Origin of the sequence: Dyella sp., assembly GCF_035503745.1 — a bacterium.
In the GTDB taxonomy this organism is placed as follows: Bacteria; Pseudomonadota; Gammaproteobacteria; order Xanthomonadales; family Rhodanobacteraceae; genus Dyella_B.
This window is the reverse complement of record NZ_DATJTC010000036.1, coordinates 55,878-112,124: the sequence shown is the minus strand read 5'-3', so window position 1 is coordinate 112,124 and position 56,247 is coordinate 55,878. Positions and strand designations below refer to the sequence as shown.

The window sequence follows — 56,247 nt, the reverse complement described above, 5'->3', positions numbered from 1 at the left end:
AGCGGGGGAAATTCCCATGCGTTTGCAAGGCGGCAAGCTGCGTGCGCTGGTCGATGGCCGCGAACAATCCATCGAATCGTTTGCTCAAACGCGTGCGCACGCAGTGGCCGCCATCGGCCATCCACAGCGTTTTTTCGACAGTCTCGCCGCGCAAGGCGTCGACGTCATCGCCCATCCCTTTCCCGATCATCATGCCTTTGCCCCCGGGGAGCTGGATTTTCGCGACGATTTGCCTGTGCTGATGACCGACAAGGACGCGGTGAAATGCCGGGGTTTTGCACGGCATGACTGGTGGAGCGTGCCGGTGCAGGCCCAGTTGCCCCAGACGTTTTACGACGCTTTGAGCGCGCGCCTGCGGCTCGCCAGGACGTAAACCGCCGCCAGGGGCGCTATCATGGGTGCCCTTTCCGGCGCTGGCCGGCATACGCTTTTCCGTGCGAGGTTTTCATGAGTCTGATCCAGGTACCGGTTTCCTTCGGAGAACTGATCGACAAGATCACCATCCTTGAGATCAAGTCCAAGCAGATCACGGACGCGGCGAAACTCGCCAACGTGCACAACGAGCTGAACCTGCTTAATGCCACATGGGCCAATCACCACGCCTCCGAGACCGACATTTCGCACGAGCGCGCACGCCTGCTGGCGGTGAACGAAGCGCTGTGGGATATCGAAGACCGCATCCGCCTGAAGGAAAAGGCGCAGGCGTTCGACACGGAATTCGTCGAGCTGGCGCGTGCGGTGTACTTCCAGAACGATGAGCGCGCGGCGGTGAAGCGCCAGATCAATCTCAAGCTGGGTTCACAGCTGGTGGAAGAGAAGTCGTATCAGGATTACCGGCAAAAATAATCCAGGCGGCCGGTGCGTGGCGTGCTACTTAGGCGCGCCTAGCACCTGCGCGGCGGCTTCGAAACGCTCCACCACATCGTCGATGGCGATCAAATCCATCACGCCGGGACGTTCGATCTTGCTGCCCCAGGGGATTTCGTTGGCCGGTTTGCCAAAGTACTTGCGCGACGCTTCATCGTATTTATCCACGCACCAGCGCAGGTCCGAATAGGGGCCCGAACGTTTCGGATTGCTGGCCGCATGCAGGCCGAGCACTTTCATGCCCACCGTGTTGGCCATGTGCATGGGGCCCGAATCGGGCGTAAGCAGAAGCTGGGCGCGGCAGAACATGGCCATCAATTTTTTCAGCGTGTCCTTGCCGGTAAGATCCAGCGGCGCGTGGCGGCACGCCGCAAGCACGGCATCGGCCATGGAGCGTTCGCCCGGCGATGGACCGCCGATCAACGCCACCCGCCAACCCTTGGCCGCGGCGTGGTCCATCACCGCCGCATAGCGTTGCGTCTGCCAATTGCGCAGGGCATGACTGGAGGTCGGGCTGACCAGCAGGGTGGGTTGATCGCCGGGAAGCTGTTCGGCGGCCCAGGCGTGGGCTTCCTCGGGAATGGGGATGTCCCAGCGCACCTGCGTCTGCTTCAAACCCAGCGGTTCGCAAAAGCTGCCGATCGCTTCCAGCACGTGTTCGCCGCTGCGGGCGGGGATGCGTTCGTTGATCACCAGGCCGTGCAGGTCCTTGGCGCGCGCGTGGTCGTAGCCGACGCGGCGCTTGGCCTTGAGCCCTAAGCTCAGCAGGTTCGAACGCAAGGCCACCTGCATCTGCAGCAGGGCATCGAAGCGCCTGCCGCGCAGGGTGGCGTGGACCTCGCGCATGCCGGCCCAGCCGGCGCTTTTGTCGAAGGTCACAAACTCCACGCCGGGCAGGTCGCCTACCAGCTTGCGTTCCAGTTTGCCCACGATCCAGGTCAGCGCCACCCGCGGCCAGGCCCGCCGCAGCGTGTGCACCAGCGGCACCACATGGGTGACGTCGCCGATGGCGGAGGTGCGCAAAAGACAGATGGAGGTGGGATCTGACATGTAGAATCGCCCGACAATGAACCAAGACAGGGCCACGGCAGCACTCATGCACGAGCAACTGCGCCACGACGCCGAGGGTGCGATTCTGTTCGACCCTACCGTGTCGCCACAAGTCGATGGCGAGTGGTTCGATCCCCAATACTGGCGCGGCCGCGGCGCCCTTGGCACACAGGCCGGGGGCAGGGGCGGGGTGGCGATGATCGATACGCCGGCCGGCGAGTGTGTGCTGCGCCATTACCGCCGCGGCGGCATGGTCGCGGCATGGATGGGCGATCGCTATCTCTGGACGGGCGCCGCACGCACGCGCGGGTTTGCCGAGTTTCGTCTGCTGCAGGCGATCGCGCGGCTGGGGCTGCCCGCTCCGCAGGTGGTTGCGGCAAGGTATCGCCGCATCGGCCTCCACTATCGCGCCGACCTGATCACCCGCCGCATCGCCGATACCCAGACCCTGGCCCAATGCATTCCCGCCAAGCGCCTGGACGCGGAGCTGGCGCAAGAGGTCGGCGCCCTGGTGGCGCGCTTTCACCGCGAAGGCGTGTGGCATGCCGATCTCAACGCGCACAACATACTGGTCGCCGACGATGCGCTTTACCTGATCGATTTCGATCGCGGATATCTGCGAACGCCGGCCCCGGGTTGGCGCATGGCGAACCTGCAACGCCTGCGCCGGTCGCTGTTCAAGCTCGGTGCGGCGGCGCAAGGCGAGGCGGTTTTCGACACGGTAGTCTGGACGCCGCTGATGTACGGCTACGAGCGTACCCTAGGCGCATGAACTGGCATCTGCATTTTCTCGGTACCGGCGCCGCGCACGCGGTGGCATTGGGCTCGTCCTCCGCCGTGCTCGAGCACGAAGGCAAGCCCTTGCTGCTGATCGACTGCGGCCCCGATACGCTGGACCGCTATCTTGCCGCCTACGGCGAGCCGCCGCGCAATCTCTACATCACCCACACGCACATGGATCACGTGGGCGGCCTGGAGCGCTTGTTTACGCGCCTGTGGTTCAACGAAAGCCTGCGTGGCCGCACGCGCGTGTTCACCCATGCCGCGCTGGTACCTTGGCTGCAGACGCGCGTGGCCGATTACCCGAACGTGCTGGCCGAAGGCGGCGTCAACTATTGGGAGGCGTTCCGGCTGGTGCCGTGCTCGCGCGGTTTCTGGCTCGATGGCTGGTGGTTCGATGTCTTTCCCACCCGGCATCATCAGCCGGGAACCTCCTTTGGCCTGGCGCTGCAGGGAAGCTTTGCCTTCACCGGCGATACGCGGCCGATCCCCGAAGTGCTGGCTCACTTCGCAGGCGGGGCCGAGTGGATCGCGCACGACTGCGGGCTGGTGGGCAACCCCTCGCATACCGGCGTGGACGATCTGGAGCGCGACTACGACCCGGCGCTGCGCGCGCGCCTGCTGCTTTACCACTACGGCAGCGTGTCAGACGGCGCGGCGCTCGCCGCACGCGGCTACCGCATCGCCACCACCGGCGAACGCGTGGCATTGGCCGCCCCGCCGCCGCCCCGGCCGGACGCCGGTTGAGCCTTGGACTCTCTTGTCTGAATCGAGGGCAGACGTTATCCTTCCGCTTCTTTGCCGGTGCTTTTCGCGGCAAAGCGGTTTATGCGTGCGGAGAGATGTCCGAGTGGTTGAAGGAGCACGCCTGGAAAGTGTGTATACGGCTTATCCCCGTATCGAGGGTTCGAATCCCTCTCTCTCCGCCAGTTATTGAAAGGTGCGACGGCCGGAAGCTGGCGCATGGTTGGAAAAGGAACGAAATGAGAGAGAGGGTGAGAACCCTCGCGGTTCGACAAATTCGTCGGGAACGAATTTGGACAGCCGCAGGCTGGCCCCGAAGCGCGTAGCGCGCAGGGGTGAGGCCCATGGAGGGGCCGAACAATCCCTCTCTGCGCCAGTTATTGAAAGGTGCGACGGCAGGAAGCTGGCGCATGGTTGGAAAAGGAAGGAAAACAGCAAGGTTGATGCCTTCTCTTTTCCGGCCAAAACTTAAAAGATGAACGTCGATGCTTGATCAAGCGTTCATCCGGGCTTCGGCGCCCGCCCCTATGGTGGCCCCGTCGGTCCCCCCGCGACGATAGTTCGCAAACCCCGCCAGGTCCGGAAGGAAGCAACGGTAGCGGATGATTCGGGTGCCGGGGTGTGGCTGGCGGGGCCGCCGCCTTTTCGGGGCCGCCGCCACTGTCGCATGACTTGCCAAGGGCGACTTGGCACAATCGGGTCTTACTCCCAACTGACCGTGACGCATGTCTTATCAGGTACTCGCGCGTAAGTGGCGCCCTCGCAAGTTCGCCGAACTGGTCGGACAGGAGCACGTCGTACGCGCACTGACCAACGCCCTGGACAGCGGCCGCATGCATCACGCCTATCTGTTCACCGGCACGCGCGGCGTGGGCAAGACCACGATCGCGCGCATCTTCGCCAAGTCGCTCAATTGCGAGCGAGGCGAATCGGCCGATCCGTGTGGTGAGTGTGCGGTGTGCACGGCGGTCGATGCGGGCCGTTTCGTGGATCTGCTGGAAATCGACGCGGCCAGCAACACGGGCGTGGACGACGTGCGCGAAGTGATCGAAAACGCGCAATACGCCCCCGCGCGCGGACGCTTCAAGGTATACCTGGTCGACGAAGTGCACATGCTTTCGAAGCCGGCCTTCAACGCCTTGCTCAAGACGCTGGAAGAGCCGCCGCCGCACGTGAAATTCCTGCTGGCGACCACCGACCCGCAAAAGTTGCCGGTGACGGTGCTCTCGCGCTGCCTGCGCTTCAATCTCAAGCGCCTGCTGCCCGAGCAGATCGCCGGGCAGATGCGGCATATCCTGGGCGCCGAACATATCGAATATGAAGACCCGGCGATCGGTGAACTCGCGCGTGCGGCCGATGGTTCGCTGCGCGACGGTTTGTCGCTGCTGGACCAGGCCATCGCTTATGGCGGGGGCTCGCTTAAAGCCGACGATGTTCGCGCGATGCTCGGCAGTGTCGAGCGCGGCCAGGTGCTCGGCCTGCTCGATGCGCTGGCGGCCGGCGACGGGTCGGCCCTGATGGCCGAGTCCACGCGCATCGCTTCCTTCTCGCCGGATTTCGGCAGCGTGCTGGACGATCTGGCCGCGGCCCTGCATCGCATTCAGCTGATCCAACTGGTTCCCGGTTACCGGCCGGAGAACGATGACAGCCACGACAGCGTATTGATCCGCCTGGCCGAGCGGCTGGTGGCTGAAGACGTGCAGCTGTACTACCAGATTGCCATCACCGGCCGGCGCGATCTGTCGCTGGCCCCCGATGCGCGTACCGGTTTTGACATGGCGTTGCTGCGCATGCTGGCGTTTCGTCCGTCCGACGGGGCGGCGCCGGCCCCATCTTCCGGGCAGCGGCCCGCACCTCCAACGCAACGCCCGGCGCCAGCGACGCCGGCCGCCCCGGCTGCCGCGCCCGCGCAGCAGGCGCAGCCCGTACCGTCGCCATCCCACGCGGCACCGCCCGTGGCGCACGTGCCGGCTCCAACCCGGCCCATACCGTCACGGCTGGTCGATGCCGGCGGCATGCCCGATTGGGAGGCGCTGATTCAGCGCGCCGATCTGCGCGGCCCGCTTGGCCAGCTGGCGCAGAATTCGGCTTTGCGAGGGCGCGAAGGGAATACGCTTGTGCTGGCATTGCAGCCCACCCATATGCACCTGGCGGTCGAGCCCATGGTGAGCCAAATCGCCGATCGTCTCAGCGAGGTCATGGGCGAGCAGGTAAGGTTGCGCTTCATCGGCGACAGCCAGGGGGCCGAGCAAACCCCGGCCGCCCGCGCCGCCACCGCACGCAGCGCGGCACAATCGGCCGCCGAGGCCTCGATCGAGGGCGATCCGCTGGTGCAGGCGCTCAAGCGTGAATTCGGCGCGCGGGTCGTGCCGCAATCGGTCAAACCTTTTGAATCCTGATATTCCGGAGTTAAGTGCTATGAGAGGACAACTCGGCCAGCTGATGCAGCAAGCGCAGCGCATGCAGGAGGATATGAAGCGCGCGCAGGAAGAGATCGCCAAGCTGGAAGTGACCGGCAGCTCCGGCGGCGGCCTGGTGAGCGTGGTGATGAGCGGCGCGCACGAAGTGCGTCGTGTGCAGATCGATCGCAAGCTGTTCGCCGACGATCCGGAGATGGCCGAAGACCTGGTCGCCGCAGCGATCAACGATGCCGTCAACAAGGTCGCCGAAGCGAGCAAGAGCAAGCTGGGCGGCGTCACCGCCGGCATGAATCTGCCCCCCGGCTTCAAGATGCCGTTCTGATGGGTTTGCCACTCCCCGATGGGAGCGGGAGCCGCCGCGCATGAGCAGTTCGCCACTTCTCAACGAGCTTATCGAAGCCCTGCGCTGTTTACCCGGCGTGGGCGGCAAGAGCGCGCAACGCATGGCGTTTCATCTGCTGGAGCGCGAACGCGAGCGCGGCCTTAAGCTGGCGGCGGTGTTGCAGCAAGCGATGCAGAAGATCGGCCATTGCACGCGCTGCCGCAATTTCAGCGAAGCCGACGTGTGCGCGATCTGCGCCAGCGGCAGCCGCGATCGGCATGCGTTGTGCGTGGTCGAATCCCCCACTGACCTTGCCGCCATCGAGCAGGCCACGGGCTATCGCGGCCAGTACTTCGTGCTGATGGGACGCCTGTCGCCGCTGGATGGCCTGGGGCCGGAGGAACTGGGCCTGGGACTGCTGGCCGAACGGCTCGCCGAGGGCGAGGTCGAGGAATTGATCCTGGCCACCAATCCCACCGTGGAAGGCGAGGCTACCGCGCACTACCTGGCGCAACTGGCGCGTGCCGCCGGGATCAGGCCGACCCGGCTGGCGCACGGCGTACCGCTGGGCGGCGAACTGGAATACGTCGATCGCGGGACGCTGGCGCATGCCTTCGGCAGCAGGCAGTCCGTGGAATAGCGGATTGCCTCGGGCGCCGCGCGCCCAGCCTTTTTACAGCTGGTTGACCGCGATGACGCTGCTGTCGACCACGTTCATGGCGCCCAGCAATTGCGCCGAGACCTTGTACATCTCATCAGCCTGTCTTTTCAGTTGCGCGGCAAACTGGTGAAGCCGGCCAGCGGGTAGGTCGTCCCCCAATAAATCGAGTACCTCAGCCGAAAACTCCGCCACTGCCTGGGCGCCGGTAAGCGCGCTTTGCGTCGCGCCCAGCGCTGCTTTGGCAGCAGCCTTGCGGTCGGTGTTCAGTGTGTTGACCGCGTCGTAAAGACCTTCGAACGTTTGACGCGCGTAATACTTTGTAGCGAACAGGGTGTACATGCCATCGCCGAATGTTTTCAACAAGGTATCGCCGCTGCGGCGATCCAGCTTGGGAATGGCCAAGCCTATGGTTTGACCCAGGTTATCGAAATAGTCGGCGATGGCGCGGAATTTTTGTGTACGCGTACTGGATGGGTCGGAAAGAGTTTGGGCAAGGTCCCGGAAGCTGCTTAGAGGGCTTGCCACCAGATCAAGCGCGCGGTGCGCGGTGTTGATGTTTTGCTCGGCCATCTTCCAGGCCTTGGCGTTGTCTTGCTGGCCGGCTTGGCTGGCCAGTGCGCTGTTGTACCCAAACGCCCCGCGCAATGCGCGCATCGCGCCGCTGATGCCTTGATAACTGTCCCAGAACATATCTGAATATCTGCGTTGCCTCATTGCGTCATAGGCGCTGGCAAAGTTCGCACGAGCGCTGCCGGAGCCGTTGATGAAGTCGTTCAGGCGTTCGCGCCTGTAATTGACGTCGCTCCAGGTCGGTTCTTTTGGCTTGCTGGGCATGCTTGATTGATCGGAAGGCCCGCCTTGACGCCTGATTTTGGGATGGGCTGCGCTACCAGGAGGCGTAGCCGCCGCTGGTTTGCCAGGTACGCCTTGGTGCCTGACCCTTGAATAGTCAACGCTACAAGGAGACATCGCCGCCGGCTGCGTGCCGTCGAAAGAATATGCAAATGGATTTGCAGGCGTGATGAGCGGATGCGTTTGTCCAACGTGTGGCGGCGCGTGTCTGTAGGGAGGGCTCGCGGCAGGCGCGGAGCCGGCGGGCGATGCGTACGGAGGAAGCGCTTCTTGCGTGGCGGACGAGGGCATGTATCGGGAATCGTTGCGCGCGATATGCATAGGTTCTTCCTGTATGCGAGCGTTGGGTCAGCCTCGTGGCGGCGCCGGCAACTGGCGCCTGCGCCGTCCATGTCTTTTCAGTCTGCTCGTGCCATGGTGTTCGCCAACGAGGGATGAGCCGGCTTTCTGTAGTGCGGCGAATGGAAGGCGTCTTGCTTCCTGCGCGATGGCCTCCGGTCATTGGTCATGGTTTGCGCGCCAAATAAGCTTCGACATGAAGATCTGGTTGGCTGACAGTGTTCCGGAAGTAGTTTTCCCACGGTGGTGCAGGACTATATGGACGGATGATGGGCATACCGCAGCGCATCGAGCCGGGGAGCGTGAGTGGCCGGTTATTTGCCGGGCTGGCCCAAGAGGGAGGGTCGTTTCGCCGCGAGCTTGCGCGGCATGCGCGGTTTATCCATGGATGAATCGACGGCTGCCAGGTATGTCGGCGATGCAAGATGAGGTAATTTATTCGGCGCAACGGTGCCAGTTGCCCGAGCCGATGCGATGGACATGGGCTGGATCGTGCCATCCCGGGCGGATGCATATAGCGAAGGAACTACTCATGGGCGACACCATTTTCGGCAAGATCATCCGCCGCGAAATTCCGGCCGACATCGTTTATGAAACCGACGACGTTCTGGCCTTCCGCGATCTCAATCCGCAGGCGCCGGTGCATGTGCTGTTCGTGCCGAAGCGGCCGATTGCGACCCTGAACGATGCGGAGCCGGCCGATGCATCGTTGCTCGGCAAGCTTCTATTGGCCGCGGCCGACTATGCCAAGCAAGAAGGCGTGGACAAAGACGGCTACCGCACGGTCGTCAACTGCAATGAACATGGCGGACAGACCGTATTCCATCTGCACGTGCATCTGCTCGCTGGGCGCAGGATGACCTGGCCGCCGGGCTGATTGCGGGCTTGACTGTTCGCGCATGAAAAACGCCGGCGGATGCCGGCGTTTTTGTGAGCCTTGTTCGGACGATCAGCGGTGGCGCACGACGATGACGCGAGGTGCGTACCAGCCGCCGCCCCAACCCCAATAACCGCCCCAGCCCCAGGGACCACCCCAGTACGGCCCCCAGAACGGGTCATACCAGCCCGGACCGTAGTAGGGGTAGCCGTAGTAACCCACCGGCCGCTTGGGCCACAGGTAGACGACGTTGGCTTCCACGCGCGGGTAGCTGTAGTTGTAATCGCCGACCTTGCGCGTCATCGTGCCTTGAATCGTACCGGTGACGGTAATTTCACGGCCGCGCGCAAACACCTCCGGATCATAGAAACCCGCACGGCAGGCTACGAAACGGCCTTGGCTGTCGTTGTTGCCGGTGCGCGTCGGGCGGGCCTGGCTATCCAGAGGACGGCTCAGCACGTAGAAGCAGGTCGATTGCTGCCCGGGCTCGGTGCTGATGATTTCGCCGCCCCAGCGCACCTGCGTGCCGCTGGCATTGCCCTGCTGAGCGGTAAGCGAGGTGACATTGGGTGCGTAGTTGCCCTGCAGCGGCTGTGGCACCGTGGCGCAGGCGGCCAACAGGGCGGTGGCCGCTGCGAGGCTGAAAATTCGTAAGAGGGGAGACATAAGGTTTTTCTCCATCGTGGGCGGTTGCATGCTACAGCGTCGCGCTGTGTTTAGACCACGCGGTGCGGCTGGAAATTCCGTACTGCCTGCCGGAACGCGCGCAAAGATTGGGGTGAAGGTTCGATGGTGGCGTAGCGCAGCTCGATATAGCACCTCATCAACTGATCCAGTTCCACACGTTGTCCCGGCAGTGCGCGGATGGCGCGGCGAAGATAATTGCGCGGCCCTTCGCTGCGCCCGCGAGCGACTCCCGCCCGGGCAAGCTTGCGCTCCAGCGCACGCATGGCCGCGAGGGCAGGATCACCCTCCGGCCGACGCCATAGCGCCCACGACAGGCCAACCACGCCAAACAACGCGATGCCCACGGCCAGCAGCCTTGTCAACATGCTGGCGTCCGCGTCGCGAACGCCGAAGGGAGTCAGCAGTCCGCGTTGGCGCAATGCGTCGAAACCGATAACGCCTTGGTTCCACATTCGGTTGACGATGTCCCATTGATTGCGCATCGATTCGAGCAGCCCCGATTGATACCAAGGCATCTGGCCCGCCGCCGCGCTCGCCGCGCCGAGACTGACCCGCTGAGGTCGCACCGCCGCGGTGGGGTCGATACGTACCCAGCCCCGCCCCGCCAGCCATACTTCGCTCCAGGCATGCGCGTCCGAATCGCGCACCAGCAGGTACTGGCCCAGGGAGTTCCAGAAGCCGCCCTGGTAACCGGTGACTACCCGCGCCGGAATACCCGCCGCGCGCATCACCACGGTGAAGGACGATGCGTAGTGTTCGCAAAATCCTTCGCGCGTATTGAACAGAAAGTCATCCACGGCATCGCGCCCCAATGGCGCCGGCAGCAAGGTGTAACTGAAGCCGCCATCGTGGAACCGGTGCAGCACCGCCGAGACGATACCCGCCTCATTGCTGCCGAAGCGTTGCCGCAACTGGGCCGCCCAGGCATGCGTGCGCGGATCGAAGCCTGCCGGAAGCGCCAGCGCGCGTGCGCGCAGGGCCGGATCCAGTTCAGTGTCCAGCCGGTAACGCATTGCCGAGCGGGCCGCGTATTGACGCAGGTCATTGACCGGCTTGTCGGCCAATACTTCGCCGTCCGCATGCATATGCGATTGAGCGGGAGCCTGAAGGGGAAGATCGAGCATCGGCAGTATGTGCTGATGCGTGGGTTCCAGGTTGACCTGGTAGCCGATGTCCCCCGCCGACTGCATGGCGAGCGCGTCCACGACCGGCATATCCGCGCGCGACCAGCTCTTGCCGTCGTAATCCCACATCACATAAGCGCGAAAGTAGCGCTGCGCGTTCGGCGGTGGTGCGCCGTCGAAGGTGACCCGCATGGCGGGGCTGTCGTCGGTAAGCAACTGGCTGAAGTCGCTCGGCGACATCTGGTCGCTGAGGCCCGTGCGCGCCGTCTGCCCATTGGACGTACCCCACAGCGGCGAACTCAGCCGCGGCACGAGCACGAACGACATGATCGTCACCGGCAGCGATGCGATCAGCAATACCAGGGCCGGCAACAGCTGGCGCGACAGCTTGGTAGGTACTTGCGTGGGCTCCAGCGATTGCCAGGTGGCCATGGCCGGCAGCAGCCCAAGCGCCACCACGGCCGTTGCCATAAGGCCTTGCCCAAACAGCAGCGCAGCCATCAACAGGAAACAGGCGAACGCGGCGGCGACGCGCGCGTCGCGCGGCGATTCGCTTTCGGTCAGCTTGAGGACCAGCAATCCGGCGGCCAGCGCCGAGCCCGGTTCGCGGCCGAAGATATTGCCGTAGTTCAGTACCACGGCAGCCACCAGGATCAGCAGCATCGGTACTTTCAACCACCCGGGTACCCGTGCGGGACGTTCCCGGCGCTGCCACCAGCGCAAGGCCAGCGCCATGGCCAGCGCCGCGCTCAGCCACCACGGCAGATGGCCGGCATGGACGGCCAATACGAACGCGGCGGCCATGCACATCAAGTCGAAGCTGCGATGGCTTACCTGCTCAGGCACGCTGCGAGCGTGCAAGAGATGCCCGGCGCCGATCATGGCAGCAAGGCCAGTGCGCTCATGCAGCGCGCATAGTGAGCCGGGCCGCTGCCCAGTTCGATGGATTGGTCCGGCAGCCACAGGCTGCACGGACGCCCCTGCAACTGAGCCTCGCCAAGCCAGCGGGCCAGTCGCGCGATGCGCGATTCGTCGTCCAGGCCGTGTATATGCCGCCAGTCCAGCCGCCATTCCTGACGGGCCTGGGGTTGCTCGTAATCTTTCACGAGCAGGGTTTCATGGCGCGCGCTGGCTTTCCACGCCACGTGCCGCATCGAATCGCCACTGCGGTAATCGCGCAGGGACGCCAAATCCTCCCCGCGATGCAGCCGCTGCCGGCGGCTGTCGATATCAGGCAGGGTTGGCGGTGGTCCTGATATCTCCGGTCTTGGCCAGACCAAGACGGCCACGTTCGGGCGCGACCAGGTCCATGCGCGGAACAGCCCCATCGGCCAGGTGGTCCAGATGCGAAAGCGCGGCAGCGTGAGCCAGCCGCGATGTTCGGTGGGAATGCTCACGCGCACGTCGATGCGGCCTTGCACGTCGAAGGCGACGCTGCTTCGGTCGATGTCCAGTCTTACCGCCTGCCGCAGCCGCGTGGCTTGCATGTCGAAAATCACATCGATCGGGTGTCCGGCGGTGGCGTGTCCGGCGCGCACGCTGTGCACGTTCAACCCGTTGAGCGTGCGAAACGCGACCAGCATGCTGATCGCGGTGGATGCGCCGAGCAAACAGGTAAGCAACAGCGCGGCGTTGTTGGCATAGTTGAGGCTGCCGACCAGCATCACCAGCAGCAACACGGTGAACGCCAGGCCAAAGCCGGTGGGCACGATGTAGATGCGCCGCCGATGCAGATGGATCGGCAGTTCCTCGGGCTGGCGGTGGCGCGTGAGCGCCGGCAGCCGGCGCTCGGCCCATGCTTGCAGGTGCTGCAGCTGGGCTTGCATCAGTCGACGGCGACTTCGCTCAGCAGGGTGCGCGCCAGCGTGTCGCCGTTGGCGCCACGCGTGGCGACCAGGCGATGCCCGGCCAGTGGCACAAACAATGCCTGGATATCTTCAGGCAGTACGTGCCCGCGATCGCTGAGCAGCGCCCATGCGCGCGCCGCCGCCAGCAAGGAAAGGCCGGCGCGCGGCGACAGGCCCACGCGCACTTCCGGATGCCTGCGGCTGGCGGTCAGCAAGGCTTGCAGGTAATCGAGCAAGGCCGGGCTGGCGGTGATGTTTTGCACTTGGCGATGCAGGGACGTGAGGCTTGCGGCGTCCAATTGCGGCGAAAGCCGCGTCAGCAGGTCGCGCCGGTCAGTGCCGGTCAGCAGTTCGCGTTCGGCGGTGGCGTCGGGATAGTCCAGCGACACGCGCAACATGAAGCGGTCCAGTTGCGAATCGGGCAGGGGGAATGTGCCGGCCAGGTCCAGCGGATTCTGCGTGGCGACCACAAAAAACGGTTCGGGCAAGATATGTGTCTGGCCATCCACCGTCACCTGATGCTCGGCCATGGCCTCAAGCAGTGCGCTTTGCGTTTTCGGCGTGGCACGGTTGATTTCGTCGGCCAGCAGCAGGCCCGCGAAGACGGGGCCGGGATGAAAACGAAACTGCCCCGTCTCGCGCTCGTACATGCTGACCCCGATAATGTCCGAGGGCAGCAGGTCGCTGGTGAACTGCACGCGCTGGAAATCGAGTGCGAAGCTTGCCGCAAGTGCGTGCGCCAGCGTGGTTTTGCCCACGCCCGGCACGTCTTCCAGCAGCAGGTGGCCGCCGGCGATCAGGCACGTAAAGGCCAGTTTGACTTGACGCGCCTTGCCGAGCAGTACGCGGTTGACCTGCGTTACGGCGGCGTGCAGACGCTGCTGCAGGTTTTCATCACGAAGCGGAGTGATGGCTGACATGAGTTTGTGTAAGGCAAGGACTAAAGATGGGCAATGACGCCAGTGTAGTCGCCGGCATCGGGCGCTGGCGAGCGGCATTCGTCACGGCGTTTGTCTTTCTGTTGGTGGTGAAGCTGGTGCTCGCCGTGCTCATGCCGCCCTTCGGCGACGAGGCGTTTTACTGGCAGGAAAGCCGGCATCTGGCCTGGGGATATAGCGACCTGCCACCCCTTACGGCCTGGCTGATCCGCTTGGGCGAGAGCCTGGCCGGGCACGGTACGCTGGGCATGCGCTGGCCGTTCCTGCTGCTTGGCAGTGCGCTGCCTTGGGTAGTGGTGGCGTTCGGGCGTCGCGCCTTCGGCGCACGTGTGGGCTGGCAGGCGGGCTTGCTTTGCCTGTGCCTGCCGCTGGCGGGCAGTCTCGGGGTGATGGCGGTGCCCGATGTGCCGCTGACCGTGGGCGGCGCGGTCGCGATGCTGGCTGTGCTCAAGGCCATGGATGAAAACCGCCGGTGCGACTGGCTGCTGCTGGGGGCGGCGCTTGCCGTGTGCTGGATGAGCCACTACCGCGCGGCGATGTTCATGATCGCGGGCCTGCTGTTGCTGCTGCTTACGCCCCGGGGACGCCTGCAGTGGGCGCGGAGCGGGTTCTGGCTGGCGATGGCGGTGGCTGGTTTGGGCCTGATTCCGCTGCTGGTCGCCAACTGGCAATTGCATGGCGCGGGCCTGAGCTTTCAGTTGATCGAACGCAATCCATGGCGCTTCCACGCCGACACACTGGTACAGCCGCTGGAACAAGCCCTGACCTGCACGCCGCTGCTTTATGCGGCGCTGCTGTGGGCGGCATGGCACAGCTGGCGCCGTCGTGGCAGCGGCCCCTGGGATGTGATTGCGCTGGTGTCGCTGAGCTTCATCGTGGTTTATTTCGTGGCGGGTCTGTTCGCCGACGATCAGCGCTTCCGCGTGCACTGGCCGCTGCCGGGATATCTGCCGCTGCTGGCGGCGTTGCCGGCATTGCTGCATGAACCGGGGGTCGGACGAACCTGGCGAACGGTGACGCTCGCCGGGGCGGCGCTGGCTTTCCTTGCGATCACCGCGGGCCTGGTCTATTTCGGCCTGGCATCGTCCGCGGGCACTGCGCGCTGGCTGGGGGCGGCACGCATCGTTCCGACCAGCGTCATCGGCTGGCGCGAAAGCGCCGATGTCGCCAAAGCGCTCCTGGCGCAGCAGCCAGCGGTGCTGGTTGCGGACAATTTCATGTTGGCCGCGGAACTTGATTTCCAGTTCGATGGCAAGCGCGAGGTCTACACGCTCGACAGCCCATTGAACGCACGCTACGGGCGCGCGCCGCAAGTGGCGCTATGGGGCACGGACGAAACGGCCTTGCGCCGCCTGCATGCGGGCGCGCCGGTCGTGCTGGCGGTCGACGATTACGCGCTGCGCGAGCGCGGGCGTGCCGCATGGCTTGGCTCGCTGTGCGCGCGCGTAGCGCATTTGCAGGCAGTGCAGCGCATCAGCCTGTTCGATGATCGCAAGCGTGTGTCGTTCTATCGCGGCACGATCGCGTCGGTTGCGCAGCCGGACGCCGATCGTGCCGATGCGTGCGTCGCCTTGCGCGACGCGCAGGCTGCGCAGCGCTAGTCATGGAATGCGCAGGCCCGCATCGCGCAACAAGCGGGCCAGCGCGATCAGCGGCAGGCCGACCAGTGCGCTCGGGTCGCTGTTTTCGATGCGTTCGAACAGGCTGATGCCCAGTCCTTCGCACTTGAAGCTGCCGGCACAGTCCAGTGGCTGCTCGCGTTCGATATAGCGTTCGATCTCTTGGGCGTGGAGCGCGCGAAAGTGCACCTGGGTGAGGTCAAGGTGCGTGTGGCGTTGGCCATTGCGGGTGTCCAGCACGCATACGGCCGTGTGAAATTGCACCGTGCGGCCCGAGCAGGCGCAAAGCTGCGCGTGGGCGCGTTCCACCGTGCCGGGTTTTTCCAGCAGTACGCCGTCGAGCTCGGCGACCTGGTCGGAACCGATCACCACCGCGTCCGGGTAGCCTTTCCCCGCATCGGCGGCCTTGGCGATGGCCAATCGCATCGCCCGCACAGGCGGTGTTTCGCCGGCGATCGGTGTTTCTTCGGTGCCCGGTGCCTGGGTTTCGAACTCCAGCCCGAGGCGGCGCAGCAGTTCGCCGCGATAGCGGGAGGTGGAGCCAAGCACCAGCAAGGCGGTCACGGCGTGGAATCTTGCCGGATGTGCTCGCGCATGGCGCTGTCCAGCTCGCTTTGGGCCTGGCCCAGGGCCTGCAGCAGCGGGCGCAGCCGCTCCCGGGTCTGGTCCATGGACTGGGCGGCGGCGTCCAGCTCGCGCTGGGTGGCGGCCGTGGCGTGGTCGCGTATCCACAGGCGTTGCTGCAGCAGCGCGCGCAGGCCGGCCTCGACGGCATGATCGGCTTCCTGCTCGCTGGCGGCGGGCAGGTCGGGGTTGAGCGACATCACCGCATGGGCCTGCTGCAGGCGCGCCCGGCAGGATTTCAGGTCGATCTCCAACTGGTCGGCCACATCCATCAAATGGCGCAGGCTGGCTGACCGTCTTGCCAGCCGGCGAGACAGGATGGCGCCGGTCAGCGCCGCCGCCGCTAGAATGACTACGAGGGCCACGCCGAGCGTCAGGTAGATGTCCACGGCAGGGGCGGCCCAGGCTGAAGTGACGCTCAGTCTGCCGTATGTGCCTGAATCAGGCAAAGCTGGGCGGTCGCCGAAAGAAACCGGGCGGGGCGTGGCCGCACCGCCCCGGTTCAGTTGACTTCAACTCTCTGAAAATTTACTATTTCCCGGTTATGTCCGCGACACTGCCAGAGTCCGTGGACGCTTGGCGCATGGTTTCGGCGCGGCGTTCGTTTCAGGGATCACTGCCCATCGCCGCAATGCCTCGCCTGTGCGAGGTGCTGGCGGATGATGCAGGTTTGGCGTCGTACGAGCTCGATTTCGGTCGGGACGCGTACGGCACGGCATACGTCGACGTTCGGGTTCAGGCGCCTTTGTGGCTGGTTTGCCAGCGTTCGCTCGAACCGTTCGTCATGCCGGTCACGGTGGACAGTCGGCTGGGCCTGATCCGTTCCGAGCGCGAGGAAGCCGCGTTGCCGGCGGGATGCGAGCCGCTGCTGATCGCCGAGGACGACAAGCTCAACCCGATCGATGTGATCGAGGACGAATTGCTGTTGGCGCTGCCGCTGGTGCCGGTCAATCCGGACAGCGAGCTGCCCGAAGAAATAACACGCCCGCCGGCGGAGGAGACTCCCGCCCAAGAGCGCCCCAATAACCCGTTCGCGGTGTTGCGCGAACTCAAGAAGACCTGATTTAAGAGCTGGAGAACCACCATGGCCGTTCAAAAGAGCCGCAAGACCCCGTCCACCCGCGGCATGCGTCGCTCGCACGACAAGCTGAGCACCGTGCAGCTGGCCACCGATCCGACCAGCGGCGAAGTGCATCGTCGTCACCATGTGACGGCCGATGGCTACTACCGCGGCAAGAAGGTGATCGACACCAACGTTGCGGTGGTCGAGGAAGACTGAGCCCCCCGGGGAGCCCCCAAGGGCTTGGGAGTAGGGTTTCGCATGGCGGCGCGGTGACGCGCCGCTTTGCGTTCCGGCTTCCGGCAACGTAACGTTGCGTTCCAGCGTGCCCGGTCACCCGCAAGGCGGATGGCGCGACGCACCTTCGCTTGCTGATGGATAATCAATGGCACAGTTCTACTCCCGCATCATGGGTACCGGCAGTGCGCTGCCCGAGCGCGTCCTGACCAACGCCGACCTGGAAAAATTCGTCGATACCAGCGACGAATGGATCAATGCCCGCACCGGCATCCGTCAGCGCCACGTGGCCGCCGAGGGCGAGACCACCGGCGATCTCTCCACGCTCGCCGCGCAGCGTGCGCTCGATGCGGCGGGCGTGAAAGCCTCCGAGATCGACCTGATCGTGCTGGGCACGACCACGCCCGACATCATTTTTCCGTCCACCGCCTGTCTGGTGCAGCACCGCCTCGGCGTGAACGGCTGCGCGGCCTTTGACGTCAATGCCGCATGCTCGGGCTTCGTCTACGCGCTGGGCATCGCCGACAAATTCATCCGCAGCGGCCAGTCGAAAAAAGTGCTGGTGATCGGCGCCGAAACGCTGACGCGCATGGTCGACTGGAACGAACGCGAAACCTGCGTGCTGTTCGGCGATGGCGCGGGCGCGGTGGTGCTGGAAGCCTCCAGCGAGCCGGGCATCTATGCCACCTGCCTGCATGCCGACGGCGCCTACAAGGACCTGCTGTATAACCCGGTCGGCGTGTCGGTCGGCTTCAAGGACGAACCCAATCACGGCGTGCGTATCCGCATGTCCGGCCGCGAAGTGTTCAAGGTGGCCGTGAAGACGCTCGATTCGCTGGTCGAGGAAACCCTTTCCGCCGCCGGCATGGAAGCATCCCAGCTGGACTGGCTGATTCCGCACCAGGCCAACCTGCGCATCATCGAAGCGACGGCCAAGCGCCTGAACATGCCGATGGAGCAGGTTATCGTGACCGTCGACAAACATGCCAACACCTCCTCCGGCTCGGTGCCGCTGGCGCTGGACAGCGCCGTGCGCTCGGGCAAGGTGAAGCGTGGCCAGAATCTGCTGCTGGAAGCCTTTGGCGGCGGGTTCACCTGGGCGTCGGCACTGCTGCGCTATTGAGTCGATGTCGCGGCCCATGCGCGATATCGATGCGCCCGAACACGTCGTCCAGCGCCAGCTGGACGCGTATAACGCGCGCAATTTGGATGCATGGCTGGACAGCTACGCACCGGATGCGCGCCAGTTTGAATACCCCGACACGTTGCTGGCCCACGGGCACGAGGACATCCGTGCCCGCGCCGAACCGCGTTTCGCCGAACCCAATCTGCATGCGAGCCTGCTCAAACGCGTGGTGTTGGGAGAGATGGTGATCGATCACGAAAGCGTTACGCGTACGTTTCCCGAAGGACCCGGGCGGATCGAGCTGGTCTGCATCTATCAGGTGCGCGCCGGCAAGATTGTTACGGCGTCGTTCGTGTTTGGCGCCAAGTCCCTTGACGTAGCGTAGCCGCCGGCACGCGCAGGCCTTGGTGCCGGACGGTTAGGGAAGAGCTTTTTCACGAATACGGCTGCGTATGCGCGCCGATGCTGGCACCATTGCATTTTTAACCGAGTGGGAATCTTTCTCGCCATGAGTTCCGCTTCGCTAGCTTTCGTATTTCCGGGCCAGGGTTCGCAATCGGTCGGCATGCTGTCCGAACTGGCCGCGGTCCACGGCGATGTGAGGGCGACGTTCGATGAAGCCTCGCAAGGTGCCGGCGTCGATCTCTGGGCCTTGAGCCAGCAGGGGCCGGAAGAGCAGCTTCATCGTACCGAGAATACCCAGCCGGCATTACTCGCGGCCAGCGTGGCCGTATGGCGCGTGTGGCAAAAGCTCGGCGGCGCCACGCCGGCGCAGCTGTCCGGACACAGCCTGGGCGAATACAGCGCGCTGGTGTGTGCACACGCCTTGTCGCTGCATGATGCCGCGGCCCTGGTCGCCGAGCGCGGACGCCTCATGCAGGCGGCCGTACCCGCAGGCGTCGGCGCCATGGCGGCGATTCTTGGCGGCGATGACGAACAGATCGCCGCCGTCTGCGCCGAAGTGGCGCAAGGGCAGGTGGTGGCTCCGGCCAATTTCAATTCGCCTGGCCAGCTGGTGATCGCCGGCCACGCCGAGGCGGTGGACCGCGCCCTGGCCAGGCTGGCCGAATTGGGCGTAAAGAAGGCCGTAAAGCTTGCCGTTTCCGTACCCTCGCATTGCGCGCTGATGCGCGAGGCGGCCGACAAGCTCGGTGAGCGCATGGCTTCCATCGCATGGCAATTGCCGTCCATTCCGGTGGTGCAGAACGCCGAGGGGCGCAGCTACGCATCGCTTGACGATATCCGCGGCGCCCTGCAGCGCCAGTTGTATTTGCCGGTGCGTTGGACGCAATGCGTGCAAACGCTGGTTGCCGGCGGCGCGACGCGCGTGGCCGAATGCGGTCCGGGCAAAGTGCTGGCGGGCTTGATCAAGCGCATCGACAAGAGCGTCGAGGCGCGCGCCATCGGCACGCCGGCCGAGCTGGACGCCGTGCGCGGCGAATGGATCTGACTTACGTTTCGCATCTCGCTTCAATCCAAGGAAATCGAAGAATGAGCACACTGCAAGGTGAAGTCGCACTGGTGACCGGCGCCAGCCGTGGTATCGGTGCCGCCATTGCCGATGAACTTGCCGCCATGGGCGCGACCGTCATCGGCACCGCCACCAGCGAATCGGGCGCTGCGGCGATCGGCGATCGCCTCGCGGCGCATGGCGGCCATGGGCGTGTCCTCAACGTCACCGATCCTGCCGCTGTCGATGCGCTGATCGATGAGATCGCCAAGCAGTTCGCTGGTGTGTCGATCCTGGTCAATAACGCCGGCATCACGCGCGACCAGTTGCTGATGCGCATGCGCGACGAGGACTGGCAAGCCATCCTCGATACCAACCTCACGTCGGTCTACCGCCTCTCCAAGGCGGTGATGCGCGGCATGATGAAGGCGCGCAAGGGCCGCATCATTTCGATCGCATCGGTGATCGGGCTGACCGGCAATCCCGGCCAGGCCAACTACGCCGCGGCGAAGGCGGGCATCATTGCGTTCTCCAAGTCGCTGGCGCGCGAGATCGGCTCGCGCGGCATCACCGTGAACGTGGTCGCGCCCGGTTTCATCGACACCGACATGACCCGCGGCCTGCCCGAAGAATCCAAGCAGGCGCTGCTGGGCCAGATCGCCCTGGGCCGCCTGGGCGAAGCTTCCGACATCGCCAAGGCAGTGGGTTTCCTCGCCTCGCCGGCGGCCGGCTATATCACCGGCGAGACTTTGCACGTCAACGGCGGCATGTACATGCCTTGAAAGCGCCGGGGCAGGCACAAGTTCCTGTCCCGTATGCGAGGCGGCTTTCAAGCCGCTGTTTGAAATTCCGGTCGATCGGGGCCGGGTGAGATGAAAAAGTCGTCACGGCGGCCGTTTTAGGTGACAATCGGCGCCTTCGCACCGGTGCGGGGCTGTGGCGGCGGGCATTCCCTGGCATATAATTGGCGGCTTCGCGGCTTAGCCACTACAATGCCGCAGACTTTGCCGGCCAAAAGCCAGGCAAGACGGACAATTTCCCCTTGGGAGGTAAAGGCAACATGAGCACCATCGAAGAACGCGTCAAGAAAATCGTCGTCGAGCAGCTGGGCGTGAAGGAAGATGAGGTCACGGCGAACGCTTCGTTCGTGGACGATCTGGGCGCGGATTCGCTGGACACGGTCGAACTGGTGATGGCGCTGGAAGAGGAATTCGAAACCGAAATCCCCGACGAGGACGCCGAGAAGATCACCACCGTGCAGCAGGCCGTCGATTACATCAGGGCCCACACCAAGGAATGATCCTCGTGGCGGCGACGCTCGGCGCGTCCCATGTTCCACGTAGCGATACCGGAAGCTGCGCCATCAGGGCGCAGTTTTCGTTTCTGCAATATGTAACGTCCGATCCCGTATGGTGTGCGTGGTCGGCGTGCATCGGAGGGTGATGCCTGGCGGCTGATCTTTCCCGAACCAGCAAGGAAACAGATCCATGAGCAAACGACGAGTGGTAGTGACCGGCATGGGCATCATTTCGCCGGTCGGCAACGACATCGCCACCGCCTGGGACAACATCCTCAAGGGCGTCAGCGGCATCGGTCCGGTCACGCATTTCGATGCCACCACCTATGCCACCCGCATCGCGGGCCAGGTGCGCGGTTTCGATCCGGTGCAATGGATGCCGCCCAAGGACGTCAAGAAGATGGATCCGTTCATCCACTACGGTGTCGCTGCAGGCACGCAGGCCCTGCGTGATTCGGGCCTGGAAGTAACGGAAGCGAACGCGCCGCGCATCGGCGTGGCGGTGGGCGCGGGCATCGGTGGGCTGAACACCATCGAAGACACCGCCATCGAACTGCACGAGAAGGGGCCGCGCCGCGTGTCGCCGTTCTTCGTGCCCAGCTCGATCATCAACATGGTTTCCGGGCACCTGTCGATCATGTTCGGCCTGAAGGGCCCGAACATCGCATGCGTCACCGCATGCACGACGGCCACCCACAACATCGGCCTGGCCGCGCGCATGATCCAGTACGGCGATGCTGACGCGATGATCGCCGGCGGCGCCGAATTCTCCACCACTGGCACGGCCATGGCGGGCTTCTGCTCGGCCAAGGCAATGTCCACCCGCAACGACGAGCCGCACAAAGCCAGCCGTCCGTGGGACAAGGACCGTGACGGCTTCGTGCTCTCCGACGGTGCCGGCGTGCTGATGCTGGAGGAATACGAACACGCCAAGGCACGCGGCGCGCGTATTTATGCCGAGCTGGTCGGCTTCGGCATGAGCGGCGACGCGTACCACATCACGGCGCCCAGCGAAGGTGGTGAAGGTGCGGCGCGCTGCATGGAAAACACGCTGCGCGACGGCGGCATCAATCCCACCGACGTGCAGTACATCAACGCGCACGGCACCTCCACGCCGCTAGGCGACCTCGGCGAGGTGCTGGCCGCCAAGCGTGTGTTCGGCGATCACGCCTACAAGCTGGCGATCAGTTCGACCAAATCGACCACCGGGCATCTGCTGGGTGCGGCAGGTGGCGTCGAGGCGATCTTCACCATCCTCGCCATGCGCGACCAGGTGCTGCCGCCCACCATCAACCTCGACGAACCAGGCGAAGGCTGCGACCTCGATTTCGTGCCGCACACGGCGCGCGAAGCGAAGATCGACATCGCCATCTCCAATTCGTTCGGTTTTGGCGGTACCAACGGCACGCTCGCATTCCGCCGCATCTAGTGCCCTGCCTGACCCGCACGCTAGCCGGCCGGCGCGATCTTCTCGCGCCGGCCGCTGCTTTTGCGCCTCGCTATCCGGCGTTGCTGGAGAGCGTGACACGCGGCAGCGCGCAGGCGCGTTACGACATTTTGTTCGCGTTTGCGCAAGACTCGCTGACGCTTGCCGCGGATGGCCACGTGCGCGATGCCCAGGGGCGCATCCAGCAGGGCCGGTTTCTCGATGCGCTGGATACGACCTGGCGCGCGCAGCGTTTGCCGCCGCATGCCGATGATGGCCTGCCGTTCCATGGCGGCTGGGTGTTGCTGCTGGCCTACGAGCTGGCGGCCGAAATCGAGCCGTCCCTGCGGTTGCGTCACGGGGAAGGGTTGCCTGTCGCGCTGGCGTTGCGCTGCCCGGCAGCGATCATCGTCGATCATCTGCACGAGCGAACCGTACTGGTGGCCGAAGACGGGCATGCGGCACTGCTGGATGCGATGGAGGCCGACCTCGGTGCCGAGCCGGTCATTGCGCCCTTGGCCATGCCTGAGGCGATCGAGGAAGACGATCCCTCGTTGTTTCTCGATGGTGTGGCGCGCGTGCACGAGCATCTGCATGCCGGGGACGTGTTTCAGGCCAATCTCTCCCGCGCCTGGCGTGCGCGTTTTGCCCAGGCGCCATCGACCGCGAGTCTCTACTCGGCGCTGCGTCGCGCCAATCCGGCGCCGTTCGCCGGCTTGCTGCAGCAAAACGACTGGGCCATCGTCAGCTCCTCGCCCGAGCGCCTGGTCGAAGTGCGGCGCGGTATCGCGCAGACGCGTCCGATCGCCGGCACGCAACCGCGCCTGGCCGGCGATGACGACCTCGCGCGCATCCGCGAACTTAGCGCACATCCCAAGGAGCGCGCCGAGCATGTGATGCTGATCGACCTCGAACGCAACGATCTGGGTCGCGTCTGCCGTCCTGGCACGGTCGAGGTGAACGAGCTGATGGTGGTGGAAACCTATGCGCACGTGCACCACATCGTCTCGAACGTGCGTGGACGATTGCGCGACGGCGTGACGCCGGGCCAGGTCATCGCGGCTACGTTTCCCGGCGGCACCATCACCGGCTGCCCCAAGGTGCGCTGCATGGAAATCATCGCTGCGCTCGAAGACGCTCCGCGCGGCGCCTACACCGGCGCGCTGGGCTATCTCGATCGCAACGGCGACCTGGATCTCAATATCCTTATCCGCACGCTTACGCTGCAAGGCCGACACGCAAGCTTGCGTGCCGGTGCCGGGATCGTGGCCGACTCCGTCGCATCGAAAGAACTGGAAGAAACCCGCGCCAAGGCCCGCGGCATGTTGCGCGCGCTCGGAGCGGCCGGTTGATGATGCTGGTCAACGGCCAGCCTGCGCAAAGCGTATCGGCGCTTGATCGCGGGTTGGCCTACGGCGACGGTTTGTTCGAAACGATCCGCTTCGTTGGCGGCACGGCGCCGCTGTGGCAGCGTCACATGCAGCGTCTGCTTTCCGGTTGCCAGCGCCTGGGCATTCCGTGCCCGGATGCGCGGCAATTGCTCGATGAGGCACAACAGGCCAGGGCCGATCTCGGCCACGCGGTGGTGCGTATCACCGTGACCCGTGGCGAGGGCGAGCGCGGTTACGCGCCGCCATCCCGGCCGATGGCAACGCGCATCGTCGGCGCGTTTGCCGTACCCGTGCTGCCTGCGCAGCGTTACCGCGATGGTATCGGCATGTACCGATGCAGCACCACGCTCGCCGATCAACCGCTGCTGGCCGGCATCAAGCACCTGAACCGGCTTGAGCAGGTGCTGGCGCGGGCGGAGTGGAGCGATCCCAGGCTGGCCGAAGGCCTGGTTTGCGACCGGCACGGCCATGCCATATCGGCGACGTCGGCCAATCTTTTTGCCGTGATCGATGGCGTGCCCGTGACCCCGGCGCTGGATCGCTGCGGCGTGGCGGGCGTGGCGCGCGCGGCCGTGCTGGACTTTCTCGGCAGCGTCGAGGTCCGCGATCTGCCGCTGTGCGAATGCCTGGATGCCTCCGAGCTCTTCCTCAGTTCCAGCGTTCGCGGCATTCTGCCGGTTCAGGCCGTGGGCGATACCGTGTACGCTCCCGGCCCGGTTACCCGCGCGGTGCAGGGGCACTGGCGCGATCTGGGTTTTCCGATGGAGCTGGCATGAATGTAGGCGTTGCAAACCATGGGCGTGCGTCGTGGCGCCTGATCCTGTTGATCCTACTGCTGGCGTTCGTCTGTGCCGCCACCTGGTTCTGGCGCGACTTCTCGCGCTTTGGCGTCAAGCCGCTGCGTGTTGACGCGGCGGGCGAAAGCGTGGAAATCGGCAAGGGCACCAGTTTCAAGGACATCGTGCATCAATTGCGCGCGCAGGGCTTGAGCACGGCGTCGCCGTTCTACTGGCGCCTGCTCGCCGAGCGCATGCGTGTGGCGGGGCGTTTGCATGCGGGCGAATACGCCCTCGCTCCCGGCATCACGCCGGCACAGCTGCTGACCGACATGGCGCAGGGCAGGGTGCTGCAGCGCGACGTCACCATCGTCGATGGATGGACATTCCGCGACGTGCTGCAGGCGCTGGCGAAAGCCGACAAGCTGCAGCACGAAACCACCGGCATGGATGACGCCACGATCATGCAGAAGATCGGCGCGCCCGGCCAGAAACCCGAAGGTTGGTTTCTGCCCGAAACCTATGCTTACGTGAAGGGCGACAGCGATCTGGACGTGCTGCGCCGCGCGCATGCCGCCATGACCAAGACGCTCGACACGCTGTGGGCGCAGCGCGATCCCAGCGTGCCGTTGGCGACGCCCTACGATGCGCTGATCCTCGCTTCCATCGTTGAAAAAGAAACCGGTCGTGCCGACGAACGCCCGCAGGTTGCCGGCGTGTTCATCCGCCGCCTGCAGAAAAACATGCTGCTGCAAACCGACCCCACCGTGATCTACGGCATGGGTGCCAGCTACGCCGGCACCATCCACAAAAGCGATCTCACCACCGATACGCCCTACAACACCTATACGCGGCCCGGCCTGCCGCCCACGCCGATCGCGATGCCCGGCAAGCCGGCCATCGAAGCGGTGTTGCATCCGGCCGCCGGCACGTCGCTGTACTTTGTCGCCAAGGGCAATGGCACGCATATCTTTGCCGACACGCTCCAACAGCAAAATCGCAACGTGGCCTGTTACCAGCTGAAGCATTGCCAATGACCAAGCGAGGACGATTCATCACGCTGGAAGGCGGCGAAGGCGCCGGCAAGAGCACCTTGCTGGCCGGACTGCGTGATTACCTGTTGCGGCAGGGCATCGAGCTGTTGCAGGTGCGCGAACCGGGCGGTACCCCATTGGGCGAGGCCATTCGTTCGATCGTGCTGGACCCGGCGCATCCTCATATCTGCGCGGAAAGCGAATTGCTGCTGATGTTCGCCGCGCGCGCGCAATTGGTACGCGAACGCATCCTGCCGGCGCTGGAAAGCGGGCATTGGGTGCTGTGCGATCGCTACGTGGATGCCAGCTACGCCTACCAGGGCGCCGGGCGCGGCCAGCCGCAGGAGCGCATTGCGCAGCTGGAAGCCTGGGCGTGCGCGGGCCTGAAGCCCGACCTGACCCTGCTGCTGGACCTGCCCGTGGCCACCGGCCGTAAGCGCGCCGCCGGCCGGGGCGCGGCCGACCGCATTGAAACCGAGGCCGATGCTTTCTTCGAGCGCGTGCGCCAGGCCTATCGCGACCTGGCTGACGCCGAGCCCCAACGCTGGCGCGTGATCGATGCCAGCCTGCCGGCCGAGGACGTGCTTGGCGCGGCCACCGCCGCCCTGGCACATGTGTTGAAGGTGCACGCATGAGCATCCCGCCCTGGCATGGCGATCTCTGGAGCCGCCTGCAGGCGCGCCGAGAGCGCCAGGCACTGCCACATGCGTTGTTGCTGTGTGGGCCGCGCGGCCTGGGCAAGCGCGATTTCCTGCGACGCTTCGTGCGCGGGCTGTTGTGCCAGCACCCGTCCGGCGGCGATGCCTGCGGTGCCTGCCGCAGTTGCTTGCTGATCGACGCCGGTACGCATCCCGATTACGTATCGCTGAGCTACGGCCTGCGCAAGGATGGCGTGCAGCGTTCGGAAATCGTGGTCGATCAGATTCGCGAACTGTCCGCCCGCTTGGCCACATCCAGCCAGTTTGGGGGTTGGCAGATCGCCAGCATCGATCCGGCCGACGCGATGAATGCGGCGGCGGCCAATGCGCTGCTCAAGACGCTGGAAGAACCCGCCTCGCAGACCATGCTGGTACTGCTCGCCGACGAACCCTGGCGGATGCCGGCGACCATTCGCAGCCGCTGCCAGCGCATCGATTTTCAAATGCCCGCGGCGGCCGATTCGCTCGCCTGGTTGCAGAGCGTCGGTGTCAACGACGCCGCTGGCGCGCTGGCCGCGGCCGGTGGCAACCCCGGGCTTGCTCGCATCTGGGCACAAGAGGGCGCGTTGGCCCAGCGGCAGGAAGTGCGCAAGGACCTGGCGGCGCTTGCCGCCGGACGCGGCGACGCCGTGGAAGTGGGGAAGCGCTGGCTCGACCAGGCGCCCGAGCAGCGACTGTGGTTTGCCGGGCAGGCCGTGGCGGACGAAATGCGCGCTCGTGCGGCGACGCAAACCGGTCCGCTTTCCAGCGCGCTCGATGCCGAAGGTCTGGCCGCCTGGTACGACGCGGCAAACCGCACGCGCGAAGCACTGCGTGGGCCATTGCGCGGCGATCTGTTGTTGCTGGAGTTGCTGGGGCGCTGGCGCTGATGCAGTCGTTGTCCGTTTCCGCGCGGACCCGCCTGCTGGTGGTGGCGCCGCATCCGGATGACGAAACCATCGGTTGTGGACTGCTCATTCAACAAGTGCTGGCCGCTGGCGGCGCGGTCCGGCTCTTGCTGCTGACCGACGGGGACAACAACCCCTGGCCGCAGCGTTTCGTCGAGCGCCGCCTGCGCATCGACGACGCGGCGCGTCAACGCTGGGGCCTGCGCCGCCGGGCCGAAGCCGGGCAGGCGATCGCGCGGTTGGGCCTGCCCGCTGCCGCGATGCACCCGCTGGGCTGGCCGGACATGGGCATTACGCACCGTCTACGCGACGGCGGCCCCGGCTCGGTAGCGGCGATCCGTGCTCAGGTGCAGGCCTTTGCGCCCGATGTGATGTGCTGTCCGGCGCTGGACGACCGCCACCCCGATCATGGCGCGGCACACGTCCTGTGCCGCCTGGCCTTGGATGGCCCGGGCCCGCTCCCGATGCTGCTGGCCTATCCCGTCCACGGTGCGGCCGACGGAGGGCGTTACCCAATCCGAATCGATGCCCAGGCCGATCAGCAGCGGCACAAGTCCCAGGCTCTGGAGGAGCACCGCACGCAAATGGTGCTCAGTGGCAGGCGCATGCGGCGCCTGGCGCTGCAAGCGGAGCGCTATCTGCCTGCCACTGCCGTTTCAGGCGATGTGCCATTGCCCTGGCGGCCACCGGCCGTGCTGCGCCCCTGGCTCCGGCTGATGCTGGCCACCCCATCCGGCGTCCGTGACTGGCGTTGGGGCGAGGCCCCGGTCGCCAGAGACCAGGATGGCGCCTGGCGGCTGGCATGCTCCGCGGGCCAGCCGCGGTCCGCGCCGGCCTTCGCCAAGCTTTATCTGGATTGGCCCTCCCCGTGGATCTTCGATCACTGGGGCTGGCATGCTTTGTGACACGGCGGTGAAACTTGCGCATGGCCGCCACTTTGCGCGGATCGGGCCGGCTCGTTACGATGCCTCATCGATAGCCGGCGACAGCGCCGCACGACAGGAGCAGGCATGAACCCGGTCGCCGCCCGCCAGGGCATCATCTCGTTGAAGTTCAAGGACACCACCTCGCTCTACAACGCGTATATGCCGTTTTTGAAGTTTGGCGGCCTGTTCGCGCCCACCGCGCAGCGCTATTCGCTGGGCGACGAAGTGGTGTTGCTGATCAGCCTGATCGACGAGAGCGAGCGTCTTTCGGTTGCCGGCAAGGTGGTCTGGATCACGCCGATCGGCGCGCAGGGCAATCGTACGGCCGGCATCGGCGTGCAATTCAACGAGTCGAACGACGGGGAAGCCGCGCGCAGCCGGATCGAAGCATTGCTCGCCGGTGCACTGGGTTCGGAACGTCCCACGCAGACGATGTAGTTCTGTCGCGGTAACTTGCGCCGCGTTCGTTGATGGGCGGCCAGGATGGGCAAAGCATATCCGCCAGTCCCGCGATAGAGGGTTTTTGGACGTCTTATTGCAAGAAATGTCCCACGCCGCGCCACACAAGGCTTGTCGGCGTACCCATGCGCGCTGATACAATATCGCGATCCCAGGGCTCGTCCCGAGGATCGTCGAGCACCTGCATCCTGCGCGTCAGCGTACAGGGCTGGACCGCCCGCTGAATCGAACTCCGGACCGTTTGCCCCGACGGTCACTGATGCACCCTCGTGGTGCGGAGGTAAGTTAAACCGTGCTTGCCGAATATTGGCCCGTTCTCCTCTTCCTAGTGGTCGCCGCCGGTATGGGTGTCGTCCTCATCACGCTAGGCCTGTTGGTCGGCCCTCGCCGTCCCGAGTCGGAAAAGCTTTCGCCGTACGAATGCGGCTTCGAGGCTTTCGAGGATGCGCGCATGCAATTTGACGTGCGCTATTACCTCCTCGCCATCCTCTTCATCATTTTTGATCTGGAAATCGCCTTCCTGTTTCCGTGGGCGGTGGTGTTCCAGCACATCGGTATCGTTGCGCTCATTGAAATGGGCCTGTTCCTGTTGTTGCTGGTGATCGGTTTTGCCTACGTGTGGAAGAAGGGAGCGCTGGAATGGGAGTGATCTCCGCCATTGACCGGGTGATGCACAACCCGCAGCCGTTGAACGTGGTGGACGACATCCTGCGTCCGGCTGGCGACAATCCCGTGATCCAACGCGGCGCAGTCACCACCACCGTCGATGCCTTGATGAACTGGGCGCGCACCGGCTCCATGTGGCCGATGACCTTCGGTCTGGCCTGCTGCGCGGTGGAAATGATGCACGCGGGTGCGGCGCGCCTGGACCTGGATCGCTACGGCGTGGTGTTCCGTCCCAGCCCGCGCCAGTCCGACGTGATGATCGTGGCCGGCACGCTGGTCAACAAGATGGCGCCCGCGCTGCGCAAGGTCTACGACCAGATGCCCGATCCGAAGTGGGTGATCTCGATGGGCAGCTGCGCCAACGGTGGCGGCTATTACCACTACTCCTACTCCGTCGTGCGCGGTTGCGATCGCATCGTTCCGGTGGACATCTACGTGCCTGGTTGCCCGCCCACCGCCGAAGCATTGATTCACGGCATTTTGCAGTTGCAAAAGAAGATCCGTCGTACCAGCACCATCGCGCGTTCCTGAAAGGCGTCGTCATGAGTGATACACAAACGAACTCGCTGGCCGAGCGCCTTTCCGCGCGATTTGGCGATCTGCTGAAAATTACCGTCTCGCACGGTCAGACTACGGCGGAAGTTGCCGCCGCCAACCTGCTCGCCGTCGCCACGGCGCTGCGCGACGAGGCCGGCTTGCGCTTCACCGAAGCGGTCGATCTCTGCGGCGTCGACTATCTGGGCTATGGCCAGACCGAGTGGGATACGGTGGACGTTTCCGGCAACGGCTTCTCGCGTGGCGTGGAAGGCGAGGCCATCGGCCGCTTCAGCTGGGCCGACCGCCCGCGCGAGGTCTCGATCCCGCGCCGCTATGCGTCGGTGTGCCATTTGCTGTCGATCGAACTCAACCAGCGCCTGCGCGTGCGGGTGTTCTGCGAGGACGACAGCCTTCCGGTGCTGCCGTCGCTGGTACACATCTGGCCGGGCCTGAACTGGTTCGAGCGCGAATCGTTCGACCTGTTCGGCATCATTTACGATGGCCATCCGGATCTGCGCCGCATCCTTACCGACTACGGTTTTGTCGGCCATCCCTTCCGCAAGGACTTCCCGCTCATCGGCAACGTCGAAGTGCGATACGACCCTGAGCAGAAGCGCGTGGTCTACGAACCCGTTTCGATCGAACCGCGCGTGCTCGTCCCGCGCGTGATCCGCGACGACGCCGACCTGATCCAGGCCAAGGCCGAAGCCGCCGACCACTGGCGGGAGAATTGAGCATGAGCGCCCAGGAAATCCGCAACTACACCATGAATTTCGGCCCGCAGCATCCTGCTGCGCACGGCGTGCTGCGCCTGGTGCTGGAGATGGACGGCGAAACGGTCGTCCGCGCCGATCCGCACATCGGCCTGCTGCACCGGGGCACCGAAAAGCTGGCCGAGTCCAAGCCGTTCAACCAGTCGATCGGCTACATGGATCGTCTGGATTACGTGTCGATGATGTGCAACGAGCATGCCTACGTGCGCGCCATCGAGACCCTGCTGGGGATCCAGGCGCCGGAGCGTGCGCAATACATCCGCACGATGTTCGACGAGATCACGCGCATCCTCAATCACCTGATGTGGGTGGGTTCGAACGCGCTCGACCTCGGTGCGATGGCGGTGTTCCTGTACGCCTTCCGCGAACGCGAAGAGCTGATGGACTGCTACGAGGCGGTCTCCGGCGCGCGCATGCATGCCACCTACTATCGTCCCGGTGGCGTGTACCGCGACCTGCCCGGCAAGATGCCGCAATACCGCGAGTCGCCCTGGCACAAGGGCAAGGATCTCAAGCGCCTCAATACCTGGCGCGAAGGCTCCATGCTCGACTACCTCGATGCCTTCACCGCCGACTTCTCCACCAAGGTGGATGAGTACGAAGAACTGCTCACCAATAACCGCATCTGGAAGCAACGTACCGTCGGCATCGGTGTCGTCTCGCCGGAACTGGCCCAGCAGTGGGGCATGACCGGCGCGATGCTGCGCGGCTCGGGCATCGCCTGGGATCTGCGCAAGAAGCAGCCCTATGCCAAGTACGCCGAGGTGGATTTCGACATCCCGGTCGGCGTCAACGGCGATTGCTACGACCGTTACCTGGTGCGCGTGGAAGAGATGCGGCAGTCCAACCGCATCATCAAGCAATGCGTGGCTTGGCTGCGCGCCAACCCCGGTCCGGTGATGGTGGAAAACTTCAAGGTCGCGCCGCCCAAGCGCGAGGCCATGAAGGAAGACATGGAAGCGTTGATCCACCACTTCAAGCTCTTCACCGAAGGCTATGGCGTGCCGGCCGGCGAAACCTACGCGGCGGTCGAGGCGCCCAAGGGCGAGTTCGGCTGCTACCTGGTCTCCGATGGCGCCAACAAGCCTTTCCGCGTGCATCTGCGCGCGCCGGGCTTTGCCCACCTCTCCTCGATGGATGCCGTCGTGAGTGGCCACATGCTGGCCGACGCCGTGGCGGTCATCGGTACCTATGACCTCGTGTTCGGCGAAGTCGATCGCTGAGCCCGGAGGAACCCATACATGAAAGCCACCGGAAATTACGAGCAGGTCAAGAACGTCGATCCGCTCGCCGTGCTCAACGAGCACACCCGCCATCACATCGACCATTGGCTGGGCAAGTTCCCGCCGGATCGTAAGCGCTCGGCGCTGATCCAGGCGTTGTTCGCCGCGCAGGAACAAAACCACGGCTACCTCACCGACGAGCTGATCACGGCCGTCGCCCGGTACATCGACGTGCCCGCAGTGTGGGCCTACGAAGTGTCCAGCTTCTATTCGATGCTGGAGACCAAGCCGGTCGGACGTCATAACGTCGCCGTCTGCACCAACATCTCGTGCTGGCTCAACGGCGGCGAAGACTTGTTGCGCCACTGCGAGAAAAAGCTCGGCATCAAGGCGGGTGAAAGCACCGCCGACGGCCGCGTCTACCTCAAGAAAGAAGAAGAGTGCATCGCTGCCTGCGTGTATGCGCCGGCGATGACGGTCAATGGCCACTACCACGAGCGTCTCACGACCGAAAAGGTCGATGAGATCCTCGATGGCCTCAAGTAAGGCAGGCTCTAAAATGGCAGTCGGACCCGCACCCAAGGAACACCAGGTCGTCTATACCACGCTGCATTTGGACAAGCCGTGGTCGATGGACAGCTATCTGCAGATGGACGGCTATAAGGCGTGGAAGAAAATTCTCGCCGAGAAACCCGATCCCGCCTCGATCGTCGATATCGTCAAGAACAGCAACCTGCGCGGCCGAGGCGGCGCGGGCTTTCCCACCGGCTTGAAGTGGTCCTTCATGCCCAAGGGCAACATGCAGAAGTACATCCTCTGCAACTCCGACGAATCGGAGCCTGGCACCGCCAAGGACCGCGACATTCTGCGCTACAACCCGCATGCGGTTGTAGAAGGCCTGGCTATCGCGTGCTACGCGACCGGTTCCACCGTGGCCTACAACTACCTGCGCGGCGAATTCCATCACGAGCCGTTCGAGCATTTCGAAGAGGCACTGAAGGAAGCGTACGAAGCCGGCCTGCTCGGCAAGAACATCCAGGGCACCGGCATCGACGTGGACATCTACGGCGCGCTCGGTGCGGGCGCCTACATCTGCGGCGAGGAAACCGCGCTGATGGAGTCGCTGGAAGGCAAGAAGGGCCAACCGCGCTTCAAGCCGCCGTTCCCGGCCAACTTCGGCCTATACGGCAAGCCCACCACGATCAACAACACCGAAACCTACGCGTCGGTGCCGGCCATCCTGCGCAATGGCGCGGACTGGTTCCTCAACCTGGGCAAGCCGAACAACGGCGGTCCGAAGATTTTTTCGGTGTCCGGCCACGTCAATAATCCGGGCAACTTCGAAGTGCGCCTGGGCACCTCGTTCAAGGATCTTCTTGAACTGGCCGGCGGCGTGCGCAACGGCAACAAGCTGAAGGCGGTCATTCCCGGCGGCTCCTCGATGAAGGTGCTCAACGCCGATGAAATGATGTCCGCCACCATGGATTACGACTGCCTGCAGAAGCTGGGCTCGGGCCTGGGTTCGGGCGCGGTGATCGTGATGGACGAGACCACCTGCATGGTCAAGGCCTGCCATCGCATCTCGCAGTTCTATCACGCCGAATCCTGCGGCCAGTGCACGCCCTGCCGCGAAGGCACCGGCTGGATGTTCCGCGTACTCTCGCGCATCGTGGAAGGCAAGGGCACGCAGGACGACCTGCACCGCCTCAAAGCCATCGCCGGCCAGATCGAAGGTCACACCATCTGCGCGTTCGGCGAAGCCGCCGCATGGCCGGTACAGGGCTTCCTCGCCAAGTTCTGGAACGAATTCGAATATTACGTGCAGCATGGTCGTTCGATGACCGAAGACCGGCTTGCCGAAACACGTCGTGGAGTCGCTGCATGAGTGCGCAGCCAGCCAGTACTGCACCTGATCTTCTGAACATCGAGATCGATGGCAAGCCAACGCAGATCCGCAAGGGCGCGATGATCATCGAGGCGGCCGACGCCATCGGCGTCGCCATCCCGCGTTTCTGCTACCACCGCAAACTGCCGATCGCGGCCAACTGCCGCATGTGTCTGGTCGACGTGGAAATGGGCGGCCGTCCCATGCCCAAGCCGCAGCCGGCCTGCGCCACGCCGGTGGCCGAGGGCATGAAGGTCACCACGCGCACGGAAAAAGCGCTGAAATTCCAGCGCGACGTAATGGAGTTTCTGCTGATCAACCACCCGCTGGATTGCCCGATCTGCGACCAGGGCGGCGAGTGCGAACTGCAGGACGTGGCGCTCGGCTATGGCCGCAGCGTGTCGCGCTACACCGAACGCAAGCGCACCATCGCCGACGAAAACCTCGGTTCGCTGGTCGCCACCGAGATGACCCGCTGCATCCAGTGCACGCGCTGCGTGCGCTTCACCAGCGAGATCGCCGGCACCTACGAATTGGGTGGCATGAGCCGTGGTGAAAACCTGAAGATCGGCACCTATATCGGCAAGACGCTTGAAACCGAGCTGTCGGGCAACATCATCGATGTGTGCCCGGTCGGTGCGCTGACCAACAAGCCGTTCCAGTTCAAGGCGCGCGCGTGGGAGCTGATCGCCAAGCCGTCGATCGCCTATCACGATGCGCTGGGCTCCAACCTGTGGCTGCACACCCGTCGCGGTGAAGTGCTGCGCACGGTGCCGCGCGACAACGAAGCCATCAACGAATGCTGGCTCTCCGATCGCGACCGCTACAGCCACCAGGGCCTGTACGCCGCCGACCGCGTGCGCACCCCCGAAGTGAAGCGCAACGGCCGCTGGCAGGGCACGACCTGGGAAGACGCGCTCAATGCCGCCGCCGCCGCACTGAAGGAAGTGCAGGGCAGCGATCTGGGTCTGCTGGTGCACCCGGCTACGACCAACGAAGAGGGCGATCTACTGGTGCGCCTGGCACGCAGCCTGGGTAGCCCGCACATCGATCATCGCCTGCGTCAGCTGGATTTCGCCGACGGTGCGGTGGCACAGCCGTTCGGCATGCCGGTCGCGGGCGTGGACAAGGTCAAGGCTGCGTTGCTGGTCGGCTCCAACCTGCGCTACGAAATGCCGCTGCTCAATCACCGCCTGCATCAGGCGGTGAAGAAGGGCGCCAAGGTCTACGCCGTGAATCCGGCGGAGTTCCATTTCAACTACAAGCTGGCCGGCGAAGCCATCGTGGCGCCGCATGCGCTGGTCGATGCGCTGCTGTCGCTCGCCAAGGCCGCGGTCGCCGCAGGCGCAACCGCGCCGGCGCACTTGGCCGACGCCATCCATGGCGCCGCCAATGACGAAGGCGATAGCGATGCAATCGCCGCGCTGAAGTCCGGCCAGGCGGTGGTGATCCTGGGCGAGGCGGCCGTCACGCATCCGCAGGCGTCCTGGCTGCGCGCCGTTGCACGCTTCGTGGCCCAAGCCACGGGCGCCGCCTACAACGAACTGCCGGCGGGCGCCAACGCCGTCGGCCTGGCCAAGATGGGCGTGCTGCCGGGCAACGGCGGCCTCGATGCGCAGGCCATGCTGGCTCAGCCGCGCAAAGCCTATGTGCTGTACGGGCTGGAATTGCCGCACGATTTCGCCGACGGTTCGGCGGTGGTCAATGCGCTGCATGGCACGCAGCACATCATTGCGTTCGCGTCGTTTGCCACGGCGGAACTGCGCGATGTGGCCGACGTGATCCTGCCGATCGGGCTGCTGCCGGAAATCGACGGCACGCTGGTCAACGTCGATGGCGTTTCCCAGCAGGTGGAAGCGGGCGCCAAGCCGCCGGGCCAGGACGTGCGCGCCGGCTGGAAGGTGCTGCGTGCGCTCGGTGGCCAGATGAAGCTGGCCGGCTTCGAGTTCGACGACCTCGCCGGCCTGCGCGCCGGCATCACCGAGCACACCGTGGCAACCAAGCAGGGCCTGTCCGCACGCAACCCGGCGCAGGGACTGAGCCGTCTGGCGACGTGGCCGATTTATCGCAGCGATGCCGTGCTTCGCCGGGCCGCTGCGCTGCAGGCGCATCCGCTCAATCGCGCGCCCGCCGTGCGCGTGAATGCGGACGAGGCCCAACGCCAGGGGCTGGCCGCGGGAGACCAGGTCAAGCTTTCCAACGCCGTCCTTCCGCTGGTCATCGATGCGACGGTGCCCAATGGCGCCGTATGGATCGAGGCCGCACACGATCAGACCGCGACGCTGCCGCCTTACGGCGCGGCCATCACCTTGAGCAAGGCGTAAATCATGGGCGATCAGATTCTCCATCAGCTAATCATTCCCATATTGCTGGTCCTGGCGGTCGTCATTCCGCTCACCCTGACGGTGGCGCTGTACGTGTACTGGGAACGCAAGGTGCTGGGCTGGATGCACGTGCGCATGGGGCCCAACCAGGTTGGCCCCCTGGGCTTGCTGCAGGCCTTCGCCGATGTGGTCAAGCTGATCTGCAAGGAAGTGATCCTGCCGACCAACGCCAACAAGGTCCTCTACTACACCGCACCGTTGCTGGCGTTGATTCCAGCGCTGGCGGCGTGGGCGGTGGTGCCGTTCGGCGCGCGCTTTGCCTTGTCCAACGCCAACGCGGGCCTGCTCTATCTGCTGGCGATGACCTCGCTGGGCGTGTACGGCATCATCCTCGCCGGCTGGGCGTCCAATTCGCGCTACGCGCTGCTGGGTGCCATGCGTTCGGCCGCGCAGGTGATCTCCTACGAACTGGCGATGGGTTTGTGCCTGGTCTGCGTGCTGGTGCTGGCGGGGAGCCTCAACCTCACCGACATCGTCACGGCCCAGGCCGGCAGCATCGGTCACTGGTTCATGTGGCCGCTGCTCCCTGTGTTCGTGGTCTATTTTGTCTCCGGCGTCGCTGAAACCAATCGTGCCCCGTTCGACGTGGCCGAAGGCGAATCGGAAATCGTGGCCGGTTTCCACGTGGAATATTCCGGCTCCGCCTTCGCGCTGTTCTTCCTGGCCGAATACGCCAACATGATTCTGGTCAGCTTCCTGGCCTCGATCCTGTTCATGGGCGGCTGGCTGAGTCCGTTTCCGGAAAGCGTGCCGGTGCTCGGCCACGCCAGCTTCATCTGGCTGCTGGCGAAAGCGTTCTTCTTCGCCTTCCTGTTCCTGTGGTTCCGTGCCACCTTCCCGCGCTACCGCTACGACCAGATCATGCGTCTGGGTTGGAAGGTCTTCATTCCCATCGCCATCGTGTGGGTGTTCGTTGCCGGCTGCATGAAGTACTACGGCTGGGTTCACATCGGCACGGGGGGCTAAAGAAAGCCATGTCGCGCATTACCAACTATTTCAAGAGCCTGCTGCTTATCGAACTGCTCAAGGGCATGGTGCTGACCTGGCGTTACCTGTTCAGCCCCAAGTACACCATGCGCTACCCGATGGAGCACATCCCCAAGTCCAACCGTTTCCGCGGCCTGCACGCGTTGCGCCGTTACGCCAACGGCGAGGAGCGCTGCATAGCGTGCAAACTGTGCGAAGCCGTGTGCCCTGCGCTGGCCATCACGATCGACTCCGCCCCGCGCGCCAGCGACGGCCAGCGCCGCACTACGCGCTACGACATTGACCTCTTCAAGTGCATCTATTGCGGCTTCTGCGAGGAAAGCTGCCCGGTCGACTCGATCGTGGAAACGCATGTACACGAGTATCACTTCGAGCATCGCGGCGAGAACGTGGTGACCAAGCTGCAGTTGCTGGCCATCGGCGACCGCTTTGAGGCCGACATCGCGGCCGCACGCGCGCAAGACGCGGCCTATCGCTGAGGACACTATCGATGATCGATCCGTCTGTGTTCCAACTCGTCTGCTTCTATGCCTTCTCGGTGGTGACCGTGATCGCGGCGCTTTCGGTGATCACGCTGCGCAATTCGGTGCATGCCGTGCTGTCGCTGGTGCTGACCTTCTTCAGCACCGCCTGCATCTGGATGCTGGCCGAGGCCGAATTTCTCGCCATCGCCCTGATCGTGGTCTACGTGGGGGCGGTGATGGTGCTGTTCCTGTTCGTGGTGATGATGCTGGACATCGACCAGGAGAAACTGCGCGAGGGCTTCGTGAAGTTCCTGCCGGTGGGCCTGGTCGTGGCCATCGTCATGCTGGTGGAAATGCTCGGCCTGATCGGCGTGCGCGTGATGCATGCGCAGACGATGGGCGTCAATCCCGCCACCGCCGCCGGCATGTCCAATACCGCGTGGCTGGGTATGGCGCTCTACACGCAGTACCTGTTGCCGTTCGAAGTTGCCGCGCTGATCCTGACCGTGGGCGTGATCGCCGCGGTGGCGCTCACCTTGCGTCAGCGCACCGGCGTTCGCCATCAGCAGGCCAGCGAGCAGGTGGCAGTGCGCGCCAGCGAGCGCGTGCGCATCATCAAGATGGCGGCGGAGCTTCCCCCGGCCGATAGCCAGCCCGCCGCGGCCCAGGAGTCCAAGCCATGATTACGCTTTCGCATTACATCGTGCTTGGCGCGATCCTGTTCTGCATTTCGGTGGCGGGCCTGTTCATCAATCGCAAGAACGTCATCGTGCTGCTGATGGCGATCGAACTGATGCTGTTGGCCGTGAACATCAATTTCGTTGCCTTCTCGCGCTTCAACCATGACGTGGCGGGGCAGGTTTTCGTTTTCTTCATCCTCACCGTGGCCGCGGCGGAGTCCGCCATCGGCCTGGCGATCCTGGTGCTGCTGTTCCGTAACCGCAGCACGGTCAACGTCGCCGAAATCGACAGCATGAAGGGTTGAGCACATGGAACTTTCCACCTCCATTCTGTTGACCATTGCGCTGGCACCGCTGGTCGGCTGCCTGTTCGCCGGTTTCCTCGGCAAGCAGATCGGCCGCGCCGGCGCGCACAGCGTCACCATCCTGGGCCTGCTGGTTTCCTGCGGCCTGTCCTTCTACGTGCTCTACCAGATCACGGCTGGCGGCGCACCGGTCTACAACCACAACATCTACACCTGGTTCGAGATCGGCAAGTACACCGCCAGCGTGGGCTTCCTGATCGATCGCCTCACCGCGATGATGATGGTGGTGGTGACCTTCGTGTCGCTGCTGGTGCATGTCTACACCATCGGCTACATGGCCGATGACGATGGCTACCAGCGCTTCTTCAGCTACATCTCCCTGTTCACCTTCTCGATGCTGATGCTCGTGATGAGCAACAACTTCATGCAGCTGTTCTTTGGCTGGGAGGCGGTGGGCCTGGTGTCGTACCTGCTGATCGGCTTCTGGTACAAGCGACCGACTGCGATCTTCGCCAACCTCAAGGCATTCGTGGTCAACCGCGTGGGCGACTTCGGCTTCCTGCTGGGCATCGCCGCGATCCTGTATTTCCTGGGTACCTTCGATTACGCCACCGCGTTTGCCGCCGCACCGACCCTGGTCGGCAAAACCCTGACCATTACCCAGAGCACGCAGTGGGATGCCGCCACCGTGATCTGCATCCTGCTGTTCATCGGTGCGATGGGCAAGTCGGCGCAGGTGCCGCTGCACGTGTGGCTGCCCGACTCGATGGAAGGCCCCACCCCGATTTCCGCGCTGATCCACGCGGCGACGATGGTGACCGCCGGCATCTTCATGGTGGCGCGCATGTCGCCGCTGTACGAGCTATCGGACACGGCGCTGAGCTTCGTGATGGTGATCGGCGCCACCGGCGCGCTGTTTACCGGCCTGATCGGCATCGTGCAGAACGACATCAAGCGCGTGGTCGCGTATTCGACGCTGTCGCAGCTGGGCTACATGACGGTGGCGCTGGGCGTGTCGGCCTATGCCGGCGCGGTGTATCACCTCATGACGCACGCGTTCTTCAAGGCGCTGCTGTTCCTCGGTGCCGGCTCGGTGATCATCGCCATGCATCATGAGCAGGACATGCGCTACATGGGTGGCCTGCGCAAGTACATGCCCATTACCTGGATCACCATGTGGATCGGTGCGCTTGCGTTGTGCGGTGTACCGTTCTTTTCGGGGTTCTATTCGAAGGATACGATCATCGACGCTGTGCACGAGTCGCATCGTTGGGGTCACGTATATGCGTATTTCTGCGTAGTGGCGGGTGCATTCGTGACGGCAACCTACACGTTCCGCCAGATGTATATGACCTTCCACGGCAAGGAGCGCTTCAAGGTCGTGGAGCATCACGCGCATCACGATGCGCATGGCCACGACGATCACCACGACGACCATGGCCATCATGAGCCGGGCGTGTTGCATCATCCGCCGAAGGAGTCACCGTGGGTGGTGACGCTGCCGTTGATTCTGTTGGCCATTCCGTCGCTGTTTGTCGGCATGTTTACGGTCAAGCCCATGCTCTTCGGCGGTTGGTTCGGTGGCGCCGTGCATGTGAACGAAGCCAATGACGTACTTGGCGAGATCGCCAAGGAGTTCAACGGTTCGATGGCGATGGCACTGCACGGTTTCTTGCAGCTGCCGTTCCTGCTGGTGGCGGTGGCTTTCGTCATGACCACCTACATCTACTTGTTCAATCCGTCGGTGGCCGACAAGATCAAGAGCGCCCTCAAGCCGTTCTGGGTGATTCTTGACCGCAAATACTGGGTTGACGATATCTACTTCGCGATCTTCGCGCGTGGTGGCGTGGCGCTGGGCCGCATGTTCTGGAAAGGCGGCGATGCCGCGGTGATCGATGGTGTATTGATCGACGGTTCGGCCAGCACGATCAAGCGCATCGCCTCGGGCGCGCGCCGGATCCAGTCTGGCTATTTGTACCACTACGCGTTTGCGATGATCCTCGGCCTGATCCTGCTCATGGGCGGGTATTGGCTGATCGGGCAATAAGGGAAACGAGCTCCATGTTCAATCATTTGCTCAGCCTCTTGATCTGGCTGCCCATCGCAGGTGCGGTGCCTGTCTTGCTGGCCGGCTCCAGCCGGCCCAACACGGCACGCTGGCTGTCCTTGCTGATGGCGGTACTCACCTTTATCGTCAGCCTGTTCCTGATTCCGCAATACAATGCGGATGCCGGCGGTATGCAGCTGGCCGAAAGCCATCTGTGGATCGCTTCGCTCAATGTGCATTACGGGCTGGCGGTGGACGGCATTTCGGTCGCACTGATTCTGTTGACCACGCTGGTCGGCATCCTGGTCATCGTGGGCGCCTGGGAGGTCATCCAGGACAAGCCGCATCAGTACATGGCCGCCATGCTGGTGCTCGAAGGCCTGATGATCGGCGTGTTCTGCGCCACCGACGCCTTGCTGTTCTACGTGTTCTTCGAGGCGATGCTGATCCCGATGTTCATCCTCATCGGTATCTGGGGCGGCCCACGGCGCGTGTACGCTACCCTGAAGTTCTTCATTTATACGTTCCTGGGCTCGATCTTCATGTTGATCGGCCTGATCTATCTTTACCTGAAAGCCGGCACGTTCGACCTGCACACGCTGGCCACGCTGCCGCTGACCATGCAGGAGCAGAGCTGGCTCTTCTTCGCCTTCCTGATCGCTTTCGCGGTGAAGGTGCCGATGGTGCCGGTGCACACATGGTTGCCCGATGCGCACGTGGAAGCGCCCACCGGCGGTTCGGTGGTGCTGGCGGCGGTGATGCTGAAGATCGGCGGATACGGCTTCCTGCGCTTCAGCCTGCCGATCGTGCCTGATGCGTCGGCGCATTTCGCCTGGCTGGTGATCCTGCTCAGCTTGATCGCGGTGGTCTACATCGGCTACGTGGCGCTGGTGCAGGAGGACATGAAGAAGCTGGTGGCGTATTCGTCCGTGGCGCACATGGGCTTCGTGACGCTGGGCGTGTTCATCGGCTTCATGCTGGTGCGCGATTCGGGCAACATCGATGCCGCGCGCTTAGGGATGCAGGGCGCGATGGTGCAGATGATCTCGCACGGCTTCGTCTCGGGCGCGATGTTTTCGTGCATCGGCGTGCTGTACGACCGCATGCATACGCGCTCGATCAAGGATTACGGCGGTGTCATCAACGTCATGCCGTGGTTCGGTTTCTTCTATGTGCTGTTCGCGATGGCCAACTGCGGCCTGCCGGGTACCAGCGGTTTCGTCGGCGAATTCATGGTGATCCTGTCCAGCTTCAGCGCCAATCCCTGGATTGCGCTGTTCGCGGCCTTCACCCTGATCATCGGCGCCGCCTACACCTTGTGGCTGGTCAAGCGCGTGCTGTGGGGAGAGGTGACCAATGCCCACGTGGCGGAGATGACCGACATCAACGGACGCGAAACCTTCGTGCTTGGCGTATTCGCCGCGATGGTGCTGATCGTGGGTATCTGGCCCGAGCCGCTGACGCATCTGATGGACAGCTCGGTAACCCAATTGGTCCAGCTGTTGGCCATTCACAAGGTCTGATCGAGAGCGACCATGCCGAATTTGAACGACATTTTGATCATGCTGCCGGAGTTTTACCTGGTGGCGGCGGCGTGCGTGCTTTTGCTGCTGGACGCCTTCCTCAAGCCCTCCCAGCGCTCGCTGCTGCACTGGCTGTCCATCATCGTGCTGGCGGTTGGCATCTACCTGGTCATCGCGGGCCAGCCCAATGGCTCCGTTACGGCTTTCAGCGGCTCCTTCATTCGTGACGGCGTGGCGGAGATCCTCAAGGTTTTCGCGCTGCTCAGCACGATCCTGGTGTTCATCTACGGACGCCCGTACCTGATCGACCGCAAGTTGTTCGTGGGCGAGTTCTACACGCTCATGATCTTCGCGACGATCGGCGCGATGCTGCTGGTGTCGGCGGGCAATCTGGTGATGGTCTACCTGGGCCTGGAGCTGCTGACGCTTTCTTCGTACGGGCTGGTTGCGCTCAATCGCGATTCGAAGCTTTCCTCTGAAGCGGCGATCAAGTACTTCGTGCTGGGCGCGCTGGCCTCCGGCATGCTGCTATACGGCATGTCGATGGTGTACGGCGCCACCGGCACGCTGGACCTGGTACGCCTGCACCAGGGCATTGCACAGAGCGCGATGCCGCATCTGCTGGTATTCGGCCTGATCTTCATGGTCATCGGCATCGCGTTCAAGCTCGGTGCCGCGCCGTTCCACATGTGGATTCCCGACGTCTACCAAGGCTCGCCCACCGCCGTGACGGCCTTCATCGGCTCGGGGTCGAAATTGGCGGCGTTCGGCATGGCCTTCCGTTTGCTCCAAACCGGCATGGGCGATTACTCGCAGCATTGGCAGCTGATGCTCGCGGCGCTGGCCGTGCTGTCGCTGGCCGTGGGCAACCTGGTCGCCATCGTGCAGACCAATCTCAAGCGCCTGCTGGCGTATTCGACCATTTCCCACATGGGCTACCTGCTGCTGGGTCTGGTCAATGCGGGTCCCGAAGGCTATTCGGCCGCGATGTTCTACGCGATCAGCTATGCGCTGATGTCGACTGCGGCATTCGGTGTGATCATCGCCTTGAGCCGCGCCGGTTTCGAATGCGAGGAAATCGAGGACTTCAAAGGACTCAACCAGCGTTCGCCGTGGATGGCGTTCCTCATGATGCTGGCGCTGTTCTCTCTGGCCGGCGTGCCGCCGCTGTTCGGCTTCTTCGCCAAGCTGCTGGTGCTGCAGGCCGCCATCCATGCGGGCATGATGTGGCTGGCCATCGTCGGCGCGGTGTTCGCGATCATCGGCCTTTACTACTATCTGCATGTGGTGAAGGTGATGTATTTCGACAAACCCGTCGAAGGCACCGAGGTCCGTCTTCAATCCGATTTCACCCTGCGCGTGGCTTTGTCGCTGAATGCGTTGGTGCTGCTCGGGCTGGGCCTATACTGGGGACCGCTGTTGAGCTGGTGCAGGCAGGCTTTTGTGGGTTGAGGCGTGGTCCGCGCTCATCGGATGGGAAATTGGCGTGTAAAGGCCTTGCAAGAAATCGGCCATCTCGCTAGAATTCTCGGACTCTGATGCGGGGTGGAGCAGTCTGGCAGCTCGTCGGGCTCATAACCCGAAGGTCGCAGGTTCGAATCCTGCCCCCGCTACCAGATCTTTCTTGGACAAGAAAGCCTCCTCGTGAGGCTTTTTTGTTGGCCGAAGGGATGCGGTGCACTTTGTCAGGCGTTTTTTGCTATGAAGGGGTGCGGGAAAGAGCCTGAAAGAGTCGGGACATCGGCGAGATAAGGGAATGGGCCGCTTGAGCCCATTTTTTGTTTCTGGCGACGGTAGACGAACGAGATGGATACGTTAGCTCTGGCACAACGCTTCACCGAGGTTTTGGCTGATCTTCAGCTTGAATGCCTTGGTGTCGAATTTAGCCCTTCGCAGGGGCAAAGTACGCTGCGCGTCTATCTCGATGCACAAGGTCGTGAAGTCACGCTGGACGATTGCGAAGCGGCGAGCCGCGAGCTTTCCGCCATGCTGGATGTCGAGGATCCGATTCCGGGGCACTACGTACTGGAAGTTTCCTCGCCCGGCATCGATCGTCCGCTGTTCACGGCAGCGCAGTTCGCCAAGGTGGCCGGTCAGGAGGTAAAGCTGCTGTTGAAGGCGCCCCTGGAAGGTCGCCGCCGTCTGCGCGGCAAGGTGGCATCGGTGGAAGGCGAGCAGATCGCGCTGGAAGCCGAGGGCAAGGTTTTTCAATTCGGGCACGACGCGGTGGAAAGCGCTCGCATCGTGCCGGACTGGGTCGCGCTCGGTTACGTGCCGCAACCCAAGCCCGGTGGTCGCAAGCCGGGCAAGAAGGCTTCGAAATAAGTTCAATCTGTCGATGGAGCGCCAGGCGGCGTTCACGGAGTGGTTGCAATGAGCAAAGAACTTTTGCTGGTCGTCGATGCAGTGGCCAACGAAAAAGGCGTGTCGCGCGACGTGATCTTCCAGGCCATGGAAGCGGCGTTGGCGTCGGCCGCCAAAAAGCGCTATCCGGACGAGGATCCGGATATCCGCGTCACCATCGACCGCAACTCGGGCGACTACGAAACCTATCGCCGCTGGGAAGTCATCGCCGATGACGGCGAGATGGAGTCGCCGTTCCGCCAGCTGCGCTTGATGGACGCCGTCGACGAGCGTGCCGACGCCACCGTGGGCGATTTCATCGAGCAGCAGATCGAAAACGCCGAATTCGGCCGCATTGCCGCGCAGGCCGCCAAACAGGTGATCGTGCAGCGCGTGCGCGAAGCCGAACGCCAGCAGGTGGTCGATGCGTTCAAGGATCGTGTGGGTGAATTGGTCACCGGTATCGTCAAGCGTGTCGAGCGCGGCAACGTGTATCTGGACCTGGGCGGAAACGCCGAAGCTTTCATCCCGCGCGACAAGACCATTCCGCGCGAATCGCACCGCGTGGGCGACCGCGTGCGCGGTTACCTGCAGGAGGTGCGCTCGGAAGTGCGCGGTCCGCAGCTGTTCGTCTCGCGCGCGGCGCCGGAATTCATGATCGAGCTGTTCAAGCTCGAAGTGCCGGAAGTGGGCCAGGGCCTGGTCGAAATCAAGGGCTGCGCCCGCGACCCGGGTGATCGCGCCAAGATCGCCGTGGTGGCACATGACACCCGCACCGATCCCATCGGCGCCTGCATCGGCATGCGCGGTTCGCGCGTGCAGGCTGTGTCCAACGAGCTCAATGGCGAGCGCGTGGACATCATCCTGTGGCACGAGAACCAGGCCCAGTACGTCATCAACGCCATGGCGCCGGCCGAAGTGCAGTCCATCATCATGGACGAAGACAAGCACTCGATGGATATCGCCGTCGCCGAAGACAAGCTCTCTCAGGCTATCGGCCGTGGCGGTCAGAACGTGCGCCTGGCCAGCAAGCTCACCGGCTGGCAGCTCAACGTGATGACCCAGGACCAGGTCGCCGCCAAGAGCGAGGCCGAGCAGGAATCGGCCCGCCAGCTGTTCATGGACAAGCTGGAAGTGGACCAGGAAATCGCCAACATCCTCGTGCAGGAAGGCTTCTCCAGCGTCGAGGAAATCGCCTATGTGCCGAGCGCGGAGCTGCTGGCCATCGAAGGTTTCGACGAAGACATCGTCGAGGAACTTCGTGCCCGTGCGCGCGACTCGCTGCTGACCGAGGCGCTGGCCGTCGAGGAAAACATCGACGAGCACCAGCCTTCGCAGGAACTGTTGGAACTGGATGGCATGGATGAATCGACGGCCTACGCGCTCGCTGAGCGCGGCGTCGTCACGATGGACGATCTGGCCGACCTTGCGGTCGATGACATGATCGACATCGAGGGCATGGATGAAGAGCGTGCCGCGGCACTCATCATGGCGGCACGTGCGCCCATGATTGCGCGGCTGGAGAAGGGCGGCTAACCGCGGGCGGCAGCGTCCCGGATGGGCGCGCCGGGAGACTGAAACGTCTCCACCAAGGACGGAGGCAGCCGTGCAAAGAGGTTTTGTACGGACGATAAGCGCGGGAACGGCGGAGAAAGAACACGATGTCGGACGTCACGATCAAACAACTCGCCCAGGTGCTGGGCATGCCGGTCGACAGGCTGCTGACGCAGCTTGGCGAAGCGGGTATGAAATTCTCCGATCCGGAGCAGGTCATCAGCAGCACCGAAAAGGTGAAGCTGCTGGGCTTTCTGCGTCGCACGCACGGCAAGGCCGACACGGCGCCGGAAACGGACGACTCCTCGCCCCGGCAGATCACGCTCAAGCGCCGCAAGATCAGCGAGCTGAAAGTCGCCACGCCGGGCGGCCGCGGCGCGCAGAGCAGTGCGAAAACGGTCAACGTGGAAGTGCGCGCCAAGCGCACCTACGTCAAGCGCAGCGTGATCGCCGAAGAAGCGAGCACCGATATCGAGCGCGAAGACGCGCTGCGCAAGCTGCATGAGTCGCAGCAGCTGCGCGAGCACGAAGAAAGCGAGCGCGCCGATGCCGAGCATCGCCGCCAGGAAGAAGCGCGCCAGCGTGCCGAGGAAGACGCGCGCCGCGAAGCCGAGGCCGAACGCGCGCGCCAGGAAGCGCAGGCTGCCGCCGAAGCCGCCGTGCGGGCAAAGGCCGAGGCCGAGCAACGTGCCGCCCAGGAAGCGTCCGCACGCACCAGCGAGCCGGAGGTCCAGGCGCCTGAAGCCGAAGAGCGCGCCGAGCCCGAGGCAGCATCGGTGCAGCGCATCGACCAGCATTCGCTGGGCATGATTCTCCCGCGCATCCATGAACCGCGTAAGCGGGAAAAGAAGCCGGTTGCAGCGCCGGCCCCGGCCCCTGCGCCGGCCCCCGCTGCGGCCGCCAGCGGCGACGCAAACCGCGGCGGCAAGGTTCGTCACGGTACGCGCGAGCGCGACGACGTGCCCGGTGGCAAGCGCTTTGCCGCGGGCGAGCTGCATCTGTCCGACGCCGATCGCGCCCGTCGCTCCAACAAGCGCGGCAAGGGCGGCAAGGGCGCCGTGCGCGAAGTCGCGCGCCCCGGCGCTCCGGCTTCTACCGGCGCGCACGGCTTCTCCCGCCCCACCGCGCCGGTGGTGCGCGAAGTCGTGGTCGGCGACGCGAACGTGGTAGCCGAGCTTGCGCAAAAAATGGCGGTCAAGGGTTCGGAGGTGGTCAAGGCGCTGTTCAAGATGGGCGTGATGGCCACCATCAACCAGACCATCGATCACGACACTGCCGTGCTGGTCATCGAAGAGCTGGGCCACAAGGTGGTCGAAGCCAGCGACCAGGGCGCGGAAGCCGCGCTGGCCGCGCATACGCAAAATGCCGAGCTGGAAGGCGAGCGCAGCACGCGTCCGCCGGTGGTCACCATCATGGGTCACGTCGACCACGGCAAGACCTCGCTGCTGGACTACATCCGCCGCACCAAGGTGGCTTCGGGCGAGGCGGGCGGCATTACGCAGCACATTGGCGCCTATCACGTGGAAACGCCCAAGGGCGTAATCACCTTTCTCGACACGCCGGGCCACGCCGCGTTTACCTCGATGCGTGCCCGTGGCGCGCAGTCGACCGACATCGTGGTGCTGGTCGTGGCGGCGGACGACGGTGTGATGCCGCAGACGCAGGAGGCCGTGCAACACGCGCGCGCCGCCAAGGTGCCGCTGATCGTCGCCGTCAACAAGATGGACAAATCCGACGCCAACCCGGACAACGTCAAGCAAGGCCTGGGCAATCTGGAAGTGATTCCGGAGGAGTGGGGCGGCGATACGCCGTTCGTACCGGTGTCGGCCAAGACCGGCATGGGTATCGACGATCTGCTCGACGCGATCCTGGTGCAAGCCGAAGTGATGGAGCTTACCGCCGTGCACGACGGCGCGGCTTCGGGTGTCGTAATCGAATCCAGCCTGGATCGCGGCCGTGGCCCGGTGGCCACCGTGCTGGTGCAGCAAGGTACGCTCAAGCGCGGCGACTTCGTCGTTTGCGGCATCGAATACGGCCGCATGCGTGCGTTGATCGATGAAACCGGCAAAACCGTGCAGGAAGCGGGCCCCTCCATTCCCGTGCAGGTGCTGGGTCTGTCCGGCGTGCCGGAAGCGGGCGATGATTTCGTGGTCGTCGCCGACGAGCGCCTGGCGCGCGAAGTGGCGGCCGAGCGTCAGCAAAAGCGCCGCGATTCGCGCATGGTCAGCAAGGCCAACCGTCTTGAAGACATCATGGCGCAGATGGGTCAGGCGTCGGAGCAGCAGACGCTGAACATCCTCGTCAAGGCCGACGTGCAAGGCTCGGTGCAGGCGCTGCGCGAGTCGTTGAGCCAGATCGGCAACGACAACGTGAAGGTCAACGTGATCGCCGCCGGCGTCGGCGGCATCACCGAATCGGATGCAACGCTTGCCGCCGCATCCAAGGCATTGATTATCGGCTTCAATGTGCGCGCCGACGCTTCCGCCCGCAAGGTTATCGACACGGCCGGCCTGGACGTGCGCTACTTCTCGATCATCTATGACGTGATCGACCAGGTGAAGCAGGCGGCCTCGGGCCTGCTGGGCGTGGAAGTGCGCGAAGAAATCATCGGCATCGCCCAGGTGCGCGACGTGTTCCGCAGCTCCAAGTTCGGCGCGGTCGCCGGCTGCATGGTGGTGGAAGGCACCGTCAAGCGCAGCAAGCCGATCCGCGTGTTGCGCAACAACACCGTGATCTTCCAGGGCGAACTGGAATCGCTGCGCCGATTCAAGGACCTTGTCGACGAAGTGCGCAGCGGCATGGAATGCGGTATCGCCGTGAAGCAGTACAACGATGTGAAGGTGGGCGACCAGATCGAATGCTTCGAGCGCATCGAAGTCGCCCGCACGCTGTAACACCTCGCTTCCCGCTCCCCGCAAGGGGTGCGGGAAGGTTGGGTAGCCGTCGGGCCGGAGGCCCGGGCCCATTCACCGGCAAGGGCCGCAATGACGGGCACCTAACACTCCCTCTGACAGGCTCAGTCTTTCCAAAGCATTCCTATCGAACCATGCCCTCACGCGACTTCAAACGTACAGACCGCGTCGGCGCCGAGCTTCGTCGCGAACTCGGCACGCTGGTGCATGCGGCCGTGCGCGATCACGGCCTGCCTTCGTGCAGCGTGTCGGACGTGGAGGTCACCCGCGATCTGGATTGGGCCACGGTATGGGTAACCGCCCTGCTGCCGGACCAATCGAAGACGGCGGTCAAAGCGCTGAACGAGCTGGCCGGAGAATTCCGTCGCACGCTGTCGCGCCAGATGCGCCTGCGCCGCGTGCCGGAGCTGCGTTTCAAGTACGACGACTCGGTGGACAAGGGCGAGCGCATCGAGCATTTGCTGCGCCAGGATCCGGCCATTCGCACGTCCGAAGATAACGACGACTAAGTTCCCGCAACGGTCGTACCCACCATGAGCCGCCGCCGTCAACGCCCCGGTGCCCGCGACCTGCACGGCATCCTGCTGCTCGACAAGCCGCTGGGCATGAGTTCGAACAAGGCGCTGCAGGTGGCGCTGGGCATTCTTGGCGCAGCCAAAGGCGGCCATACCGGCGCGCTGGATCCGCTGGCCACCGGTCTGCTTCCGCTGTGTTTCGGCGAAGCGACCAAGATCGCCGGTACCTTGCTCGGTTCGCGCAAGGCCTATCTGGCCCAGTGCCAGCTCGGTATCACCACGGCCACGGGCGATCGCGAAGGTGAGGTGGTGAGTCGCCGGCCGGTCCCCCCGCTCGACGACGCCCTGATCGAGGGGGCGCTGGCTAGCCTGCGTGGCCGTATCGTTCAGGTTCCGCCTGTGTACTCGGCCCTCAAGCAGGATGGCGAGCCGCTTTACCTGCGGGCGCGCCGCGGCGAAGACGTCCAGGTGCCCCCGCGCGAGGTGGAAATCTTCCGGCTGGATCTGGTCGCCCGTACCGCCGACACGCTGACCCTGGAAGTGGAATGCGGATCGGGCACCTACATCCGCAGCCTGGCGGTCGATCTGGGTGAGCGGCTGGGCTGCGGCGCGCACCTTGCTGCCCTGCGTCGGCTCTGGGTAGAACCCTTCCGGGCACCGCGCATGCTGACTCCGGACCAGCTGCGCGACGCCGCCGAGCAGGGCCAGGAGGTGCTCGACGGGCTGCTCCTGCCCATGGCCGCAGGTCTGGCCGACCTGCCGGCCTTGCACCTGGACCCCGACGCCAGCCAGGCCATCTCACAGGGGCGCCAGATCGATTGGCCCGCCCCAGGCCCACGCGAGCGCTCCGCCGCGTTCGCCAGCGACGGGCGGCTGCTGGCGCTGGTCGATTGTGACGAGCGGGGGCGCGTGCGCATCCTGCGCGGCTTCAATTTGCCCGTGGCGGCCGGGGACGCTTAACACTTCCAGGTGATGGTCTTGTTGCAACGCGGTCAGGGTCGGTACAATTACCTACTTGACTCAATGCTTTCATTCAACCTGCCGGAGCTTGCGCAACGTCACCGAGCGGTGACGTTGCGCAAGTTCCGCACCCGCTTTTATAGGAAGAGATACACATGTCCCTCACCGCAGAACAGTCCAGCAAGATCGTTGCTGACTTCGGCCGCGCGCCGAACGACACCGGCTCCACGGAAGTGCAGGTCGCCCTGCTGTCCGCCCGCATCGATCACCTCACCGATCATTTCAAGGCGCACAAGCAGGATCATCACTCCCGCCGCGGCCTGCTCAAGCTGGTCAACCAGCGCAAGCGCCTGCTCGGTTACCTTAAAGACCGCGATCTGGCCCGCTATCAGAGCCTGATCGAGCGCCTCGGCCTGCGTCGCTGAACGGACCGAGGACATACACAGTGGCGAAAGTAACCAAGTCGTTCCAGTACGGTAATCACGAAGTGACACTGGAGACGGGCGAAATCGCCCGCCAGGCGTCCGGTGCCGTCATGGTCAGCATGGGTGGCACCGTGGTGCTGGTTTCCGTGGTGGCCGCGTCCAAGGCGAAGGAAGGGCAGGATTTCTTCCCCCTTACCGTCGATTACGTGGAAAAGTTCTACTCCGCCGGTCGCATCCCGGGTGGATTCTTCAAGCGCGAAGGGCGCCCGACCGAGAAGGAAACGCTCACCTCGCGCCTGATCGACCGCCCGGTTCGCCCGCTCTTCCCGGAAGAGTTCAAGAACGAAGTGCAGGTTATCGCGCAGGTCGTTTCGCTGAACCCGGAAGTCGATGGCGATATCGCCTCCATGATCGGCGCCTCCGCCGCGCTGACGCTGGCCGGCATCCCCTTCAAGGGCCCGATCGGCGCGGCCCGCGTGGGTTTCGCCAACGGCCAGTACCTGCTTAACCCGACCGCCACGGAGCTCAAGACCTCCGACCTGGACCTAGTCGTCGCCGGCACCTCCAACGCCGTGCTGATGGTGGAATCGGAAGCCAAGCTGCTCAGCGAAGAAGTGATGCTGGGCGCAGTGGTGTTCGGCCACAAGCAGATGCAGACGGTGATCACCGCGATCAACGAATTTGTCGCCGAAGCCGGCCGCAAGCCGTTCCATTGGGAGGCGCCTGCGCGCAACGACGCGCTGTTCGCCTCGATCAACAGCATCCTGGGCGACCGCCTGGAGAATGCCTTCGCGATCCGCGACAAACTGGAACGCCGCGACGCCATCGCCGCGCTCAAGGGCGACATCAAGACCGGCATCGCCGAAACCGCCGCTTCGCACGGCTGGAGCGACCTGGACGTCAGCAACGCGTTCGCCGAGATCGAATACCGCACCATGCGCGACGGCGTGCTGAAGACCAAGGTGCGCATCGACGGGCGCAAGCTGGACGACATCCGCCCGATCAGCGTGCGCGTGGGCGTGCTGCCCCGTACGCACGGCTCGGCCCTGTTCACTCGTGGCGAAACCCAGGCGCTGGTCGTGGCCACGCTGGGTACCGCACGCGATGCGCAGATCATCGATGCGCCGGAAGGCGAGTCGAAGGATACGTTCCTGTTCCACTACAACTTCCCGCCCTTCTCGGTGGGTGAAACCGGCCGCTTCGGTGCGCCCAAGCGTCGCGAAATCGGCCACGGCCGCCTCGCCAAGCGCGGCGTGCAGGCGGTCAAGCCGTCGATGGAAGAATTCCCGTACGTGCTGCGCGTGGTGTCGGAAATCACCGAGTCGAACGGCTCGTCCTCGATGGCCTCGGTGTGCGGCTCTTCGCTGGCCATGATGGACGCCGGCGTGCCGCTCAAGGCACCGGTGGCCGGCATCGCCATGGGCCTGGTGAAGGAAGGCGCCGACTTCGTGGTGCTGTCGGACATCCTGGGCGACGAAGACCACCTGGGCGACATGGACTTCAAGGTGGCCGGTAGCGCCGAGGGCGTGTCCGCGCTGCAGATGGACATCAAGATCGACGGCATCACCGAAGAAATCATGAAGGTGGCGCTGGAGCAGGCCAAGCGCGGCCGTCTGCACATCCTGGGCGAAATGGCCAAGGTGATCAGCACGCCGCGTTCGGAAATGAGCGAATACGCGCCGCGCCTGCTCACCATCAAGATCCATCCGGACAAGATCCGCGAGGTCATCGGCAAGGGCGGCGCCACCATCCGTTCCATCACCGAAGAAACCGGCACCACCATCGACATCAGCGACGATGGCACCGTGGTCATCGCCTCGGTCAACCGCATGGCGGCCGAAGAAGCCCGCAAGCGCATCGACCAGATCGTCTCGGACGTCGAGCCGGGCCGCATCTACGAGGGCAAGGTCGCCAAGCTGATGGATTTCGGCGCCTTCGTGACCATCCTGCCGGGCAAGGACGGCCTGGTGCACGTGTCGCAGATTTCCAACGAGCGCGTCGAGAAAGTGTCCGACAAGCTCAAGGAAGGCGACATCGTGAAGGTCAAGGTGCTCGAAGTGGACAAGCAGGGCCGCATCCGCCTGTCCATGAAGGCAGTCGCCGAGGACGCCGGCGCCAACGCCTGAGCTTGTCCGACAAGCTGACCATCGAAAACGCCCGGCTCCTGTAGCCGGGCGTTCTCATTTTGGAAAGCTTGTATTTGATACGATGGCGCTTCAGTTCGAGGATGCAGGCATGCCCGACCAGGCCAATGATTTTCTGAAGGACTACCAGGCGTTCGCCCAGCAATCCTGGGATACCTGGATGCGATATCTCCAGCAGCCGCCCGGTGTCAGCGCTCCGTTTGGTTTTGCTCCGCCACCGGCACCGCCCGCCGACGATTTCCTTACCCGAAGCCTCGCCAGCCTCCAAGCCTATGGCAGCTGGCTGCAGCAGGCCGCCGGGGCCGGTGCAACCGGGCAGTTCGGCAACTACTGGCAGCAACCGGCGGCCGTGCAGCCGTTCCTGGCGGCGTTCAATCAGCCGTTTGCCCAGACCGTGGCGGGCCTGGATAGCGCGTCCGCGTTTGGGCTGGACCAGCAGTGGCGCTCGTGGCTGCAGGCCATGCAGCGCAGCGGGTTGGGCGGCATGGGGGGCATGGCCGCGCCCGCGCCGATGGCTGCGTTCGGCATCACCCGCGAAATGCAGCTGGACCAGCAGTCCATCGCTGCGGCGATGCATGAATACGCCCAGATCAACGGGCGCTACCAGACGCTGCTCCAGCAGGTAAATGCGCAAGGCATCGAGCGCCTGCAGGAGATGCTCAAGGAACACAGCGAACCGGGCAAGCAGATCGAATCGCTCAAGGGCCTGTACGACATGTGGGTCGACGCCATGGAAGACGCCTACGCGAAGATGGCGCTCTCCGACGAATACCGCGAGGTGTTCGGCGCCCTGGTGAACGCACAGATGCAGGTGCGCAAACTGCAGCAACAGCAGACAGAACAAATCTGTCGCGAACTGGGCATCCCCACGCGCAGCGAGCTGGACAGCCTGGGTCAGCGCGTGCAGCAGTTGCGCCGCGACGTGCAGGGCCAGCGCCAACAGGCTACCGCTGCGCATGCTTCCGAAGTGGACGCGTTGCGCGCGGAAATCGCCGCACTGAAGCGCGAGCTGGCGGCCAGTGCATCGCCCAAGCCGGCGCCGGTCCGGTCGATCAAGTCCGACGACAACGGCAAGCACTCCACGGCTGCCCCCCGCGCGAAAGCGGCCGGCTCAGCCTCGGCCAAACGCAAGTAAGGATCGGCCATGCAGACGCCTTTGCACTTGGATCCCCAGCAGGCTTTCAACGAGGTCGCCGCGTTTCAGCGCAAACTCGCCGCCGGCATGCAGAACCTGCGCGGCCTTGGCGAGCAGCAGTACGCCAATACGCCGCGCGAAGCCGTCTACCGCGAGGACAAACTCACCGTCTGGCATATGCAGGGCGGCACCAAACCCACGGCGAAAGTACCGACGCTGATCGTCTATGCGCTGGTCAACACCGTGTGGATGACCGATCTGCAGGACGATCGCTCGCTGGTGCGCAATCTGCTGGCGCAGGGAGAAGACGTCTACCTGATCGATTGGGGTTATCCCGACGGCGCCGACCGCTGGCTGACACTGGACGATTACCTCAACGGCTATCTCGACCGCTGCATCGATGCCGTGCGCAAGCGTCACGGCCTGGATGCGATCAACGTGCTGGGCATCTGCCAGGGCGGCACGTTTTCGCTGTGCTACACCGCCATGCATCCGGAGAAGGTGAAAAACCTGATCACCATGGTGACCCCGGTGGATTTCCAGACGCCGGACAACATGCTTTCGCAATGGGTGCAAAGCATGGACGTGGATCTGTTCGTCGACACGCTGGGCAATGTCCCGGCCGAGCTGATGAACTGGGTGTACCTGATGCTGAAGCCCTTGCGGCTTAACCAGCAGAAATACGTAGGACTGGTCGACATTCTCGACAATCCGGCCGAGCTGAAGAACTTCCTGCGCATGGAGCGCTGGATTTTCGATTCGCCCGATCAGGCTGGCGAGGCGTTCCGCCAGTTCATCAAGGATTTCTACCAGCAAAACAAATTGCTCAAGGGCGATTTGCAGATCGGCCATCAACCGGTGGATCTGGGCATGATCAGTCAGCCGGTGCTTAACATCTATGCGGTGCAGGATCACTTGGTGCCACCGGACGCGTCGCGCGCGCTCAAGCGCCAGGTGGGTACCGACGATTACACTGAGCTTGCCTTCAAGGGCGGACACATTGGTATCTACGTGTCAGGGCGCGCGCAACGCGAAGTAGCTCCCGCCATTCACCAGTGGCTGCGCGAGCGAAGCTGAAGGATGTGGCGGGTTGTAGCGAGAGGAGGCCCGATGGGCGGCTTTTCCTCTCGCCCCGCGTGGCATGGCCCTCTAAACTAACGAGATGACGCCTACAAATACTACTCAGATCCACGACACCATCCGCGCTGTGCAATGGCATGGCGATCACCTGCGCCTGCTCGATCAGCGGCTTTTGCCGGCACAGGAGCAGTGGCTCGATTGCCGCGACTCGGCCTCGGTCTATCACGCGATCAAGGATCTGGCGGTGCGCGGCGCCCCCGCGATCGGCATCGCGGCAGCCTGGGGTGTGGTGCTGGCGGCGCAGCGTGGCGAACCGCTTGAGGCGGCGCTGGTCCACTTGCGTTCGGCCCGGCCCACGGCGGTGAATTTGATGTGGGCGCTCGACCGCATGAAGGCGCGCATTGCCGCCGGTGCGGATGCGCAGGCGCTTGAGCGCGAGGCGCAGGCTATCCAGGACGAAGATCTGGCTGCCAACCGCCATATGGGCGAACTGGGCGCGGCCCTCATCGCGCCCGGCTCCAGCGTCATGACCCACTGCAATACCGGATCGCTCGCGACGTCCGGTTTCGGCACTGCGCTCGGCGTGATTCGCGCTGGCGTATCGGGGGGGCGTATCCAGCACGTTTATGCGGGCGAAACCCGCCCCTGGCAGCAGGGCGCGCGGCTCACCATGTGGGAGCTGGTGCGCGATGGCATTGCGGCCACGCTCATCGCCGATTCCGCGGCCTCCCATCTGATGAAATCCGGCGAAGTGAAGTGGGTGATCGTCGGCGCTGACCGCATTGCCGCCAACGGCGATACGGCCAACAAGATCGGCACCTACCAGCTGGCGATCGCGGCGCGCCACCACGGCGTGAAGTTCATGGTGGTGGCGCCGTCCTCGACGGTGGATATGGCCACCGCATCCGGCGACGACATCGAGATCGAACTGCGCGATACGACCGAGTTGCTCAGCGTGGCCGGGCGCCGCACGGTGGTGGAGGGCGCGCAAGCCTGGAACCCGGTGTTCGATGTCACGCCAGCCTCGCTGATCGATGCCATCGTCACCGAGCGCGGCGTGATCGAGCAGCCGACGGTCGAGCGCATGCGCGCAGTGTTCACCCCATGAGGCTGCGCCATGAGGTCATACTGTTTGCCGTCGGCGGCGGTATCGGCTTCGTCATCGACGCGGGCATTTTGCAGATGCT

At 64.2% G+C, this 56,247-nt stretch carries 57 protein-coding genes, 2 tRNA genes and 1 other RNA gene (2 of these 60 running past the window's edge); 52 read left to right on the top strand and 8 right to left on the bottom strand.

The window, feature by feature from the left end:
• Window positions 1-373 carry the end of a tetraacyldisaccharide 4'-kinase gene (lpxK, locus tag VME63_RS14350; protein WP_325434031.1) on the top strand. 608 nt of this gene lie to the left of the window's left edge, so the window shows 373 of its 981 coding nt (coding positions 609-981); its start codon lies off the left edge, out of view; it ends in the stop codon at window positions 371-373.
• A gap of 74 nt (window positions 374-447) precedes the next feature.
• Window positions 448-846: a DUF6165 family protein gene (locus VME63_RS14345; RefSeq protein WP_325434030.1), complete on the top strand. Its 399-nt coding sequence runs from the start codon at window positions 448-450 to the stop codon at window positions 844-846.
• 24 nt (window positions 847-870) lie between these two features.
• Here the strand turns inward: VME63_RS14345 and VME63_RS14340 are convergent, their stop codons facing one another.
• Window positions 871-1,917, bottom strand: coding sequence for a glycosyltransferase family 9 protein (locus VME63_RS14340; protein ID WP_325434029.1), 1,047 nt, complete (start codon window positions 1,915-1,917; stop codon window positions 871-873).
• A gap of 46 nt (window positions 1,918-1,963) precedes the next feature.
• On the opposite strand from VME63_RS14340, the gene VME63_RS14335 reads away from it, so the two are divergent.
• From VME63_RS14335 to recR, 7 genes are all read left to right on the top strand, one after another.
• Window positions 1,964-2,689 carry a 3-deoxy-D-manno-octulosonic acid kinase gene (locus VME63_RS14335; RefSeq protein WP_325434028.1) on the top strand — a complete coding sequence of 242 codons (726 nt, stop codon included), beginning with the start codon at window positions 1,964-1,966 and terminating at the stop codon, window positions 2,687-2,689.
• Window positions 2,686-3,444 (top strand): MBL fold metallo-hydrolase, encoded by a 759-nt coding sequence (locus VME63_RS14330; RefSeq protein WP_325434027.1) that lies wholly within the window; start codon window positions 2,686-2,688, stop codon window positions 3,442-3,444. The genes VME63_RS14335 and VME63_RS14330 overlap by 4 nt, the downstream gene beginning before the upstream one ends.
• Before the next feature lie 89 nt (window positions 3,445-3,533).
• A tRNA-Ser gene (locus VME63_RS14325) sits at window positions 3,534-3,626 on the top strand.
• Between the two features lie 352 nt (window positions 3,627-3,978).
• Window positions 3,979-4,075: signal recognition particle sRNA small type (ffs, locus tag VME63_RS14320), an RNA gene on the top strand.
• A gap of 91 nt (window positions 4,076-4,166) precedes the next feature.
• Window positions 4,167-5,840 (top strand): DNA polymerase III subunit gamma/tau, encoded by a 1,674-nt coding sequence (gene dnaX / locus VME63_RS14315; RefSeq protein ID WP_325434026.1) that lies wholly within the window; start codon window positions 4,167-4,169, stop codon window positions 5,838-5,840.
• A gap of 19 nt (window positions 5,841-5,859) precedes the next feature.
• On the top strand, window positions 5,860-6,183 hold the full coding sequence (locus tag VME63_RS14310) for a YbaB/EbfC family nucleoid-associated protein (RefSeq protein WP_325434025.1): 324 nt from the start codon (window positions 5,860-5,862) through the stop codon (window positions 6,181-6,183).
• A 40-nt stretch (window positions 6,184-6,223) separates the two neighbouring features.
• Window positions 6,224-6,823: a recombination mediator RecR gene (recR, locus tag VME63_RS14305; protein WP_325434024.1), complete on the top strand. Its 600-nt coding sequence runs from the start codon at window positions 6,224-6,226 to the stop codon at window positions 6,821-6,823.
• A gap of 33 nt (window positions 6,824-6,856) precedes the next feature.
• Here recR and VME63_RS14300 read toward each other — a convergent pair whose 3' ends face one another.
• Window positions 6,857-7,678 (bottom strand): hypothetical protein, encoded by an 822-nt coding sequence (locus VME63_RS14300; RefSeq protein ID WP_325434023.1) that lies wholly within the window; start codon window positions 7,676-7,678, stop codon window positions 6,857-6,859.
• Between the two features lie 889 nt (window positions 7,679-8,567).
• On the opposite strand from VME63_RS14300, the gene VME63_RS14295 reads away from it, so the two are divergent.
• Window positions 8,568-8,912 carry a histidine triad nucleotide-binding protein gene (locus tag VME63_RS14295; protein WP_325434141.1) on the top strand — a complete coding sequence of 115 codons (345 nt, stop codon included), beginning with the start codon at window positions 8,568-8,570 and terminating at the stop codon, window positions 8,910-8,912.
• Window positions 8,913-8,984: 72 nt separating this feature from the next.
• On the opposite strand, the gene VME63_RS14290 is transcribed toward VME63_RS14295, so the two are convergent.
• The 4 genes from VME63_RS14290 to VME63_RS14275 are packed head-to-tail and all read right to left on the bottom strand — an operon-like array spanning window position 8,985 to window position 13,490.
• Entirely contained in the window at window positions 8,985-9,578 is a 594-nt protein-coding gene (locus VME63_RS14290; protein ID WP_325434022.1) for a Slp family lipoprotein, read from the bottom strand.
• 50 nt (window positions 9,579-9,628) lie between these two features.
• A complete protein-coding gene (locus VME63_RS14285; protein WP_325434021.1) occupies window positions 9,629-11,569 on the bottom strand; it encodes a DUF3488 and transglutaminase-like domain-containing protein in 1,941 nt (646 codons plus the stop codon).
• A gap of 32 nt (window positions 11,570-11,601) precedes the next feature.
• Window positions 11,602-12,549 carry a DUF58 domain-containing protein gene (locus VME63_RS14280; RefSeq protein ID WP_325434020.1) on the bottom strand — a complete coding sequence of 316 codons (948 nt, stop codon included), beginning with the start codon at window positions 12,547-12,549 and terminating at the stop codon, window positions 11,602-11,604.
• Window positions 12,549-13,490 carry an AAA family ATPase gene (locus VME63_RS14275; protein WP_325434019.1) on the bottom strand — a complete coding sequence of 314 codons (942 nt, stop codon included), beginning with the start codon at window positions 13,488-13,490 and terminating at the stop codon, window positions 12,549-12,551. Before VME63_RS14275 ends, VME63_RS14280 begins: the two co-directional genes overlap by 1 nt.
• A gap of 26 nt (window positions 13,491-13,516) precedes the next feature.
• On the opposite strand from VME63_RS14275, the gene VME63_RS14270 reads away from it, so the two are divergent.
• A complete protein-coding gene (locus VME63_RS14270; protein WP_325434018.1) occupies window positions 13,517-15,109 on the top strand; it encodes a glycosyltransferase family 39 protein in 1,593 nt (530 codons plus the stop codon).
• Here VME63_RS14270 and VME63_RS14265 read toward each other — a convergent pair whose 3' ends face one another.
• Window positions 15,110-15,691, bottom strand: coding sequence for a Maf family protein (locus VME63_RS14265; protein ID WP_325434017.1), 582 nt, complete (start codon window positions 15,689-15,691; stop codon window positions 15,110-15,112).
• Window positions 15,688-16,140: a hypothetical protein gene (locus VME63_RS14260; protein ID WP_325434016.1), complete on the bottom strand. Its 453-nt coding sequence runs from the start codon at window positions 16,138-16,140 to the stop codon at window positions 15,688-15,690. The genes VME63_RS14265 and VME63_RS14260 overlap by 4 nt, the downstream gene beginning before the upstream one ends.
• A gap of 194 nt (window positions 16,141-16,334) precedes the next feature.
• Between VME63_RS14260 and VME63_RS14255 the strand changes: the two genes are divergently transcribed.
• The 41 genes from VME63_RS14255 to VME63_RS14055 all read left to right on the top strand — a co-directional run.
• A complete protein-coding gene (locus VME63_RS14255; RefSeq protein WP_325434015.1) occupies window positions 16,335-16,814 on the top strand; it encodes a YceD family protein in 480 nt (159 codons plus the stop codon).
• Between the two features lie 21 nt (window positions 16,815-16,835).
• Complete coding sequence (gene rpmF, locus VME63_RS14250; RefSeq protein ID WP_325434014.1) at window positions 16,836-17,030, top strand: 50S ribosomal protein L32; 195 nt, start codon at window positions 16,836-16,838, stop codon at window positions 17,028-17,030.
• A gap of 166 nt (window positions 17,031-17,196) precedes the next feature.
• Window positions 17,197-18,171, top strand: a complete 975-nt coding sequence (locus VME63_RS14245) for a beta-ketoacyl-ACP synthase III (RefSeq protein WP_325434013.1) — start codon at window positions 17,197-17,199, stop codon at window positions 18,169-18,171.
• Window positions 18,172-18,187: 16 nt separating this feature from the next.
• A complete protein-coding gene (locus VME63_RS14240) occupies window positions 18,188-18,559 on the top strand; it encodes a nuclear transport factor 2 family protein (RefSeq protein WP_325434012.1) in 372 nt (123 codons plus the stop codon).
• Window positions 18,560-18,682: 123 nt separating this feature from the next.
• Complete coding sequence (gene fabD / locus VME63_RS14235; protein ID WP_325434011.1) at window positions 18,683-19,624, top strand: ACP S-malonyltransferase; 942 nt, start codon at window positions 18,683-18,685, stop codon at window positions 19,622-19,624.
• A 41-nt stretch (window positions 19,625-19,665) separates the two neighbouring features.
• A complete protein-coding gene (gene fabG, locus VME63_RS14230; RefSeq protein ID WP_325434010.1) occupies window positions 19,666-20,406 on the top strand; it encodes a 3-oxoacyl-ACP reductase FabG in 741 nt (246 codons plus the stop codon).
• A 278-nt stretch (window positions 20,407-20,684) separates the two neighbouring features.
• Window positions 20,685-20,924 carry an acyl carrier protein gene (gene acpP, locus VME63_RS14225; protein WP_115476787.1) on the top strand — a complete coding sequence of 80 codons (240 nt, stop codon included), beginning with the start codon at window positions 20,685-20,687 and terminating at the stop codon, window positions 20,922-20,924.
• A 187-nt stretch (window positions 20,925-21,111) separates the two neighbouring features.
• The gene (fabF, locus tag VME63_RS14220; RefSeq protein WP_325434009.1) at window positions 21,112-22,350 is read left to right on the top strand and encodes a beta-ketoacyl-ACP synthase II; all 1,239 of its coding nucleotides are present in this window, start codon (window positions 21,112-21,114) and stop codon (window positions 22,348-22,350) included.
• On the top strand, window positions 22,350-23,699 hold the full coding sequence (locus tag VME63_RS14215; protein ID WP_414648269.1) for an aminodeoxychorismate synthase component I: 1,350 nt from the start codon (window positions 22,350-22,352) through the stop codon (window positions 23,697-23,699). Before fabF ends, VME63_RS14215 begins: the two co-directional genes overlap by 1 nt.
• Window positions 23,699-24,514 carry an aminodeoxychorismate lyase gene (gene pabC, locus VME63_RS14210; RefSeq protein WP_325434008.1) on the top strand — a complete coding sequence of 272 codons (816 nt, stop codon included), beginning with the start codon at window positions 23,699-23,701 and terminating at the stop codon, window positions 24,512-24,514. Before VME63_RS14215 ends, pabC begins: the two co-directional genes overlap by 1 nt.
• The gene (mltG, locus tag VME63_RS14205; RefSeq protein WP_325434007.1) at window positions 24,511-25,551 is read left to right on the top strand and encodes an endolytic transglycosylase MltG; all 1,041 of its coding nucleotides are present in this window, start codon (window positions 24,511-24,513) and stop codon (window positions 25,549-25,551) included. The genes pabC and mltG overlap by 4 nt, the downstream gene beginning before the upstream one ends.
• Entirely contained in the window at window positions 25,548-26,183 is a 636-nt protein-coding gene (gene tmk, locus VME63_RS14200) for a dTMP kinase (protein WP_325434006.1), read from the top strand. The genes mltG and tmk overlap by 4 nt, the downstream gene beginning before the upstream one ends.
• Window positions 26,180-27,115 carry a DNA polymerase III subunit delta' gene (gene holB, locus VME63_RS14195; protein WP_325434005.1) on the top strand — a complete coding sequence of 312 codons (936 nt, stop codon included), beginning with the start codon at window positions 26,180-26,182 and terminating at the stop codon, window positions 27,113-27,115. Before tmk ends, holB begins: the two co-directional genes overlap by 4 nt.
• Window positions 27,115-28,038 (top strand): PIG-L family deacetylase, encoded by a 924-nt coding sequence (locus VME63_RS14190; protein ID WP_325434004.1) that lies wholly within the window; start codon window positions 27,115-27,117, stop codon window positions 28,036-28,038. The genes holB and VME63_RS14190 overlap by 1 nt, the downstream gene beginning before the upstream one ends.
• Window positions 28,039-28,143: 105 nt before the next feature.
• Window positions 28,144-28,497 carry a PilZ domain-containing protein gene (locus VME63_RS14185; RefSeq protein ID WP_325434003.1) on the top strand — a complete coding sequence of 118 codons (354 nt, stop codon included), beginning with the start codon at window positions 28,144-28,146 and terminating at the stop codon, window positions 28,495-28,497.
• Window positions 28,498-28,810: 313 nt separating this feature from the next.
• Window positions 28,811-29,167 carry an NADH-quinone oxidoreductase subunit A gene (locus VME63_RS14180; RefSeq protein ID WP_325434002.1) on the top strand — a complete coding sequence of 119 codons (357 nt, stop codon included), beginning with the start codon at window positions 28,811-28,813 and terminating at the stop codon, window positions 29,165-29,167.
• Complete coding sequence (locus VME63_RS14175) at window positions 29,158-29,715, top strand: NuoB/complex I 20 kDa subunit family protein (RefSeq protein WP_115476777.1); 558 nt, start codon at window positions 29,158-29,160, stop codon at window positions 29,713-29,715. The genes VME63_RS14180 and VME63_RS14175 overlap by 10 nt, the downstream gene beginning before the upstream one ends.
• Window positions 29,716-29,726: 11 nt before the next feature.
• Complete coding sequence (locus tag VME63_RS14170) at window positions 29,727-30,455, top strand: NADH-quinone oxidoreductase subunit C (protein ID WP_325434001.1); 729 nt, start codon at window positions 29,727-29,729, stop codon at window positions 30,453-30,455.
• Between the two features lie 2 nt (window positions 30,456-30,457).
• Window positions 30,458-31,717 (top strand): NADH-quinone oxidoreductase subunit D, encoded by a 1,260-nt coding sequence (locus VME63_RS14165; protein WP_325434000.1) that lies wholly within the window; start codon window positions 30,458-30,460, stop codon window positions 31,715-31,717.
• Between the two features lie 18 nt (window positions 31,718-31,735).
• Window positions 31,736-32,263 carry an NADH-quinone oxidoreductase subunit NuoE gene (nuoE, locus tag VME63_RS14160; RefSeq protein WP_325433999.1) on the top strand — a complete coding sequence of 176 codons (528 nt, stop codon included), beginning with the start codon at window positions 31,736-31,738 and terminating at the stop codon, window positions 32,261-32,263.
• A gap of 13 nt (window positions 32,264-32,276) precedes the next feature.
• Window positions 32,277-33,602 (top strand): NADH-quinone oxidoreductase subunit NuoF, encoded by a 1,326-nt coding sequence (gene nuoF / locus VME63_RS14155; RefSeq protein WP_325433998.1) that lies wholly within the window; start codon window positions 32,277-32,279, stop codon window positions 33,600-33,602.
• The gene (gene nuoG, locus VME63_RS14150; RefSeq protein ID WP_325433997.1) at window positions 33,599-35,926 is read left to right on the top strand and encodes an NADH-quinone oxidoreductase subunit NuoG; all 2,328 of its coding nucleotides are present in this window, start codon (window positions 33,599-33,601) and stop codon (window positions 35,924-35,926) included. Before nuoF ends, nuoG begins: the two co-directional genes overlap by 4 nt.
• 3 nt (window positions 35,927-35,929) lie before the next feature.
• Window positions 35,930-36,952, top strand: a complete 1,023-nt coding sequence (gene nuoH / locus VME63_RS14145; protein ID WP_325433996.1) for an NADH-quinone oxidoreductase subunit NuoH — start codon at window positions 35,930-35,932, stop codon at window positions 36,950-36,952.
• An 8-nt stretch (window positions 36,953-36,960) separates the two neighbouring features.
• Window positions 36,961-37,452 carry an NADH-quinone oxidoreductase subunit NuoI gene (nuoI, locus tag VME63_RS14140; RefSeq protein ID WP_325433995.1) on the top strand — a complete coding sequence of 164 codons (492 nt, stop codon included), beginning with the start codon at window positions 36,961-36,963 and terminating at the stop codon, window positions 37,450-37,452.
• A gap of 11 nt (window positions 37,453-37,463) precedes the next feature.
• Window positions 37,464-38,120 (top strand): NADH-quinone oxidoreductase subunit J, encoded by a 657-nt coding sequence (locus tag VME63_RS14135; RefSeq protein ID WP_325433994.1) that lies wholly within the window; start codon window positions 37,464-37,466, stop codon window positions 38,118-38,120.
• Complete coding sequence (gene nuoK / locus VME63_RS14130; RefSeq protein ID WP_115476769.1) at window positions 38,117-38,422, top strand: NADH-quinone oxidoreductase subunit NuoK; 306 nt, start codon at window positions 38,117-38,119, stop codon at window positions 38,420-38,422. Before VME63_RS14135 ends, nuoK begins: the two co-directional genes overlap by 4 nt.
• A gap of 4 nt (window positions 38,423-38,426) precedes the next feature.
• A complete protein-coding gene (gene nuoL / locus VME63_RS14125; protein WP_325433993.1) occupies window positions 38,427-40,469 on the top strand; it encodes an NADH-quinone oxidoreductase subunit L in 2,043 nt (680 codons plus the stop codon).
• 14 nt (window positions 40,470-40,483) lie between these two features.
• On the top strand, window positions 40,484-41,992 hold the full coding sequence (locus tag VME63_RS14120; protein ID WP_325433992.1) for an NADH-quinone oxidoreductase subunit M: 1,509 nt from the start codon (window positions 40,484-40,486) through the stop codon (window positions 41,990-41,992).
• Between the two features lie 12 nt (window positions 41,993-42,004).
• The gene (gene nuoN / locus VME63_RS14115; RefSeq protein WP_325433991.1) at window positions 42,005-43,444 is read left to right on the top strand and encodes an NADH-quinone oxidoreductase subunit NuoN; all 1,440 of its coding nucleotides are present in this window, start codon (window positions 42,005-42,007) and stop codon (window positions 43,442-43,444) included.
• Between the two features lie 87 nt (window positions 43,445-43,531).
• Window positions 43,532-43,608 (top strand) — tRNA-Met (locus VME63_RS14110).
• Window positions 43,609-43,798: 190 nt separating this feature from the next.
• Window positions 43,799-44,317, top strand: a complete 519-nt coding sequence (gene rimP / locus VME63_RS14105) for a ribosome maturation factor RimP (protein ID WP_325433990.1) — start codon at window positions 43,799-43,801, stop codon at window positions 44,315-44,317.
• Between the two features lie 48 nt (window positions 44,318-44,365).
• A complete protein-coding gene (nusA, locus tag VME63_RS14100; protein ID WP_325433989.1) occupies window positions 44,366-45,871 on the top strand; it encodes a transcription termination factor NusA in 1,506 nt (501 codons plus the stop codon).
• Between the two features lie 125 nt (window positions 45,872-45,996).
• On the top strand, window positions 45,997-48,783 hold the full coding sequence (infB, locus tag VME63_RS14095; protein ID WP_325433988.1) for a translation initiation factor IF-2: 2,787 nt from the start codon (window positions 45,997-45,999) through the stop codon (window positions 48,781-48,783).
• Between the two features lie 152 nt (window positions 48,784-48,935).
• Window positions 48,936-49,310 carry a 30S ribosome-binding factor RbfA gene (rbfA, locus tag VME63_RS14090; RefSeq protein WP_325433987.1) on the top strand — a complete coding sequence of 125 codons (375 nt, stop codon included), beginning with the start codon at window positions 48,936-48,938 and terminating at the stop codon, window positions 49,308-49,310.
• A gap of 24 nt (window positions 49,311-49,334) precedes the next feature.
• Window positions 49,335-50,276, top strand: a complete 942-nt coding sequence (truB, locus tag VME63_RS14085; protein ID WP_325433986.1) for a tRNA pseudouridine(55) synthase TruB — start codon at window positions 49,335-49,337, stop codon at window positions 50,274-50,276.
• 155 nt (window positions 50,277-50,431) lie between these two features.
• On the top strand, window positions 50,432-50,701 hold the full coding sequence (rpsO, locus tag VME63_RS14080; RefSeq protein ID WP_325433985.1) for a 30S ribosomal protein S15: 270 nt from the start codon (window positions 50,432-50,434) through the stop codon (window positions 50,699-50,701).
• A 20-nt stretch (window positions 50,702-50,721) separates the two neighbouring features.
• The gene (pnp, locus tag VME63_RS14075; RefSeq protein WP_325433984.1) at window positions 50,722-52,827 is read left to right on the top strand and encodes a polyribonucleotide nucleotidyltransferase; all 2,106 of its coding nucleotides are present in this window, start codon (window positions 50,722-50,724) and stop codon (window positions 52,825-52,827) included.
• A gap of 109 nt (window positions 52,828-52,936) precedes the next feature.
• Entirely contained in the window at window positions 52,937-53,980 is a 1,044-nt protein-coding gene (locus tag VME63_RS14070) for a poly(R)-hydroxyalkanoic acid synthase subunit PhaE (RefSeq protein WP_325433983.1), read from the top strand.
• Window positions 53,981-53,989: 9 nt separating this feature from the next.
• On the top strand, window positions 53,990-55,057 hold the full coding sequence (gene phaC / locus VME63_RS14065; RefSeq protein WP_325433982.1) for a class III poly(R)-hydroxyalkanoic acid synthase subunit PhaC: 1,068 nt from the start codon (window positions 53,990-53,992) through the stop codon (window positions 55,055-55,057).
• A gap of 85 nt (window positions 55,058-55,142) precedes the next feature.
• Complete coding sequence (gene mtnA / locus VME63_RS14060) at window positions 55,143-56,168, top strand: S-methyl-5-thioribose-1-phosphate isomerase (RefSeq protein WP_325433981.1); 1,026 nt, start codon at window positions 55,143-55,145, stop codon at window positions 56,166-56,168.
• Window positions 56,165-56,247: the beginning of a GtrA family protein gene (locus VME63_RS14055; protein WP_325433980.1), read on the top strand. The gene runs 328 nt beyond the window's last position; 83 of the gene's 411 nt are visible here — the first part of the coding sequence; the start codon lies at window positions 56,165-56,167; the stop codon falls past the right edge of the window. Before mtnA ends, VME63_RS14055 begins: the two co-directional genes overlap by 4 nt.

Coding starts and splice junctions, on each gene's coding strand:
- VME63_RS14070 (WP_325433983.1), top strand. CDS start 52,937: ATGCCCGACCAGGCCAATGATTTTCTGAAGGACTACCAGGCGTTCGCC.
- mltG (WP_325434007.1), top strand. CDS start 24,511: ATGAATGTAGGCGTTGCAAACCATGGGCGTGCGTCGTGGCGCCTGATC.
- VME63_RS14245 (WP_325434013.1), top strand. CDS start 17,197: ATGGCACAGTTCTACTCCCGCATCATGGGTACCGGCAGTGCGCTGCCC.
- recR (WP_325434024.1), top strand. CDS start 6,224: ATGAGCAGTTCGCCACTTCTCAACGAGCTTATCGAAGCCCTGCGCTGT.
- VME63_RS14170 (WP_325434001.1), top strand. CDS start 29,727: ATGAGTGATACACAAACGAACTCGCTGGCCGAGCGCCTTTCCGCGCGA.
- VME63_RS14330 (WP_325434027.1), top strand. CDS start 2,686: ATGAACTGGCATCTGCATTTTCTCGGTACCGGCGCCGCGCACGCGGTG.
- VME63_RS14300 (WP_325434023.1), bottom strand. CDS start 7,678: ATGCCCAGCAAGCCAAAAGAACCGACCTGGAGCGACGTCAATTACAGG.
- nuoI (WP_325433995.1), top strand. CDS start 36,961: ATGTCGCGCATTACCAACTATTTCAAGAGCCTGCTGCTTATCGAACTG.
- nuoN (WP_325433991.1), top strand. CDS start 42,005: ATGCCGAATTTGAACGACATTTTGATCATGCTGCCGGAGTTTTACCTG.
- VME63_RS14185 (WP_325434003.1), top strand. CDS start 28,144: ATGAACCCGGTCGCCGCCCGCCAGGGCATCATCTCGTTGAAGTTCAAG.
- VME63_RS14340 (WP_325434029.1), bottom strand. CDS start 1,917: ATGTCAGATCCCACCTCCATCTGTCTTTTGCGCACCTCCGCCATCGGC.
- VME63_RS14240 (WP_325434012.1), top strand. CDS start 18,188: ATGCGCGATATCGATGCGCCCGAACACGTCGTCCAGCGCCAGCTGGAC.
- VME63_RS14135 (WP_325433994.1), top strand. CDS start 37,464: ATGATCGATCCGTCTGTGTTCCAACTCGTCTGCTTCTATGCCTTCTCG.
- VME63_RS14290 (WP_325434022.1), bottom strand. CDS start 9,578: ATGTCTCCCCTCTTACGAATTTTCAGCCTCGCAGCGGCCACCGCCCTG.
- infB (WP_325433988.1), top strand. CDS start 45,997: ATGTCGGACGTCACGATCAAACAACTCGCCCAGGTGCTGGGCATGCCG.
- VME63_RS14165 (WP_325434000.1), top strand. CDS start 30,458: ATGAGCGCCCAGGAAATCCGCAACTACACCATGAATTTCGGCCCGCAG.
- nuoK (WP_115476769.1), top strand. CDS start 38,117: ATGATTACGCTTTCGCATTACATCGTGCTTGGCGCGATCCTGTTCTGC.
- VME63_RS14190 (WP_325434004.1), top strand. CDS start 27,115: ATGCAGTCGTTGTCCGTTTCCGCGCGGACCCGCCTGCTGGTGGTGGCG.
- phaC (WP_325433982.1), top strand. CDS start 53,990: ATGCAGACGCCTTTGCACTTGGATCCCCAGCAGGCTTTCAACGAGGTC.
- holB (WP_325434005.1), top strand. CDS start 26,180: ATGAGCATCCCGCCCTGGCATGGCGATCTCTGGAGCCGCCTGCAGGCG.
- VME63_RS14295 (WP_325434141.1), top strand. CDS start 8,568: ATGGGCGACACCATTTTCGGCAAGATCATCCGCCGCGAAATTCCGGCC.
- fabD (WP_325434011.1), top strand. CDS start 18,683: ATGAGTTCCGCTTCGCTAGCTTTCGTATTTCCGGGCCAGGGTTCGCAA.
- tmk (WP_325434006.1), top strand. CDS start 25,548: ATGACCAAGCGAGGACGATTCATCACGCTGGAAGGCGGCGAAGGCGCC.
- VME63_RS14345 (WP_325434030.1), top strand. CDS start 448: ATGAGTCTGATCCAGGTACCGGTTTCCTTCGGAGAACTGATCGACAAG.
- rimP (WP_325433990.1), top strand. CDS start 43,799: ATGGATACGTTAGCTCTGGCACAACGCTTCACCGAGGTTTTGGCTGAT.
- nuoE (WP_325433999.1), top strand. CDS start 31,736: ATGAAAGCCACCGGAAATTACGAGCAGGTCAAGAACGTCGATCCGCTC.
- rpmF (WP_325434014.1), top strand. CDS start 16,836: ATGGCCGTTCAAAAGAGCCGCAAGACCCCGTCCACCCGCGGCATGCGT.
- VME63_RS14255 (WP_325434015.1), top strand. CDS start 16,335: ATGGTTTCGGCGCGGCGTTCGTTTCAGGGATCACTGCCCATCGCCGCA.
- nuoG (WP_325433997.1), top strand. CDS start 33,599: ATGAGTGCGCAGCCAGCCAGTACTGCACCTGATCTTCTGAACATCGAG.
- nuoH (WP_325433996.1), top strand. CDS start 35,930: ATGGGCGATCAGATTCTCCATCAGCTAATCATTCCCATATTGCTGGTC.
- VME63_RS14335 (WP_325434028.1), top strand. CDS start 1,964: ATGCACGAGCAACTGCGCCACGACGCCGAGGGTGCGATTCTGTTCGAC.
- fabF (WP_325434009.1), top strand. CDS start 21,112: ATGAGCAAACGACGAGTGGTAGTGACCGGCATGGGCATCATTTCGCCG.
- fabG (WP_325434010.1), top strand. CDS start 19,666: ATGAGCACACTGCAAGGTGAAGTCGCACTGGTGACCGGCGCCAGCCGT.
- nusA (WP_325433989.1), top strand. CDS start 44,366: ATGAGCAAAGAACTTTTGCTGGTCGTCGATGCAGTGGCCAACGAAAAA.
- mtnA (WP_325433981.1), top strand. CDS start 55,143: ATGACGCCTACAAATACTACTCAGATCCACGACACCATCCGCGCTGTG.
- pabC (WP_325434008.1), top strand. CDS start 23,699: ATGATGCTGGTCAACGGCCAGCCTGCGCAAAGCGTATCGGCGCTTGAT.
- rbfA (WP_325433987.1), top strand. CDS start 48,936: ATGCCCTCACGCGACTTCAAACGTACAGACCGCGTCGGCGCCGAGCTT.
- VME63_RS14120 (WP_325433992.1), top strand. CDS start 40,484: ATGTTCAATCATTTGCTCAGCCTCTTGATCTGGCTGCCCATCGCAGGT.
- truB (WP_325433986.1), top strand. CDS start 49,335: ATGAGCCGCCGCCGTCAACGCCCCGGTGCCCGCGACCTGCACGGCATC.
- rpsO (WP_325433985.1), top strand. CDS start 50,432: ATGTCCCTCACCGCAGAACAGTCCAGCAAGATCGTTGCTGACTTCGGC.
- nuoL (WP_325433993.1), top strand. CDS start 38,427: ATGGAACTTTCCACCTCCATTCTGTTGACCATTGCGCTGGCACCGCTG.
- VME63_RS14280 (WP_325434020.1), bottom strand. CDS start 12,549: ATGCAAGCCCAGCTGCAGCACCTGCAAGCATGGGCCGAGCGCCGGCTG.
- VME63_RS14275 (WP_325434019.1), bottom strand. CDS start 13,490: ATGTCAGCCATCACTCCGCTTCGTGATGAAAACCTGCAGCAGCGTCTG.
- dnaX (WP_325434026.1), top strand. CDS start 4,167: ATGTCTTATCAGGTACTCGCGCGTAAGTGGCGCCCTCGCAAGTTCGCC.
- VME63_RS14175 (WP_115476777.1), top strand. CDS start 29,158: ATGGGAGTGATCTCCGCCATTGACCGGGTGATGCACAACCCGCAGCCG.
- VME63_RS14270 (WP_325434018.1), top strand. CDS start 13,517: ATGGGCAATGACGCCAGTGTAGTCGCCGGCATCGGGCGCTGGCGAGCG.
- VME63_RS14310 (WP_325434025.1), top strand. CDS start 5,860: ATGAGAGGACAACTCGGCCAGCTGATGCAGCAAGCGCAGCGCATGCAG.
- acpP (WP_115476787.1), top strand. CDS start 20,685: ATGAGCACCATCGAAGAACGCGTCAAGAAAATCGTCGTCGAGCAGCTG.
- nuoF (WP_325433998.1), top strand. CDS start 32,277: ATGGCAGTCGGACCCGCACCCAAGGAACACCAGGTCGTCTATACCACG.